The sequence below is a fragment of the Streptomyces virginiae genome (genome assembly GCF_000720455.1).
Classification (GTDB): Bacteria; Actinomycetota; Actinomycetes; order Streptomycetales; family Streptomycetaceae; genus Streptomyces; species Streptomyces virginiae.
On sequence record NZ_JOAK01000001.1, the window covers coordinates 1 to 56,414 of the forward strand.

The window sequence follows — 56,414 nt, forward strand, 5'->3', positions numbered from 1 at the left end:
CCCCGCCCCCCGGCGCCGGCCCACCAGCCGCTCGGGCAGCGGCGCCACGACCCCCCGTCGTAGAATCAGCGCATTGTGTCTGAGTCCCTGAACCCCACGCCGCCCGCCGTCCCGGACGCCCCCGTCGCCGACTACGCCGCCGACGCCGCGCCGGAGGCGAACTCGTACGTGCCCCCCAAGTGGCGCACCGAGCCCCGCTTCCCCGACGGCCCCGCCCCGGACCCGGCCGGCTCGCACCACGAGCGGCGGATCCGGAGCTTCCAGCCCCGGCGCAGCCGGGTCACCACCGGCCAGGGCGAGGCCCTCAAGCGGCTCTGGGGCACCTGGGGCCTGGACATCGACGGCCACTCGGTCATCGACCTCAAGGCGCTCTTCGACGGCCTCCCGGTCGTCCTGGAGATCGGCTTCGGCATGGGCGAGGCCACCGCGCAGATGGCCGCCGCCGACCCGGCGACCGGCATCCTCGCCGCCGACGTGCACACCCCCGGCCAGGGCAACCTCCTCGCCCTCGCCGAGCGGGGCGGCCTCGACAACGTGCGCGTCGCCAACGGCGACGCGATCATCCTGCTCCGCGAGATGCTCCCGCCCGACTCGCTCGCCGGGATCCGCGTGTACTTCCCGGACCCGTGGCCCAAGGCCCGCCACCACAAGCGCCGGCTGATCCAGCCCGAGTTCCTCACCCTGGCGGCCACGCGCATGGCACCCGGAGCCGTACTGCACTGCGCGACCGACTGGGAGCCGTACGCCGAGCAGATGCTCGAAGTCCTCACGGCCCACCCCGACTTCGAGAACACCCGGCCCGACGGCGGCTACTCCCCGCGCCCCGACTTCCGGCCCCTCACCCGCTTCGAGGGCCAGGGCCTCGACAAGGGACACGTCGTACACGACTTGCTCTTCCGTCGCACGGAGAACTGACAACGTCACCGCGCGTGTCAGGGCGGATCGCTAGGGTCATGATGTGTTCCGAGCACTCCGCCCCGTGCTCGCACGTCCGTCCGCCACGGTCCGCACGTGCGTGCTCCTCGTCCTGCTCGCCGCCACCGGCATCGCCATCCTCGAACTCGTGCGGGAGCAGACCGGCACCCCGGGCTTCTTCGTCGGCCTCGGTCTGGCCCTGCTGCCGGTGGCCCCGCTCATGGCGGCCTTCCGGTGGCTGGGCCGGGCCGCGCCCGCGCCCTGGCCCCAGTTGCTGTTCTGCTTCGGCTGGGGTGCCTGCACCGCGGCGCTGATCGCCATACTGGCCAACAACTTCGCCACCGAGTGGATAGCCGCGGCCACCGCAGACCCCTCGGGGGCGGACCACCTCGGCTCGATCGCCATCGCCCCGGTGGTGGAGGAGAGCGCCAAGGCGGCCGCGCTGCTGCTGGTGTTCGTGTTCCGCAGACGGCATTTCACCGGGCCCGCCGACGGTTTCGTGGTGGCGGGCTTCACCGCCACCGGCTTCGCCTTCACCGAGAACATCCTCTACCTCGGCAACGCCTTCGTTCAGGACCTGGCCGACGGCACGGGCGTACTGGACTCGGTGACCGCGGCGACCTTCTTCGTACGGATCGTGCTGTCGCCGTTCGCGCACCCGCTGTTCACGGTGCTCACCGGGCTCGGTGTCGGGGCGGCGGCCGTCAGCGCGGGCCGCTCGCGCCGGGTCGGCCTGCCCCTGCTCGGCCTGGCGCTGGCCATGGGAATGCACGCCCTGTGGAACGGCTCCTCGCAGTTCGGGGACGACGGCTTCTACGTGATGTACGTCTGCGTGATGGTCCCGATGTTCGGGCTGCTGGTGTGGCTGGCCGTGCGGATAAGGCACCGCCGGCTGCGGGCCGTCGCCGGGGAGCTGGCGCTGTACGCGGCCGCGGGCTGGCTGGCCCCCGCCGAGGTGCCCGCCCTGGCCTCGATGCCGGCCCGGTCGCTGGCCCGTGCCCTGGCGCGGCGCAGCGGGGGCCGGGCCGCCGGACGCGCGGTCGCCCGCTACGAGGCGGACGCCGCCGCCCTGGCGCTGCTGCGGAACCGGGCGCGCCGCGGGGGAGCGCTGCGAGAGGCGGATTTCGCGGGTCGGGAACGGGAGTTGCTGCACAGGCTGTGGCAGCGCCGCGCGACGGCGGGACCCGCCCTGGCCCGTGCGGCGGTGATGGAGGAGCTGCTTCCGCCCTGGTTCGATCCGCTGGCGCCGGCGGCCGCGGCGGAGGTTCCCCAGCCGCGACGGGAAGAGCGGTGGGGAGGCCGGCGGCAGGAGCGGCGGGAAGACCGATGGCAGGAGCGGCGCGGGCCTCGGCGCCCGGAGCCCTCCCTCAGACGTTCAGACCCTTGGACTCCAGCCACGCCAGCGGGTCCGTCGTCGATCCGCCCTTGCGCACTTCCAGGTGGAGATGGGGTCCGGTGACGTTCCCGGTGGCGCCGACCCGGCCGATGGTGTCGCCGGTGCCGACCGAGCCCGAGGTCACCGACATCGAGGAGAGGTGGCAGTACCAGATCTCCGTGCCGTCCTCGAGCTCCAGCACGATCCGGTAGCCATACGCCCCGGACCAGCCGGCCGAGGTGATCTTGCCGGCTCCCACGGCCTTGACCGGGGTGCCGGTCGGCGCCGCGAAGTCGAGGCCGGTGTGGTGGCCGGAGGACCACATGGAGCCGGAGACCCCGTAGTGCGAGGTGAGGGTGTAGGCGGAGGTGGGCAGGGACCAGCTTCCGGCCGCTGCGGCGGGACGCTCCTGCGCCGCCTTGGCCTCGGCGGCCTTCCTGGCGGACTCGGCTTCCTCCGCGGCCTTCGCCTCGGCCTGCGCCTTGGCCTCCTCGGCCGCCTGACGGGCCGCTTCCAGCTTGTCCTTCGCCTCCTGGGCGGCCGCCACCTGCGCGGCGCGCTCGGCCTCCGCGCGCGCCTTCGCCTCGGCGGCCTCGTGCTGCGATTCGGCCTGCTGGAGGATGCGGTTGCGCAGGAGCTCGCCGGCGTCCGCACCGCGGCCCGCCTGCTGGGCGATGATCCCGGTCGTCCCACCGCGCTCGGCCTCGGCCTCCTGGCCGGAACCTCCGTCGCCCTGACGGTCGTTGTCCCCGGTCACCAGGCCGGGAAGGGAGGGCAGGGATATCGCGACCTGCGGCCGGTCCTGCGCGGTGGCGATGCCACTGGCGCCGACGGCGGCGATGACACCGACGCCGAGGACGGTGGAGCTGCGGGCAAGTCCCCCGCGCTGCTTGGCCACACGGTGCTTGCCCCGGACCGGACGGACCGTGTCCTCGGTGGGGTTCCACTCGCCCCAGGCACCCGCGGTGGGCGGCTCCTGGATCTCGATGCCTTCAGGAGCAGGCGAGTTGGAGGCCACGGGGGCACACTCCTCATTGACACGCACGCGCACGGTGCCGTCTCTTGCGACGGCCGGGACGACCGCGCTGCGTTATCGAAAGGTAATAGAAGTGAGGGAGTGATTCCAAGCTGTTGCGCTTGATCGTTCCCACCAATTGGCCACAGCCTGGCTTGCTTTGGCCATTCCTTATCGCCCCATAACTGGATCAACTAGGGCAAAAATCAAACGACTCACCCATCTCCCCAGCCACAAGCTTGTCATGACTGACCCTCAATCAGCTTGCACACAGCGCCCGTTCGATCACACACCGTCACACGACGTCGTCCGCCCGTCGCACCACCGGCACGGCCCGCCGCCGCTCCACCCGGCTCCGCTCCTGCCACCGCCGCCCGGGCCTGCCCACCGCGAGCAGCGCCATGTCGTCCGTCGTCCCGCCGCCCGTGTGCCGCCGCACGTCGCTGCTCAGCGCGCCGAGCAGGGCCTGCGGCCCGGACACGATCCGGCCGCGCAGCCGGGCCGCCGGATCGTAGAAGTCCCCCGCCCGGTCGCGGGCCTCCGTCAGCCCGTCCGTGTAGAGCAGCAGGGTGGCCCCCGTCGGGAAGGCCCACTGCTGGGCCCGGCCCGGCCGGCCGCCCAGATCCGCCATGCCGAGCGGCAGGGCGGGCTCCGCCGGGGCGAGGACCGCGAGGTCCCCGTTCCCGTACAGCAGCAGCGGCTCGGGGTGGCCCCGGTTGAGCAGCCGCAGCACCTCCGACTCCGGCGGGATCTCCCCGAGCACGCACGTCGTGAACCCCTCCACCGCGTCCAGGCCCTCCCGCCGGGCGCCCTCCCGGGCCAGGGCGCGCTCCAGCCGCTGCGCCACCGCCTCCAGCGTCGGCTCGGTCTCCGCCGCCTCCCGGAACGCCCCGAGGACCACCGCGACGGCCTCGACCGCCCCCAGCCCCTTGCCCCGTACGTCCCCCACCGCCAGGCGCACCCCGTACGGGGTCTCCTGCACGGCGTACAGGTCCCCGCCGATGAAGGCGTCGGCCTGCGCGGCCTCGTACCAGGCGCACACCTCCAGCCCTCCGATGCGCCCGGCGGGCCTCGGCAGCACCGCCCGCTGCGCGGCCTCCGCGATCCCGCGGGCGGAGGCGAGCCGTTCGCCGCTGCGCCGCACCACACGGTTGATCAGGAGCGCCAGCCCGGCCACGGTCACCATCGTGGCCAGCTCGGTCAGCCCCTGGGCCGTCCAGCCGGTGCCGTGGTGGAGGTGCAGCAGGAACACCGCGAGGACGGCCACCGCTCCGGTCACGGCCGTGGCCCACAGGGTGTACAGCGGGGCGGCGATCAGCGGGGCCGCGGAGAAGGACGGGGATCCCGTGAAACTGGGCGGCGTCAGCAGGTCGAAGGCCAGACCGGCGGCGATCAGCACGCCCGGCAGCACCCGGAGCACGCGCCGGGCCGTACCGCTCCCGCGGCCGGCCGCCCGCCGCCCGCCGCTGCCCTTCCGGCCCAGCCCCACCACACGCTCTCCTGCCGCCCGGTCCCGTCCCACGGGTGCGGGCCCGCCGCCGCGCCCCTCAAGGCTGGCCGCAGGTACGGGCGTACGGCGACCCGGCGGCGGCCGTGCGGGTGACGGGGCGCGGGAAGGTGGGACATCACGAGGGGCCGGGAACACGGCGGGGACACGACGAAGGCCCGGCTCCCAAGGGAACCGGGCCTTCGTCTTCAGTAGCGGGGACAGGATTTGAACCTGCGACCTCTGGGTTATGAGCCCAGCGAGCTACCGAGCTGCTCCACCCCGCGTCGGTGAACACAACTCTACGGCATCTTGGAGCGGCCCTCCGCCAATTAACCGTCGGTCCGCCCCAGGATGGACATCGCCGCAGGTCAAAGGCCTAAATCCGGCCCGAAACCGGCATCGCGCGAACGAAGATCATCTCTGTTGCACGCCGGTGACACTGCAGGGATGGTTCCGCGATCGGATCCGGGCGAAGATTCATCTGTCGCCGAGGCCAGGGGGACAGACGAACCGGCCGGACGACACAGACCACACCAAACGGCTCGGCACTCTGCCGATGCCCTCGTGATTCCTGGGGGGAGTCCACCATGTCCGTTCGCACCGCAGCCGCCATCGCAGTCGTCGCCGGCGTTGTCACCACTCTGCTGCCGCTCTCGGCCACCGCCGCGTCCGCCGCACCCGCCACCGACGACCACGCCGTGCTGCGTACGGAGATGGGCGCTCCCGTCCCCAGCGGCCCGCTGACCCGCGGCGGCGCCACCGAGACCTTCGACCTCACGGTGAAGAACCCGACCGGCAAGGCCGTCGAGTACAAGCCGTGGATGCTCCTCGACGCCAAGGGCCCGAGCCTGCTCCAGAAGGACGACGTCGTCTTCAAGGTCGAGGCGGTGGACGCCCCGGCGACCAAGGCCTCGGTCGGCCAGCAGGACGGCGAGTGGCAGGGCCTGTTCTCCCCGTCCGCCGGTGAGCCCGGCCAGGGCTTCGACATTCCCGCGAACGGCAAGATGACCTGGAAGGTCACCCTCGGTCTCGGCGCGAACTACCCCACCAACAACGGCGACTTCAACTTCACCGCCAGCAGCTACAACAACTCCGTCGCGCCCGGCGGCGCGGACTCCCACCTCTTCAAGGTCGACCCGCAGATCAAGACGGGCGAGCTGAAGACCTGGTTCAAGCAGGTCAGTTCGGGCAAGGACGGCCAGGAGCAGCGCGCGTACCTGGACCTGAACTACCAGGCCACCGGCGACGGCACGTTCAACGTCCCGCTCGCCACCAGCCTGACCCTGTCCCACCCCGGCGAGGAGAAGGCCGACTTCCGCCTCCAGGCCCTGATCGACGGCCGCTGGCAGGACCTGAACGCCAAGGACAGCCGCTACGAGCTGCCGCGCATCGCCAAGGGCTTCGGCGCCGCCTCCGGCGTCCACACCCAGCCGCTGCGGCTCAGCCTGGGCAGGGACACCAAGCTGACGAAGCGCACCGTCATCACGATGGAGGCCGAGGTCCGCCAGGCCGAGGGCAACACCTGGCCGCTCCTGACCGCCCCGGTGCAGTTCCCGCTGGCCCCGATCGCCGAGCCGGACCCGACCGGGCCGACCACCAACCCGACCACCAACCCCACCACCAGCCCGTCCCCGACCCCCACCCCGTCCTCCACCTCCCCCGTGAAGCAGGCCGTCGCCACCACCACGGGCAACTCCAACGTGGCGACCACGGGCTCCTCCACGGGCTCCCTGGCCACCACCGGCGCCGGCTCGTCCACCGGCCTGTACGCGGGCCTCGCCGCGGCCCTGGTCGCGCTCGGCGCGGCCGCCGCCTGGCTCGGCCGTCGCCGCCGCACCAACGCCTGATCGCACCTCCCCACACCCCCGAAGCGCCCCGCCCGATCCCTCGGGCGGGGCGCTTCACGTTGCGCGCGGACGCGGTCAGGCGGCGGCCGGTTCGCGGTGGCGGGTCAGGACGCGCGTGGTGGAGCCGTCGTCCTCCCGCACGTCACGGACGTGCGTGAAGCCGATGCGGGTCAGCAGGGCCAGGGACGCCGTGTTGGGCGCGGCCACCGTGGCGTGCACCTCGGTCAGGCCCAGGCCGTCGAAGGCGTGACGGACGACGGCCTCCGCGACCTCGGTGCCCAGTCCGGATCCCCAGGTCTCGGGTGCCAGGGCGTAGATGATCTCGTGGCCGTCGACCTCGTCGGTCCGTTTGATCTCGGCGTGCCCGACCAGCCGCCCGTCCCGGCGTACGGCCCAGACGTCGAAGAGGTCCTCGGCGTAGACCTTCGTGAAGACCCGCCCGAACAGGGCGCGGTCCTCGGCCTCGGTGGCGGGACCGTCCCCCATCCACCGGGAGACCCGGGTGTCCTGGAAGAGGGCCACGAAGGCTTCCTCGTCCTCGGGGGTGTACGGGTCGAGCAGCAGGCGTTCGGTACGCAGAACCGGGGTCACGACGGTGACGCTACCGCCTGCCGCCCGCGCGGTTCCTCCGGTTTACGGCCCGCCCCCGGCGCCCGCCCCGGACACAGCACAGCGCCCCGTCCGCGAAGGGCGGACGGGGCGCTGGGAGCGGTAGGCCATGTCGGACTCGAACCGACAACCAACGGATTAAAAGTCCGCTGCTCTGCCAATTGAGCTAATGGCCCTCCGGGTGCTCACCCCAGAGCATAGCCGGACAGCGCCGGTCAGCCGATCGGGTATCGACCGACCGGCCTGTCGGCGTCAGTTCAGGGGCGCGCGGGCGGCCGGACACCGGCCGGGGGACGGGTCACGGAGACCGTGCCGGACGTGCTGAGTTCGCCTCCCCGGCCGTCGGCGGGGCGGGCGGTGAGCGTCCACTCGTACTCGCCGGAGAAGAGGTACGTGCCCGTCGGGGACTTGCCGTCCCACGCGGGGGCGATCAGGCCGCGCGCCTCGGTGCCGGTGCGCACGACCGTGGTGGTGCCGGACGTCTTGTTGCGCACCGTCAGCTTCCAGGAGGAGACGGGCTTGGACGGCCACCAGCGGGCCCGCCAGGTCTGTTCCTGCCTGAAGTCCGCGGTGGCGGCGACGTCCTGGTCGATCGCCGCGAGCGGGGAGGTCGCACCGGGGACGGCGGCCAGGTGGACGGTCTCGTCCGGGCCGGTGTAGGCCAGCCGGCCGCCGAAGCGGTCGACGGTCCAGTCGGCTGCGTACCTCGTCACCTGCTGGGCGATCTCGCGCTCCCGCACCGCCGTACCGGAGCGCAGGTCGTAGACCTCCAGGCCGACACCCCCCTGCCGCACGACGTACCCGTCGCCGAGCTTCACCCGGTCGTTCTCGGGGGCGAAGGGCAGCGGGATCCGCTTCTTGGAGGGCAGGTGGAAGGCGGCGGGGCCGTCGGCGGACGCGGGGCACAGCACGTACAGCCAGTCCCCGGCGGCCTGGATCTCGTCGGGGCGGCAGGTCGTGCCGAGGCCCTGGTACTGCGTGACCCTGCCGGTCCGCAGATCGGTGCCGCGCACCCCGTCCCATTCCGAACGGTCCCAGAGCACCGACCCCCAGAGCGCGGCGGCCGCGGAAGGCCTGATGTCCAGGACCTTTCCGGCGTCGATGTCCGCGACCACCATCCGGGGGTCGTTCTTCTCGGTCACGCTGAACAGCACGTACCGGCCCGAGGCGCTCTCCGGCAGGTACGGCTGCATGCCGTCGGTGCCGGGCAGGGGCACCTGGCGGACCGTGCCGCCGGGGCGGGTCTCGCGTACGTTCACCGCGATGCCCGCGCCGTGGGTCGAGAGCGAGACGATCCGTCCGTCACCCGTCGGGACGGTCCAGCCGGGGAGATCGGCGTAGGGCCGGCAGAGCCGGCCGTCCGCGTTCTCGTCGCAGCTCCAGTCGGGGGTCTGCTTCGCCGGGGACGTCCCGGACACCGGCACGGAGTAGCCCTGGAGGCTGCGGGTGGGGTCCTCCTGGCCGGCGACGAGCCGGCCCTGGGCGAGGCTGAGCGTCAGCCGGTTCGCCGGGTTCGGCGGCAGGGTCATCACCGTCGACAGCGCCGGGGCGCCGTCGGGGCCGGACGTGATCCGGTGCATGGCCCAGTGGCTGGGGTCGGTGCCTCCGGCCAGGTAGGCGGAGCCGTCCGTGCCCGTCTTCAGGCCCCGGTCCGAGGTGCGGGCGAGCAGGGTGCGCGGGGCACCTCCTGCGACCGGCAGGGCGGTGACCGCGTTGCTCGTGGCGTAGTGGTCCTGCACGACGAGCCAGTCGCCCACGGGGTGCGTACGTCCGTACGGGGTGGGGGTGTTGACGCTGCGCGTCACGGTGAGGTCGGCGCGGGAGCGCAGGGTCGCCGTGGCGGAGCCGTTCTTGCGCAGCGAGACCCAGTGGGAGCCGAGCGAGTAGTCGACGTAGCCGGGGTCCGTCGCGCCGTCCGGCAGGGCCAGGGGCGTCAGCGTGGCCTTGGCGTAGTCGAGCAGGGCGAGGGTGGTCCGGCCGGCGGCGGACCGGTAGGTAATCAGCGCGCCCTGCTCGTCGGAGGTCCGCACCCAGAGCGAGTCGACCGGGATGCGTTCCGGCGCCGAGACGGTGACGTCCTTGCGCGGTTCGTTCTCACGGCCGATCAGGTGCAGGGTGACGCGGTCCTCGGCGTCCAGCTCGTAGGCCAGTACCTGGGTCGGCGAGAAGGTGGTGGTCCACGTCCGGCCGGCCGGCACGGCGAGGGTCTCGGTGCGGCCCGTGGCCTGGTCGTGCAGGGTGAGCGGACCCGGGGCCGTGGGAGACGTACGGCGCTCGCAGCCGACGGTGTCGCCGAGTTGCAGCGACTGGTCGTACGCCCCCGTGGCGCAGTCCGCGAGCGGCACTTCGCGGCCGTCCTCGAAGCTCTTCCAGTACAGACCGCCGCTGGGCCGGTCGAGCACCGCGCCCTTGGGGCCCGCGCCGTAGACCGACCGGTACGACGGTTCCTGGTGCGGCAGCGGAGCGATCGTCAGTTCGTCGGCCGCCGCGGGTCCCGCGGCGGCCGGTACGGCGGTGAGGGCGCCGATTCCCGTGGCCAGTGCGAGCGCGGCTGCGCCCAGCACACGTGACCGTCTCATGCGTGTACTCCCCCCAAAAAAGACGCGCCGGGGGCGGCCGCGGTCGCGCGTCGCCGTGTCCCCCACCGCAAAGTTCGGATCGTAGCAACACGCGACAGGGCCCCCACGACGGGAGTCGTGGGGGCCCTGTCAGGGGTTCAGCTCAGCCGGTGTCAGCCGTTGCGCTTCCAGCGCGGCTTGTCGTCACGGCGGCCGCCGAAGCCACCGGAGGGGCGGTCGTCACGGCGGAAGCCGCCACGGTCACCACCGCGGTCACCACGGTCATCACGGTTGAAGCCACCGGACGGACGGTCGTCACGACGGAAACCACCCGACGGACGGTCATCGCGACGGAAGCCACCACGGTCACCACGGTCATCACGGTTGAAGCCACCGGACGGACGGTCATCACGACGGAAACCACCCGACGGACGGTCGTCACGACGGAAACCACCCGACGGACGGTCGTCGCGACGGAAGCCACCGGAGGGGCGGTCGTCACGGCGGAAGCCGCCACGGTCACCACCGCGGTCACCACGGTCGCCGCCGCGGAAGCCGCCACGGTCACCACCGCGGTCGCCACCGCGGTTGTCACGGCGCTCGAAGTTGCCGCGGTCGTCGCGCTGGGCGCGGTTCTCCTCGCGGCGCTCCTGGGCGGCGATCTCGGCGGCAGCGGCAGCGGCGGCAGCCGCGACCTCGGCCTCGGCGGCCTCGGCCACCTCGGCGACGGCGGCCTCCGGGTCCTCGCCCCGCTCACGCGCGGAGCGGGCGACCAGACGGTCGGCCTCCTCGCGCAGCTCGCCGGCACGGCGGGTCAGGCGCTCCAGCTGCTTGGTGAGCTCGGCGACCTCGCGCTCGGCCTGCTTGGCGGCGTTGTTCGCGGAGTCGGCCTGGACCTCGGTCAGCGAACGGGCACCGGTGATCTCGGCGACCTCCGGCTCGAAGGCGCCGGCGCCCTGGACGATGTGGCGCGAGGCGTCGACGCCCGCGTCCTCCATCAGGCGGAAGATCTGGCGGCGCTGGTGCGGCAGCGCGAGGGAGACGACGACACCGGACTTGCCGGCACGGGCGGTGCGGCCCGAGCGGTGCAGGTAGTCCTTGTGGTCACCGGCCGGGTCCACGTTCAGGACCAGGTCGATGCCGTCGACGTGGATGCCTCGGGCGGCGACGTCGGTGGCGACGAGCGCGTTGACGTAACCGTCCTTGAAGTCGGCGAGGACGCGGGTACGGGCGCCCTGCGTCATGCCGCCGTGCAGGGCGTCGGCCTTGACGCCGGCCTCGACGAGCTGCTCGGCGATGCGGTCGGCGCCCAGCTGGGTGCGGACGAAGATGATGGTGCGGCCCTTGCGGGCGGCGATGGCGGCCGTGACCGGCGCCTTGTCCTTCGGCTTCACGACGAGCACGTGGTGCGTCATGGTCGTGACGTTGCCCTGGGCGCTGTCGACCTCGTGCGTGACCGGGCTGGACAGGTAGCGCTTGACCAGGGTGCCGATCTCGTTCTCCATGGTGGCGGAGAAGAGCATGCGCTGGCCGCCCTCGGGGATCTGGTCGAGCAGCTCGGTGACCTCGGGCAGGAAGCCCAGGTCGGCCATCTGGTCGGCCTCGTCGAGGACCGCGACCCGGACGTTCTCCAGGGAGCAGGCACCGCGGTTGATGATGTCGCGCAGTCGGCCCGGGGTGGCGACGAGGATGTCGACACCGCGCTCCAGAGCGTAGATCTGGTTGCTCATGGAGGTACCGCCGCAGACGACCTTCATCTTCAGGCCGAGGACGTCGCCGTACGGCTGGAGGGCGTCCGCGACCTGCATCGCGAGCTCACGCGTCGGCGTGAGGATGATCGCGCGGGGCTTCTTCTTCTCGGTGTGGCCGCCGGCCAGCGTGGCCAGGGTCGGCAGACCGAAGGAGAGGGTCTTGCCGGAGCCGGTGCGGCCGCGGCCGAGGATGTCCTTGCCGGCCAGGGCGTCCGGGATGGTCGCGGCCTGGATCGGGAAGGGGGTGGTGACACCGTTCTGGGCGAGCTTGCGCACGATGCCCTCGGGCAGACCCAGGTCACCGAAGGTGATCGTGGGCTCGGCGTCGGCATCGGCGTCGAAGTCGTCGGTGGAGTCCTCGAAGGACTCGCCGCTCACGTCGGCCTCGAGAGCCTCGATGATTCCCTCGGCTTCCGCGGCCTCGATGGCCTCGGTGACGACGAGGGCCTCGGCGTCGATGATCTCGTTGGAGTCGTTCTCGGGCATGACGGAACGGTCAGAACTGGAAATGGACATGCGAAATGCGAAACCTTCCGGAGTCTCGGCACGCGCCCAAACTCCGTGAATCGCAAATCGACCGCCTCAATGCGGTCAGCCACGGCTAGGGAGAGTACGCGCCACGCGGCGCTCTTCGGATTCGGCGCCGGGCAATGGGATCAAACGATCTATAACCATACGCACCCTCCCCCGGGTCTGGCAAGTCGCTCCGGCAACAACACCTCTGACCTGCACAAACGCCGCGCAGCGGCCAACCGCGGCGGGCCTGCGGCGCGGCTCCCGCGCTAGGCCTGCGGCGCCGCCTGGGTACTGGGCTCCGGCTGCGGACTCGACGGAATCGGAGTGGGTTCCGTCACAGGGGGCGTCGGAAGCGGCGGCTCCGGGGTCGGGCTCGCCGACTGCTGACCGCCGCCCGGCCCGCCCGGGCCACCGGAGCCGCCCGCACCGCCGGAACCGCCCGTCGACGGTTCCTGGTGGCCTTGGCCGCCGGCGCCGCCGCCCGGTCCCGCCGTCGGTGCGGGCGCGCCCGGCGCCCCGCTCGGCGCGCCCGGGCTGGGGGACGCCCCGGTCGCGCCGGAGGCCTTGCCGTCGTCCTTGGACCTGCCGTCCTGGCTCCCCGTACCGTCCTTCGCGCCGTGCCCGTTGCCGTGGATCCCCGAGCCCCGCCCGGAGGCGGAACCGGCACCCGCCTCGGAGCCGGCGCGCCGGTCCGCGGCGGCGGAGGGTCCCGGCTTCGCCGCGTCCTCGCCGACACTCATGCAGCCGGCCGTCGCCGCGACCGCGAGTGCGGTGACGGCCAGTCGGAGGGAAGCGGACAACTGGCGCACGGGGCACCTCCGGAGCCTGGGGACGAAGGCCCGCAGGAGCGGGTCGATGTGCCCAACTCCCTTTGCACCGTAAGGGACACGCCCTCAGGCGAACAGTTGTCGCGCCACCTGCGAGCCGAGGTGCACCGCGCCCAGCCCCACCAGCACCGACATCGCGACGTTCGCCGCCGCCAGGAAGCCCCACCCGCGCTCGGCCAGCCGCAGCGTCTCGTAGGAGAAGGTCGAATACGTGCTCAGCGCCCCGCACAGCCCGGGCCCCAGCAGCACCACCACCCAGGAGGAGGCGGCCCCGGCCAGCGCCGCGCCGGTCAGCACCCCCAGCACCAGGCAGGCGCCCGCGTTCACGACGAAGGTCCCCCACGGGAAGACGGAGTCGTGCCGCTGCTGCACCGCACGGTCCGTCAGGTAGCGCAGCGGCGCACCGACGACCGCGCCCGCCACCACGAGCAGCCAGTTCACCGCACCACCCGGTCCGGCCCCCGGCCCCGTACGGCGAGCCGGGTCGCCGAGGCCGCCGCCCACACCGCGCCCAGCGCCGCCACCACCGTGAGCCCCGCGTAGGCCAGCGCGGACCGCGCCTCCCCCGCGTCGAGGAGCCGCGAGAAGTCCAGCGCGTAGGTGGAGAAGGTGGTGAAGCCGCCGAGCACGCCGACCCCGGCGAAGGGCCGCAGCAGCGGGTGCGGCGCCGTCCGTCCGCCCTCGCTGATCAGCACCATCAGTACGCCGATCAGCGCGCACCCGGAGGTGTTGATCCACAGGGTCGCCCACGGGAACGCCCCGGGCGCGGCCGGCCAGAGCAGGGAGATCCCGTACCGCGCCGAGGCCCCGGCCGCGCCGCCGGCGGCCACCGCCGCGAGCACCCGGCCCTGCGGCTCGGCCCGCTGCGCGGGCACGTGCAGGTCGACGTCCGGGTCGATCGCCTCGGAGCCCGCCGCGGGCCGGGAACCCTTCCGGGTCACCCGTACCCCAGCGCGTGCAGTCGCTCGTCGTCGATCCCGAAGTGGTGGGCGATCTCGTGCACCACGGTGACCTCCGTCTCCGCGACCACGCTCTCCCGGTCCTCGCACATCCGCAACGTGGGATTGCGGTAGATGGTGATCCGGTCCGGGAGCACCCCGGCGTACCACTCGCCGCGGTCCGTCAGCGGGGTCCCCTCGTACAGCCCGAGCAGCTCGGGGTCGTCCGCGGGCGGTTCGTCCTCGACGAACACCGCCACGTTGTCCATCAGCCGCGTCAGCTCCGGCGGGATGCGGTCCAGGGCCTCTGCGACGAGCTCCTCGAACTCCTCGCGCGTCATCTCCAGCACCCGGCCATTGTCGCTCCGGGGGAAACCGTTTTGGCGATAGCTCCCCGGATCCCATATGCTTCTCACGTCCCCGACGCGCTGAAGAAGTGCCCGGTGGGTCTTTAGCCCTCATCGTCTAGTGGCCCAGGACGCCGCCCTTTCAAGGCGGTAGCACGGGTTCGAATCCCGTTGGGGGTACGCATTACCGTGTGCAAGACTTGCTCTCGCACACTGCAAGGTCCTGTGGAGCAGTTGGTTAGCTCGCCACCCTGTCAAGGTGGAGGTCGCGGGTTCAAGTCCCGTCAGGATCGCTGAAACCGGAAACGGTTTCGTGGCTGGGTAGCTCAGTTGGTACGAGCGATCGCCTGAAAAGCGATAGGTCGCCGGTTCGACCCCGGCCCCAGCCACCATCGGAAGGCCCCGTCCATCGGACGGGGCCTTCCTTCGTTACTCGGCCTCTTCCGCGGGGCCGGTGCGACGGCGCCACTGCACGACGCCGAAGACCACCGCCCCCACGGCGACCAGTGCGAGCAGCGCCCCGTCCGGGACCGCCTCGGCCAGCGACCGGACCCGCTGCTCCACCGCGAACGAGTCGTCCACGTCCAGCAGCCCCGGCAGCGCGCTCGCCCCGTCGTAGACGAGGAACAGCACGCCCAGGGTGATGAAGAACAGCCCGGACAGCAGTGAGGTGGTGTGCAGCTCGAAGCGGCCCACGGAGAGGGCCCGGCCGCGGAGCCAGCGCCGCCGGCCCAGCTCGAACCGCTCCCACAGCAGGGCCATCACGAACAGCGGCACGGCCATCCCCAGCGCGTAGACCGCGAGCAGCAGCCCGCCGTAGACCGGGCTGCCGCTGACCGCCGCGACCGTCAGGACGCTGCCCAGGATCGGGCCGGCGCAGAAGCCGGCCAGCCCGTAGACCGCGCCGAGCGCGTACACGGACAGGGCGGTGGTCGGCCGGATCTTCCCCGACAGCTCCGAGATCCGCTGCGAGGCGAAGCCCAGGCCCAGGACCTGCGCCACTCCGAGCGCGATGATCAGCCAGCCGCCGGCCATGACCAGCTGGTCACGGTTGCTGTGGAAGAACCGCCCGGCGTACGAGCCGGCCGCGCCCAGCGGGACGAGGGTGCTCGCGAGGCCCGCGTAGAAGATGCCGGTGCGGGCCAGCAGGCGCGAGGTGGAGTCGATCGAGTACGCGAAGAAGGCCGGCAGGAGCAGGGCGCTGCAGGGACTGAGCAGCGCGAGGAGACCGCCCAGCAGGGCGGCCAGATATCCGATGTCGGTCACTGCTTCGCCGCCGCCTCGGCCTGCGCGATGGCGGCGGTGAAGGCGCCGAGCGGCTGGGCGCCGGCGATCGGCCTGCCGTTGACCAGGAAGGACGGGGTGGAGGTGACGCCGATGCGGTAGCCCTCCTCCTGGTCCTTCTTCAGGGCGGCCGCCGCCTGCTCGCCGGCCATGTCGGCCTTGAAGCGGTCCAGGTCGGGCACACCGGCCTCGCGGGCCAGCTCCAGCAGCCGCGGCTCGGCGAAGCCCTTCTCCTTGGAGCCGTCGGCGTACGCGGCCGAGTGGAAGGCGGCGAACCGGTCCTGCTGGCCGGCGGCCCAGGCGGCCCGGGCGGCGGCCTCCGATTCGGCGCCGAAGATGGGGAAGTTGCGCCACTCGATGCGCAGGGTGCCGTTGTCGACGTACTTCTTCACCAGCTCGGGCTCGGTGTCCCGGGCGAACTTGCCGCAGTACCCGCACTTGAAGTCGGAGTACTCGATGAGCACGACGGGGGCGTCGGCGCGGCCGAGGGCGAGCTTGTCGCCGGCCTCGCGGCGGGCCAGCGCCCGGAGCGCGGCGGAGGTGTCCTCGCGGGGCGCGGCGGCCGCGGGCGCGGAGCCGGCGGAGCCCTGCCCGGCGGGGGCGGTGGCCTGCCAGGAGACGATGCCGAGGGTGACGGCGGCGAGGGCGACGCCCGCGGAGATCAGCAGCGGCTTCGCGGCGGACGTGGTCTTGGGACTCTTCTTGGACGAGGACATACGGGTGCTCCAGCGATGCGGTGGTGAGGTGGACCGGGGGAAACCGGTCCTCCTAGACCCGCATCACGGACAGCTCCACCGGGCCGGGCGCCGGCCGGTCGGGGCCCCGTACGCGTACCCGCGCGGGCGGGTCGGCGTACGGACGGGCCGCCACGGGCACCGGGCGGCCCGGCGGGACCTGGGCGTGGTCGCCGGCCCGGGCCGGGACGGCGGGCGTACCGCCCCGGTCGGGGGAGGCGGGGGCGCAGGAGGGCCCGCCGCCCTGGACCGCCGGATCGGCGCGGGGCCGGTCGGGCCGCGGTGCCGCCCGGGAGGCGTCGGACGCCGCCGCCGGGGCCGCGGCCCGGACCGCGGGCTGCCCGGAACCGTGCAGAAGCGTTCCGGCAGCGGCGGGGGCCGTCCCGCCCAGCAGCACCGCCAGGACCGCGAGCACGGCACGGCCGAAGAGGCGGGGGCGGTACAAGGTGGGCTGCCTCTCACTCGTGCGGCCGAGGGACTCGTCCCGAAATGGTACGGGTCCACCCGACAAATGCGTTCGCCACCCGGAGGGCCCAGGTGAGATCCTCGATCAGGTATGTCTACTTCCTTCGCCGCCCTGCAGACGCTTCTCGGTGAGATCTCCCTCCGTGACGCGCACCGCCTCGGCCGCCGCCTCGAAGGCGCCCGCCGTATCCGCAAGCCCGAGGCCAAGCAGGCCGTGCTCGACGAGATCGCCGCGGAGGCCGCGAAGGCCGCCGAGCGACTGGCCGGCCGCGCCTCGCGGATGCCGGAGGTCACGTATCCCGAGAACCTGCCCGTCAGCCAGAAGAAGGACGAGATCGCCGAGGCGATACGCGACCACCAGGTCGTGATCGTCGCTGGCGAGACCGGCTCCGGCAAGACCACGCAGATCCCCAAGATCTGCATGGAGCTGGGCCGCGGCGTCCGGGGCATGATCGGGCACACCCAGCCCCGCCGGATCGCCGCCCGCACGGTCGCGGAGCGCATCGCCGAGGAGCTGAAGTCCGAGATCGGGCAGACCGTCGGCTGGAAGGTCCGGTTCACCGATCAGGTGGACCAGGACGCCACCTTCGTGAAGCTGATGACGGACGGCATCCTGCTCGCCGAGATCCAGACGGACCGCGAGCTGCGCGCCTACGACACGATCATCATCGACGAGGCGCACGAGCGGTCGCTGAACATCGACTTCCTGCTCGGCTACCTGGCGACGCTGCTTCCCAAGCGGCCCGACCTCAAGGTCGTCATCACCTCGGCGACCATCGACCCGGAGCGTTTCTCCCGCCACTTCGGCGACGCCCCGATCGTCGAGGTCAGCGGGCGGACGTACCCGGTGGAGGTCCGCTACCGGCCGCTCCTCGAAGAGGATTCCGAGGAGTCCGACCGCGACCAGATCACCGCGATCTGCGACGCCGTGGACGAGCTCCAGGGCGAGGGCGCCGGCGACATCCTGGTCTTCCTCTCCGGTGAGCGCGAGATCCGCGACACCGCGGACGCGCTGATCAAGAAGAAGCTCCGCTTCACCGAGGTGCTGCCGCTCTACGCCCGCCTCTCGCACGCCGAGCAGCACCGGGTCTTCCAGCAGCACACCGGCCGCCGGATCGTGCTCGCGACCAACGTCGCCGAGACCTCCCTGACCGTGCCGGGCATCAAGTACGTGATCGACCCGGGCACCGCCCGGATCTCCCGCTACAGCCACCGCACCAAGGTGCAGCGCCTGCCGATCGAGCGGATCTCGCAGGCCAGCGCCAACCAGCGCAAGGGCCGCTGCGGCCGTACCAGCGACGGCATCTGCATCCGGCTGTACTCCGAGGACGACTTCAACGCCCGCCCCGAGTTCACCGACGCCGAGATCCTGCGCACGAACCTGGCCTCCGTCATCCTCCAGATGACCGCCGCCGGCCTCGGCGAGATCGAGAAGTTCCCCTTCATCGACCCGCCGGACCACCGCAACATCCGCGACGGCGTGCAGCTCCTGCAGGAGCTCGGGGCGCTGGAGACGGGCGAGAAGTCCTCCCCGGAGGGGAAGAGGGGGCAGCGGCTGACGCAGATGGGCCGGCAGCTGTCCCAGCTGCCCGTCGACCCGCGGCTGGCCCGCATGGTCATCGAGGCCGACAAGAACAACTGCGTCCGCGAGGTCATGGTCATCGCTGCGGCCCTGTCCATCCAGGACCCGCGCGAGCGGCCCTCGGACAAGCAGACCCAGGCCGACCAGAACCACGCCCGGTTCAAGGACGAGACCAGCGACTTCCTGTCCTTCCTCAACATGTGGCGCTACGTCCGCGAGCAGCAGAAGGAGCGGGGCTCCTCCTCCTTCCGCCGGATGTGCAAGCAGGAGTACCTGAACTTCCTGCGGATCCGCGAGTGGCAGGACATCTACTCCCAGCTGCGCACGGTCGCCAAGGGCATGGGCATCCACGTCAACGAGGCGGACGCCCCCGAGCAGGTCGTCCACGTCTCGCTGCTGGCCGGACTGCTCTCGCACATCGGGCTCAAGGACACCGACAAGAACGAGTACCTCGGCGCCCGCAGCGCCAAGTTCGCGATCTTCCCGGGCTCCTCGCTGTTCAAGAAGCAGCCGAAGTTCGTGATGTCGGCCGAGCTGGTGGAGACCTCGCGGCTGTGGGCCAGGGTGAACGCCAAGGTGGAGCCCGAGTGGGTGGAGCCGCTGGCGCAGCACCTGGTCAAGCGCACCTACAGCGAGCCGCACTGGGAGAAGGACCAGGCGGCCGTGATGGCGTACGAGAAGGTCACGCTGTACGGCGTGCCGATCGTCGCCCAGCGGAAGATCAACTACGGCCGGATCGACCCCGAGGTCTCGCGCGAGCTGTTCATCCGCAACGCGCTCGTCGAGGGCGACTGGCGGACCCACCACAAGTTCTACGCCGACAACCGCAAGCTCCTCACCGAGGTGGAGGAGCTGGAGAACCGGGCCCGGCGCCGCGACATCGTGGTGGACGACGAGACCCTCTTCGACTTCTACGACCAGCGGATCCCCGAGCACGTGGTGTCCGGCGCGCACTTCGACTCCTGGTGGAAGCACAAGAAGCGCGACGAGCCCGAACTGCTCGACTTCGAGCGGGAGATGCTGCTCACGGAGAAGGCGGCCGGGGTCACCAAGGCCGACTATCCGGACTCCTGGCGGCAGGGGCAGCTGAAGTTCCGGGTGACCTACCAGTTCGAGCCGGGCGCGGACGCGGACGGCGTGACCGTCCACGTCCCGCTGCAGGTGCTGAACCAGGTCACCGACGAGGGCTTCGACTGGCAGATCCCCGGCCTGCGCGAGGAGGTCGTCACCGAGCTGATCCGCTCGCTGCCCAAGCCCATCCGCCGGCACTACGTGCCCGCGCCGAACTACGCGGGCCGCTTCCTGGACACTGCCGTGCCGCTGCAGGAGCCGCTGCCGGTCACCCTCGCGCGCGAGCTCCAGCGGATGGTCGGGGTGCCGGTCACGGCCGAGGACTTCGACCTGACCCGGATCCCCGACCACCTGAAGATCACCTTCCGGATCGTCGACGAGCGGCGCCGCAAGATCGCCGAGGACAAGGACCTGGAGGCCCTGCGGCTCAGGCTGAAGCCGAAGGCCCGCCAGGCCCTCTCCAAGGCCGCGGCCGCCACCGCCGAGCGGGCGGGCGGGGAGTCGGTGGAGCGCACCGGGCTGACCGACTGGACGATCGGCACCCTGACCAAGGTCTTCGAGACCCGGAGGGCCGGCCAGCCGGTCAAGGCGTACCCGGCGCTCGTGGACGAGGGCGCGAGCGTCTCCGTACGCCTCTTCGACACCGAGGCGGAGCAGCAGCGGGCGATGTGGCTCGGCACCCGTCGGCTCATCCTGCTGAACATCCCGGTGAACCCGGCGAAGTTCGCCTCGGACCACCTCACCAACCAGCAGAAGCTGGCCCTGTCCAGGAACCCGCACGGCTCCATCCAGGCGCTGTTCGACGACTGCGCGACCGCGGCGGCCGACAAGCTCATCGCCGACCACGGCGGCCCGGCGTGGGACGAGGCGGGCTTCCGGAAGCTCTACGAGGCCGTCCGCGCCGACCTGGTGGACACGACCGTCCGCGCCGTGCACCAGGTGCAGCAGGTGCTGGCCGCCTGGCAGGCCTGTGAGCGGCGCCTGAAGGCCACCTCCAGCCTCGCCCTGGTCGCGAACATCCAGGACGTCAGGACGCAGCTGGCGGCCCTGGTGCCGGCCGGCTTCGTGACGCTCACCGGGCTGCGCAGGCTGCCTGACCTGATGCGCTACCTGGTGGCGGCTGACCGGCGGCTCCAGCAGATGCCCACGGGCGTCCAGCGCGACACGACGCGCATGGAGAAGGTCCACGAGATGCAGGACGAGTACGCCTGGCTGCTGGAGCAGCTGCCGAAGGGACGGCCCGTCCCCACCACCGTGACCGACATCCGCTGGATGATCGAGGAGCTGCGCGTCAGCTACTTCGCGCACGCGCTCGGTACGGCGTATCCGATCTCCGACAAGCGGATCGTCAAGGCCGTGGACGCGGCGGCCCCCTGATCGGTTCGACCGCACCCCCTGAGCTGCTGTACAGTCTGATTCGCAGCCGCCGCAGAGCGGCCGCGAATCAAGGTCCTGTGGAGCAGTTGGTTAGCTCGCCACCCTGTCAAGGTGGAGGTCGCGGGTTCAAGTCCCGTCAGGATCGCAACAACGTCAGGGCCCGTATCCCCCAGGGGACACGGGCCCTGACGCGTTGGCGGGCGCGACCGCCCGGGCCGGGTTGGGACCCCGAGTGCCCGACTGCCGACCGCCCGCCGCCCGAACTCCGCCCCGGCTCCGCGCAAAGCTCCGCCCGCGCGCCTGCGGGCGCCCTCGTGCGGCCCCCTTTCCCCCGCTCCCGGCGACCGGCTGTCGCGTGGGACCCCGACGGCGGCCCGGAGCAGCCCTCCCGCCGCGCTCCGGTCCCGCTCCCGGCCCCGCTCCCGCCGACAATCCCCCGTTCGCATGATGCCCACCGCGAGCCACTTCCCCTTTACGGGGTGCATTGCCGGATGTACAAGAGTGATCATCTGTGACGGGTGTCACCGCATGAGTTTTTCGGACTCACACTTTTATCGCATCCATACGCGCGCTCGATTTAATATGTGCAATGGTACCTACCCCGTCAGGTATCCCGGCCGGCCTTCGGCACGCCCCTGACCTGGGCATAAAAAAGATCGCGCTGGACCCGGCGGAGTCCAGCGCGATCGAACGACCCGAGAACCTGTTGGGGCAGGTCGGGTCGTATGAAGCAATGTGGGTTTTCATCGGATTGGGGGACCCGACAGCGACCCGTTAAAGCGGGGTGTTTACGCGACCTCAGGCCTCGCTGCGCTGCTGCGGAATTCCCGCCAGCAGTGCGCGGACCTCGGCCTCGCGGTACCGGCGGTGTCCACCCAGGGTGCGGATGGACGTGAGCTTGCCAGCCTTGGCCCAGCGGGTGACCGTCTTCGGGTCCACGCGGAACATCGTGGCAACCTCAGCCGGGGTCAGCAGCGGCTCGGCATCAGGGGTGCGAGCGGTCATGAGCGGCCTCCTCGGGAGAACCGAACCATCTCGGTTCTTTCCTCTAAATTCTGCACCTTGGCCCGCGTTGCCCGAAATGGACATACGCGGGCCGAGTCGGTTATAGGACGAACGGCTTGTCCTCGGCACTACAACTACACCATCCGTCCAGCCTCGACGGCCAAACCGACGGAATTGCCCTCCGAGGTGTTCATCAGCGGCGGAAGCCCGATGGACCGTCCCATAACGGACAGTCACCCCACTGTGACGATCAGTCACAGAGCGATCAGGAGTCGTCAGACCCCCCGTAGAGTGCAATGCCGAGCATTCCGCCCTTAGTTGGGCGGAAGGAACCCTCCCCGGACTCCTTGTCCTATTTTGGCACGAGGGTAGGGGAAGGGCGCAAGGGTGTGGTTAGTGCGGTCCGTCACGCTTGGGCCAATGGCCCGTATCGGGACGTAGGTCCTGGTACTACGTCCCAAATGCCACGATCAGCGCTCTGATCAGCCAGTTTTGACCGAACGACCGATACGCGACGGTACGTACGGACTCCCAAAAGGTGAAACCAGCCACACCGGCTACTTTCGGCCTAATTCGCGAAAAGCCGCTCCCGGACCGCCCTCCACCGCTCCGCCAGCCCCGTGTACGTGCCCGCCGCGCCCTCGGCGTCCCCCGCCCGCAGGGCCGCGATACCCGCCGCGAGGTCCCCCGCCGAGTGGTCGGCCGCCAGCCGGTCCGCGGGCAGGGCGTGCACCAGCCCGCCGTAGTCCAGCTCGACCATCGACCGCGGGTGGAACTCCTCCAGCCAGCTCCCCACCTCGACCAGGCCCTCGGCGAGCATCCCGTACCCCTCCGCGTCGCGCAGCGTCCTCAGCGCCCGGGCGAGGCGCCGGCGCGCCTGCACCATCGGCGTCCGGTAGCGCAGCAGTTCCCCCGGCACGTACTCCCGCTCCTCGTCCGCCACCAGCACGAACCAGCGCAGCGGGATCTGCCACACCCCCGTACGGATCCACGGGCGCGCGTCCGGGTTCCGCTCGCGCCAGCGCTCGTACTCCTCGGTGGCCCGCCGGCGGGCCACGGGCGGGAGCGCCGCGTCCAGCACCGGGCGTGGGAACTGGTCGACCAGCTCCTCCAGCGCCAGCCAGCCGCGCAGCCGGGTGCGCCACGGGCAGACCAGCAGCACCCCGTCCACCTGCGCGGTGAACGCGTCGGCGCTCTCGTGCACCGGCACCCCCACCAGCGGGACCCGCACCAAGTCCGCCAGCGACCGGCGCAGTTCGTCCTGGGCGGTCGGGGCCGTCCCGCGCCGGGCGTACTGCGCCCAGTGCGTGCGCTCCGGCTCCGCGAAAGCGGCCAGGGGTTCGTAGACGCGCAGGTAGGAGGCGTACGGGACGGCCGGCGCCGAGCGCGCGGAGGGCAGCAGGGGATCGGAGGATTCGGTCACCCTCTCGTACTCCCCCCTTCAGGGGCCCGGTTCACCTCCGGACCGCCCGGCGCCGGGCCCGGGGCCGCTCCCGTACTCCAGGAGTGTTTCGATCCCCGGACAGGTCACCCCCATCCGGCCTAGAGGTCTTACGCTGCTCCCAGCGCGCCCTCCCCCACCCGCAGGGGGGCGTCTTCCCGCCGCATCTCTTCCATGGGAGTCACCACCGTGACCGAAATGACCGACGGCGTCCTGCACACCCTGTTCCGCACGGAGCAGGGCGGCCACGAGCAAGTCGTGCTGTGCCAGGACCGAGCCACCGGCCTGAAAGCCGTCATCGCGATCCACTCCACCGCCCTGGGCCCTGCCCTCGGTGGTACGCGTTTCCACGCCTACGCCTCGGACGAGGAGGCCGTGCGCGACGCGCTCAACCTCTCGCGCGGCATGTCCTACAAGAACGCCATGGCCGGTCTCGGCCTCGGCGGCGGCAAGGCCGTGATCATCGGTGACCCCGACGTCATCAAGACCGAGGAACTCCTGGAGGCCTACGGCCGGTTCGTCGAGTCTCTCGGCGGCCGCTACGTGACCGCCTGCGACGTCGGCACCTTCGTCGCCGACATGGACGTCGTCGCCCGTGAGACCCGCTGGGCCACCGGCCGCTCCCCCGAGAACGGCGGCGCCGGCGACTCCTCGGTGCTCACCGCCTACGGCGTCTTCCAGGGCATGCGCGCCAGCGCGCAGCACCTGTGGGGCGACCCGACCCTGCGCGGCCGCAAGGTCGGCGTCGCGGGCGTCGGCAAGGTCGGCCACTACCTCGTGGAGCACCTGCTGGAGGACGGCGCCGAGGTCGTCATCACCGACGTCCGCCAGGAGTCGGTGCAGCGCATCCTCGACAAGCACCCGGGCAAGGTCACCGCGGTCGCCGACACGGACGCCCTGATCCGCGTCGAGGGCCTGGACATCTACGCCCCGTGTGCGCTCGGCGGCGCCCTGAACGACGAGACGGTCCCGGCCCTCACCGCCACCATCGTGTGCGGCGCGGCCAACAACCAGCTCGCCCACCCGGGCATCGAGAAGGACCTCGCGGACCGCGGCATCCTCTACGCGCCGGACTACGTGGTCAACGCGGGCGGGGTCATCCAGGTCGCCGACGAGCTGCACGGCTTCGACTTCGACCGGTGCAAGGTGCAGGCCACGAAGATCTTCGACACCACACTGGAGATCTTCGCGCGTGCGAAGGCGGACGGCATCCCGCCGGCTGCCGCGGCCGACCGGATCGCCGAACAGCGCATGGCCGACGGCCGCCGGACCCTCCCGGTGACGGCCTCCTAAGGGCCCCTCGCGAGGCCCGCCGGGGTGCGGCGAGACGGAACTCACTGCACTTCGGCGGGTCGCCCGCCAGGAAAGGGTTAAAATCGCAGCTGACCAGCGAGGACGGGGCGCCTTGTTGGTTCTGCACCGGGGCGCGTCATGCGGGCGGCGTACCGTATGGCCGCGGAAGCAGGTACCGTTAAACCCCTACGGACGGTCTCTCCGCGGAGAGTCCGCTCCGAACCATGAACGCGTGTCAGACTCTGGGGCCGTCGAGCCCCGTCACCGAGGGGGTCGAGCCATGGGGCGCGGCCGGGCCAAGGCCAAGCAGACAAAGGTCGCCCGCCAGCTGAAGTACAACAGCGGCGGGACTGACCTCTCGCGTCTGGCCAATGAGCTGGGCGCATCGCCGACAGAGCCGCTGCAGATCAGCGAGCCGGTCGAAGTCGATGACGAGCTGGATGACGACGACGACCCGTACGCCAGGTACGCGGATCTCTACAACAGCGATGACGACGACGAGGACGACGAGTCCGGTCCGTCGACACAGCGTCGCGGCGCTTGACGCCCTGAGGCGTCTGCACGACACGGCAAAGACTGAAACCCGGTCCAGGGCATAGCCCCGGGCCGGGTTTCAGTGCTGCTCAGCTCGCGTAGGAACCGGTGAGGGTCGCGCCCTCGGTGCGGTCGCCGCGGTCCAGGATCTCGCCCGCGACCCAGGCGTCGACGCCCCGGTCGGCCAGCGCGGTCAGTGCCACGTCCACGGACTCGGCGGGCACGACGGCCATCATGCCGACGCCCATGTTCAGGGTCTTCTCCAGCTCCAGCTGCTCCACCTGTCCGGCCTTGCCGACCAGGTCGAAGATCGCGCCGGGGGTCCAGGTCGAACGGTCGACCGTGGCGTGCAGGTGGTCCGGGATGACCCGGGCCAGGTTCGCCGCGAGGCCGCCGCCGGTGATGTGCGAGTAGGCGTGCACCTCGGCCGTTCGGGTGAGGGCCATGCAGTCCAGCGAATAGATCTTGGTGGGTTCGAGCAGCTCCTCGCCGAGGGTCCGGCCGAGCTCCTCCACGTGGCCGTCGAGCGACATGCCGGCACGGTCGAAGAGGACGTGACGGACCAGCGAGTACCCGTTCGAGTGAAGGCCGGACGAAGCCATCGCGATGACGGCGTCACCCGTACGGATGCGATCCGCGCCGAGCAGGCGGTCGTACTCGACGACGCCCGTTCCGGCACCCGCCACGTCGAAGTCGTCCGGGCCCAGCAGGCCGGGGTGCTCGGCGGTCTCGCCGCCCACCAGGGCGCAGCCGGCGAGGACACAGCCCTCGGCGATGCCCTTGACGATGGCGGCGACACGCTCGGGGTGCACCTTGCCGACGCAGATGTAGTCGGTCATGAAGAGCGGCTCGGCGCCGCAGACGACGATGTCGTCCATGACCATCGCGACCAGGTCGTGGCCGATGGTGTCGTACACGCCCAGCTGGCGGGCGATGTCCACCTTGGTGCCGACCCCGTCGGTGGCGGAGGCGAGCAGGGGGCGCTCGTAGCGCTTGAGGGCGGAGGCGTCGAAGAGGCCGGCGAAGCCGCCGAGGCCGCCGAGGACCTCGGGGCGCTGCGTCTTCTTCACCCACTCCTTCATCAGCTCGACGGCGCGGTCGCCCGCTTCGATGTCCACGCCTGCGGCTGCGTAGCTGGCACCGGTGGTCTTCTCTGTCATGACAGGAGAGAGCTTTCGTGTCGTTACTGCGTGTGGTGCCGGGCCCTGGGAGAAGCCTCAAAGACAGGGCCCGGCGCAGGTTGAGCCAGGGCTACGGGCGACGGAGTGCGTCGGCGGCGTCCGTACCGCCCGCGAGCTCGGTCTCCAGGAGCTGCTTGCCGAGGAGCTGCGGGTCGGGGAGCTCCATCGGGTACTCGCCGTCGAAGCAGGCACGGCAGAGGTTGGGCTTCTGGATCGTCGTCGCCTCGATCATCGAGTCGAGCGAGATGTAGGAGAGGGAGTCCGCGCCCAGGGACGTGGCGATCTCGTCGACCGTCATGCCGTTGGCGATGAGCTCGGCCCGGGTGGCGAAGTCGATGCCGAAGAAGCACGGCCACTTCACCGGCGGTGAGGAGATCCGGATGTGGACCTCGGCCGCGCCGGCCTCGCGGAGCATCTTGACCAGTGCGCGCTGGGTGTTGCCGCGGACGATCGAGTCGTCCACGACCACCAGGCGCTTGCCCCGGATGACTTCCTTGAGGGGGTTGAGCTTCAGGCGGATGCCGAGCTGGCGGATCGTCTGCGACGGCTGGATGAAGGTCCGGCCGACGTAGGCGTTCTTGACCAGGCCCGAGCCGTACGGAATCCCGCTGGCCTCGGCGTATCCGACCGCGGCGGGCGTGCCGGATTCCGGCGTCGCTATCACCAGGTCGGCCTCGACGGGGGCTTCCTTGGCCAGGCGCCGGCCCATCTCGACACGCGAGAGGTAGACGTTCCGGCCGGCGATGTCGGTGTCCGGGCGCGCCAGGTAGACGTACTCGAAGACACAGCCCTTGGGCTTCGCTTCCGCGAATCGGGAGGTGCGCAGGCCGTTCTCGTCGATCGCGATGAGCTCGCCCGGCTCGACCTCGCGGACGAAGCTGGCGCCGCAGATGTCGAGGGCGGCGGTCTCGCTCGCGACCACCCAGCCGCGCTCCAGGCGGCCGAGGACCAGCGGGCGGATGCCCTGCGGGTCACGGGCGGTGTAGAGGGTTCCCTCGTCCATGAACACCAGCGAGAAGGCTCCCTTGACCTGCGGGAGGACCTTGGCGGCCGACTCCTCGATGGTCAGGGGCTTGCCGTCTTCGTCCACCTGGCCGGCCAGCAGGGCCGTGACCAGGTCGGTGTCGTTGGTGGCGGCCACCTGGGTGGCACGGCCGTCCTGACGGGGGAGGTCGGCGACCATCTCGGCGAGCTCGGCGGTGTTCACCAGGTTGCCGTTGTGACCCAGGGCCAGGGAGCCGTGGGCGGTCGCGCGGAAAGTGGGCTGCGCGTTCTCCCACACGGATGCGCCGGTGGTCGAATAGCGGGCGTGACCGACCGCGATATGACCTTGGAGCGAACCGAGGGAGGTTTCGTCGAAGACCTGGGAAACGAGGCCCATGTCCTTGAAGACGAGGATCTGGGAACCGTTGCTCACAGCGATTCCCGCGGACTCTTGTCCACGGTGCTGCAGCGCATACAGTCCGAAGTAGGTGAGCTTGGCGACCTCTTCACCCGGAGCCCAGACACCGAAGACGCCGCAAGCGTCCTGGGGGCCCTTTTCGCCGGGGAGCAGGTCGTGGTTGAGTCGTCCATCACCACGAGGCACGCTTCCGAGTGTAGGCGAGATCGACCACTGGTCCGAATTGGGGACGGCCGGGAAATGTCACAGCACAGAGGGTGACGGGACGCCTCCGTCTCGGTATTCGGATCACCTTGTTGACATCTACGAAGCCATTCGTACAGGCTCTCGGTCCATGCAGCCTCTCGGTGACCGCACCGTCACCCTCGTCGAGCGCCGGCACGTGGACCTGGTCCGTGTCGCGAGCGCCATCTGTCGCTGCTGCGCGTAGTCACAACTCTTCCTCTCCTCTTCCCCTTTCCGTTCCGCCCCGCCCTGCTCCGCCGTGCCGCGCGCCGTCCCGCGCCCCGCCCGGAGCCGGCCGGTGGACCGTGCCTTGGAGTACCTGTGTCTTCGTACGAGAACGAGCTGTCCCGGCGTGCCTTCACGGGCGCCGTCGGCGTGACCGCGGCCGCCGCCGCCGTGGGCCTGGGCGCCGCCCCCGCCCAGGCCGCCGAGGACCGGCAGGCGGGCCCCGCGGAGCGGGAGTTCCGGGCCTCCCGGAGCCGCCCGTCACGCCGGCCGAACGTCCTGTTCATCCTGGGGGACGACCTGGGCTGGGCCGATCTCTCCGCCTACGGCTCCCCGCACATCGAGACCCCGAACCTGGACCGGCTCGCCCGCCAGGGCGTCCGCTTCACCGACGCCTACTCGGGCTCCGCGACCTGCTCGCCGACCCGCTTCAGCCTCTACACCGGCCGCTACCCGGCCCGGACCAGGGGCGGGCTGGCCGAGCCGATCGCCGACAAGTCCGCGGGGCTGGAGCCCACCCACCCCACCCTGGCCTCGCTACTGAAGGCCTCCGGCTACGCGACCGCCCTGATCGGCAAGTGGCACGCCGGCTACCTGCCCGACTACAGCCCGACGAAGTCCGGCTGGGACGAGTTCTTCGGCAACTTCGGCGGGGCCCTGGAGTACTACTCCAAGCTGGGCCTGGGCGGCGAGTACGACCTCTACGAGGGCGACGCCGAGTACAAGGACCTGCGCTACTACACGCGGATCATCACCGAGCGGGCGAGCGAGTACGTCTCCCGCGACCACCACGGCAAGCCCTGGCTGCTGAACCTGAACTTCACCACCCCGCACTGGCCGTGGATCGCCGACGGGGACACCGCGCAGAGCGCCGAGATCGTCCGGCGGATCAAGGCGGGCGACGGGCGCGCCCTGTGGCACCAGGACGGCGGTTCGGTCGAGAAGTACAAGCAGATGGTCGAGGACCTCGACCGGTCGGTCGGCGAGGTCCTGGGGGCCCTCAAGCGCTCCGGCCAGGAGGAGCACACCGTCGTGGTGTTCTCCAGCGACAACGGCGGGGAGCGGTTCTCCTACAACTGGCCGCTGTCGGGCAACAAGGCCTCCCTCCAGGAGGGCGGCATCCGGGTCCCGAACATCGTGCGCTGGCCGGCCCGGCTGGACGGCGGGCAGGTCAGCCACGTGCCGGTGTTCAGCCCGGACTGGACCGCGACCCTGCTGGAGCTCGCCGGCGCCCGCCCGCACCCGGCCTACCCCCTGGACGGCGTGAGCCTGGCCGGATACCTGCTGCGCGGCGAGAAGGTCGCCCAGCGGGACCTGTTCTGGCGGGTCCGCGGAGAGCGGGCACTGCGCCGCGGGGACTGGAAGTACTACCGCGGCAAGACGGGCCGCGACCAGCTGTTCAACCTGGCCGGGGACATCCGCGAACAGGCCGACAAGGCCGCCGTGGAACCGGCCCGGCTGGCGGAGCTGCGCGCCGCCTGGGAGGCCGTGGACGCGGGCCTGCTGCCCTACCCGGCCTAAGGTCGTGGCTCTGCGGCCTTGATCCCCCGCAGACCCCGACCGTCCGCGCTATTCGGCGTCGGACGGCGCCTCGGCGATCAGGCCCTTGCCGTCCGCGGCGGTGAGGGTCAGCCGGCGGCCCTCGATCCTGGAGACGAGGGGGCCGCTCGCGAGCAGGTCGGTCAGCTTCTGCTCGACCTCGCCCGCCGGGCCGTCGCACGCCATCCGCGTGGTGGTGAGCGGCCCGAAGGTGAGCCGGTCGCCGTCGCGGGTGACCTGGGCGCTGAACCGGTTGCAGCCGAGGGTCCCGCTCACCGACAGGTCGGCGGCGACGGTGAACCGGGCCGTGCCGGCGGCCCCGGCGGGCAGCGAGGACACCGACTCGCCGCTGATCAGGGACTGCACGGTCCACTCGACCGTGGTCAGCGGTGCGTCCGGGACGGCGGGCTGCGAGGTCATGGCGATCGTGCTCCCGTCGGCCGTCTTCAGGGTGAGCCGGTCGGGCCCCCGGTCGATGGTCAGCCGTCCGGTGAACAGCTTGGCGAAGGCCGTCTCGAACTCCATGTCCGCGCAGGCCCTGGTGGTCGTGGCGCCGGGGGTCACGGTCACCGCGGAGGTGCCCGCGAAGGACAGGGCCGCCGTGAAGCCGTTGCAGCCGTAGTTGCCCTTGGCCTGGTTCTCGCCGATGTCGAGACGGGCCGTTTCGGGGGCGTGCAGGGTGCGGCCGCCCGTGGTCAGGGACTCGACGGACCAGCGGCCCACGGGGTCGGGGAGCACCGCTCCCGAGCCGGCGCCCTGCCCGTCCTGGCCGCAGCCGGCCGCCGCGAGCGCGAGTACGAGGGCCAGCCCCGCGGGGATGTGGACGTGCCGGAGGGTACGCATGCCCCTGGGACGAACGCGCCGAGCGGTCGGTTCCCTCACGTTCGCGGCCCCCGCTCAGCTCATCAGGGGGAGCAGCGCCGACAGGTCGGCCCGCTCGCCGCCGGCCCGTACGTGGGCCCCGTCGAGCGCCGCGGCCCAGTCCGTACGGCCGGTCGCGAGCCGGATCCAGGTCAGCGGGTCGGTCTCCACCACGTTCGGCGGGGTGCCGCGGGTGTGGCGCGGGCCCTCGATGCACTGGACCACCGCGAAGGGCGGGATGCGTACCTCGACCGACCCGCCCGGGGCCCGCAGGGCCAGGGAGTCGGCGAGCAGCCGGGTACAGGCGGCCAGCGCCTGCCGCTCGATCGGGACGTCCAGGCCGGCGGCCCGGTTCAGGTCGTCGGTGTGGACCACCAGTTCCACGGTCCGGGTGACCAGGAAGTCGGCCAGGGTCATGTCCCCGATCCACAGCTGGAGCACGCGGCCGCCCGGGTTCGCCGCGAGCTCCCGGGCCATGGCGGTGGCCGCCCGGTCGTACAGCTCGGGCAGGGGCGCGCCGGTCAGGGTCTCCCGGGCCGCCTCGGAGATCTTCCCGGCGAGGGAGGCGGTGGCGAAGGGCCATTCGACGGCGGTCAGTTCGGGGACGGCGGCGGGCGGCCGCGCCAGGCCCGCGGCCAGCGAGTCCGCGATCCACGCGATGTGCGCGGCGAGGTCGGCGACGGTCCAGTCCCCGAGCCCGCTGGGGCCCGCCAGCTGCTCGGGGCCCAACTCCCCCACGGCCCGTGCGACATGGTCGAACTGTGCGGTCACGGCCGCCCTGATCTTTGCGTCGTCGTACCTGCGGGTCTTGGGTGCCATGCCGGGAGTCTGCCCGATCAGTCGCCGCCTCCGCAGCCGCCACCGCAGCTGCTGCCGCAACTGCTGGAGCAGCCGCCGGAGCCGCAGCCGCCGGAGGAGCCGCAGGAACTCCCCGAGCTGCTCGACCGCTCCGCCGCGCGCTGCCTGCGCTTGTCCTCCTCCGCCCGCCGCTGGAGGGTGTACGAGGTGCCCGCCGGCCGCCACGACCGCAGGCGGTGCCGGCGGAAGGGCATCAGCGGCACGGCGCGGACGGCGTCGGTGATCGTGCTGTCGCCGTGGTAGACGGCGTACCGCAGGAGCACCTCGGCCCCCTCGCGGGGCACCCCGTACAGGAGCGCCTCGTAGGGCTCGGAGCTCGGGTCGATGTCGTGGTGGTCGGCCCGCAGCCGGCTCTCCGCACCCCCGAGGAGGGTCTGGGCGGGACGGCTGCGGTAGCCGTCGTCGAAGCGGTCCCGGAACGCGATCAGCGGCGGGGCCGTGGTGGTCTCGGCGTCGGCCACCAGCCAGCCGGGACCGAGGAGCACCTTGCGCACCCCGACGCGCATCACCGGCTGCGGGCCGTCGTGCAGCGTGCGGGCGGCGCGGCGCGCCGCGAGGCCGCGGCCGAGCAGCGGGACGCCGGGGACGAGCAGGATCATGGCCAGGACCTGCGGGCCCGTCCCGTCGAAGGGGTCCCGCGGGCTCGCCGCGAGGTCCTGCGTGAGGACCCACACCAGCAGGGCGGCGGCGGCGAGGCACAGCGCCGCCCCGCTGACGAGGAGCCCTCGCCCGCGGCGGCGGTGGCCGTCCGGCAGGTCCTCGGGAATCACCGCGCGGGTGTCACCGGCGGCGGCGAGGAACAGCTCGCGCTGCCGCCGCCGCGAGCGCAGCCGGAGCACGGACCCGGCGAACGCCCAGGCGCAGAGGGCGAGCACCAGCACGCCGCCGACCGGCCCGGGGCCCTCGGCGGGGTCGAGGGCGTAGAGGTTCCGCACGGAGTCCGCAGCGATCACGGGGGTGGACAGGAGGGTGGCGGCGGGCAGGAACCGGTACCAGGCGGGAAGGGACACCAGGAGCACGGCCGGCGCGTATCCGGCCCACGAGGTGCCGTGTTCCGGGGTCTCGGAGGCGCTCCAGGCGAGGAGGACGAGGGAGAGGAGCACCAGCGGCGCGAGGATCCAGCCGACGGTGACCGGGGCGAAGGCGGCCGGAACGCGTGCGTCGAGCCAGCGCCGGGCGTCCTTGACGTGCCAGTGAGGGGCGCCGCCGTCGGGTATCGCGGCGTCCGGCAGGTTCTTGACGATGCTCACGCGGTCAGTATGGGGAGCGCTTCTCCGGGCGGGTACGGCCGTCGTGCCACGGAATCGCTACGGCCGGTTGGCCGGGCGGCCAAGGCCGGGGCCCGCACGGAAATCCGTGCGGGGCCCCGGTCGTGTTCTCGCCGTCGATCAGGCCAGCAGGGCCGGGATCGTCGCCTCGTGGGCCTCGCGGAGCTCGGCCAGGGGCAGGCTGAACTCGCCCTGGATCTCGATCTCGTCGCCGTCCACCACACCGATGCGGGCGACCGGCAGGCCGCGCGCACCGCACATGTCGGTGAAGCGGAGCTCCTCGCTGCGCGGGACGGCCACGATGGCGCGGCCCGCGGACTCGGAGAAGAGGAACGTGAAGGCGTCCAGGCCCTCGGGGACCACGACGCGGGCGCCGTTGCCGCCCTTGAGGCAGGACTCGGTCAGCGCCTGGATGACACCGCCGTCGGACAGGTCGTGCGCGGCGTCGATCATGCCGTCGCGCGAGGCGGAGATCAGGATCTCGGCGAGCAGCTTCTCGCGGCCCAGGTCCACCTTCGGCGGCATCCCGCCGAGGTGGTCGTGGACGACCTGCGACCACGCCGAGCCGCCGAACTCCCCGGCGGTGTCGCCGAGCAGGTACAGCAGCTGGCCGGCCTCCGCGAACGCCATCGGCGTACGGCGGTTGACGTCGTCGATCACACCGAGCACGGCCACGACCGGGGTCGGGTGGATCGCGACGTCGCCGGTCTGGTTGTAGAGCGAGACGTTGCCGCCGGTCACCGGGGTGCCCAGCTCCAGGCAGCCGTCCGCGAGACCGCGGGTGGCCTCGGCGAACTGCCACATGACGCCCGGGTCCTCGGGGGAGCCGAAGTTCAGGCAGTCGGAGATCGCCAGGGGCTTGGCGCCGGTCGCGGCGACGTTGCGGTACGCCTCGGCCAGGGCCAGCTGCGCACCCGTGTACGGGTCGAGCTTGGCGTAGCGGCCGTTGCCGTCGGTGGCCATGGCGACGCCGAGGTTGGACTCCTCGTCGATGCGGACCATGCCCGCGTCCTCGGGCTGCGCCAGGACGGTGTTGCCCTGCACGAAGCGGTCGTACTGGTCGGTGACCCAGGACTTGGAGGCCTGGTTCGGGGAGGAGACCAGGGCCAGGACCTGGGCGCGCAGCTCCTCGGAGGTCTGCGGGCGGGGCAGCTTGCCCGCGTCGTCGGCCTGGAGCGCGTCCTGCCAGTCGGGGCGGGCGTAGGGGCGGTTGTAGACCGGGCCCTCGTGGGCGACGGTGCCCGGGGGCACGTCCACGATCTGCTCGCCGTGCCAGAAGATCTCCAGGCGCTCGCCGTCGGTCACCTCACCGATGACGGTGGCGATGACGTCCCACTTCTCGCAGATCTCCATGAAGCGGTCGACGTGCTGCGGCTCGACGATCGCGCACATGCGCTCCTGCGACTCGCTCATGAGGATTTCCTCGGGCGAGAGCGTCGCATCGCGCAGCGGGACGGTGTCGAGCTCGACGCGCATGCCGCCGGAGCCGGCCGAGGCCAGCTCGGAGGTGGCGCAGGACAGGCCGGCGCCGCCGAGGTCCTGGATGCCCGCGACCAGCTTCTCCTTGAAGATCTCCAGGGTGCACTCGATGAGGAGCTTCTCCTGGAAGGGGTCGCCGACCTGGACGGCGGGGCGCTTGGTCGGCTTGGAGTCGTCGAACGTCTCCGAGGCCAGCACGGACACGCCTCCGATGCCGTCGCCGCCCGTGCGGGCGCCGTAGAGGATGACCTTGTTGCCGGGGCCGGAGGCCTGGGCGAGGTGGATGTCCTCGTGCTTCATGACGCCGATGCAGCCGGCGTTGACGAGCGGGTTGCCCTGGTAGCAGGCGTCGAAGACGACCTCGCCGCCGATGTTGGGCAGGCCCAGGCAGTTGCCGTAGCCGCCGATGCCCGCGACGACGCCCGGCAGGACGCGCTTGGTGTCGGGGTGGTCGGCCGCGCCGAAGCGCAGCGGGTCGACGACGGCGACCGGGCGGGCGCCCATGGCGAGGATGTCGCGGACGATGCCGCCGATGCCGGTGGCCGCGCCCTGGTAGGGCTCGATGTAGCTCGGGTGGTTGTGCGACTCGACCTTGAAGGTGACCGCGTAGCCCTGGCCGACGTCGACGACGCCGGCGTTCTCGCCGATGCCGACGAGCATGGCGTCGTTCTGGGGGGCCTTCTCCCCGAACTGCTTCAGGTGGACCTTGCTGCTCTTGTACGAGCAGTGTTCGGACCACATGACCGAGTACATGGCGAGCTCGGCGCCGGTCGGGCGGCGGCCGAGGATCTCCCGGATCCGGGCGTACTCGTCCTCCTTGAGGCCGAGCTCCTTCCAGGGCTGGGAGGCGTCCGGGGTTTCGGTGGCGTTCTTGACGGTGTCGAGGCTCATGCGCTGACCAGCTTCTTCAGGACCGACGTGAAGAACGGGAGGCCGTCGGTGCCGCCGGTTCCGATCAGCGGCTCGACCGCGTGCTCGGGGTGCGGCATGAGGCCGACGACGTTGCCCTGGGCGTTGGTGATCCCGGCGATGTCGCGGAGCGACCCGTTCGGGTTCATGTCCAGGTAGCGGAAGGCCACTCGGCCCTCGGCCTCCAGTTCGTCGAGCGTGCGCTCGTCGGCGACGTACCGGCCGTCCATGTTCTTGAGCGGTACGGAGATCTCCTGGCCGGCGGTGTAGTCGCCGGTCCACGCGGTCTCCGCGTTCTCCACCCGCAGCTTCTGGTCGCGGCAGATGAAGTGCAGGTGGTTGTTGCGGAGCATCGCCCCCGGCAGCAGGTGGGCCTCGGTGAGGACCTGGAAGCCGTTGCAGATGCCGAGGACGGGCATGCCGCCCCTGGCCTGCTCGATGATGGTCTCCATCACCGGCGAGAAGCGGGAGATGGCTCCGGCGCGCAGGTAGTCCCCGTAGGAGAAGCCGCCCGCGAGGACGACCGCGTCGACCTGGTGCAGGTCCTTGTCGCGGTGCCAGAGCGAGACCGGCTCGGCCCCCGCGAGGCGGACGGCGCGCAGCGAGTCACGGTCGTCGAGCGTTCCGGGGAACGTGACGACACCGATGCGAGTGGTCACCGTCAGGCCTCGACCTTCACGGTGAAGTCTTCGATGACGGTGTTGGCGAGGAACGTTTCGGCCATCTTGTGGATGCGGTCGAGGGCGGCCTGGTCGACCGGTCCCTCCACTTCCAGTTCGAAGCGCTTCCCCTGACGGACGTCGGCGATGCCCTCGAAGCCCAGGCGCGGCAGTGCACGCTGCACCGCCTGGCCCTGGGGGTCGAGGATCTCCGGCTTGAGCATGACGTCGACTACGACGCGTGCCACTGGCACTCCCGATGAGGTGGTTGGTGCAAGGCGGTTCCATCAGCGTACCCGGCCGAAATTTCTACGCGGGTAGATATCGGACGGCCTTGATCACCGCGCCGTTTCGGCTTCACCAACGCTTCGCAAAATCCCCAGGAAAACCACGTACCCGGCATTGCGGCGGGACACGCGGAGAGAATTAACTGAGCTTCGCAATGCAATGGGAATCGAGGTACAAAGGAATCAACCGGGATTCCGGCCCAAAGTTGCATTGCCCCAAAACATCCGAACAGGCGACATCGCCGCACGTCAGCAGCTGGCGGCGTCGCACGAAGGGACCGATATCCGTGGCGCAGCGCGTAGTGGTCACGCTCTCCGACGACATCGATGGCGGAGAAGCGGCGGAAACGGTCATGTTCGCCCTGGACGGTAAGTCGTACGAGATCGACCTCAATGTGGCCAACGCAAAGAAACTGCGGAAGAGCCTGGAGCCGTTCGTGGCCGCCGGCCGCCGCCAGTCGCGCTCGGGGAAGACCTTCAAGCACACCTCGGTCGCCCCCGACCCGGCGGTCGTCCGCGCGTGGGCCCGGTCCAACCAGCACGACGTGCCGCCGCGGGGCCGCATCCCCAAGAAGATCTACGAGGCCTACAACGCGGCCCACTGAGGGCCGATTTGCCATCCACCCCCTCCCTTCGGCTAATGTGTGGATCACGCCGAGGGGCGAGGCCGCAGGTCAGAGCCTCCGAGGTCGTGCGGGTGTAGTTCAGTAGCAGAACATCCCTCTTCCAGAGGGAAGGCGCAGTGTGCGATTCCTGTCACCCGCTCTGCATGACTTTCCGACCACTCCGGTGGATCGGGTACAGTGATGCACGTACTGCCCCGGCAGTGCACTGCTTGCGGACGTAGCTCAGTTGGTAGAGCACCACCTTGCCAAGGTGGATGTCGCGCGTTCGAGTCGCGTCGTCCGCTCTGTGAGCAGAAGGCCCCGATCATTACGATCGGGGCCTTCTTCGTATTTCCCCTCGTCCTGCCCGCCGGGCCTCCTGACAAATGTCATCGCCGGCCATGACAGCGCGCACTGCCGACCCGCTCCGGGCGCCGCGACGCTGGAGTCATGACTGACAGCGTGATCGAAGCGCGGGACCTGCGCCGCGGCTACTCCGGGGGATTCGAGGCCGTACGGGGCGTCTCCTTCTCCGTGGCACGGGGCGAGGTCTTCGCCCTGCTCGGCACCAACGGCGCCGGCAAGACCTCCACCGTCGAACTGCTGGAGGGACTGGCCGCGCCGAGCGGCGGGCAGGTCCGCGTCTTCGGCCTCGACCCGTACGCCCGGCGGGCCGAGGTCCGGCCGCGCACCGGGGTCATGCTCCAGGAGGGCGGGTTCCCCTCCGACCTGTCGGTCACCGAGACCGTGCGGATGTGGGGCGGCGTCACCACCGGTGCCCGCCCGGCGGCCGAGGTGCTGCAGCTGGTCGGCCTGACGGCACGGTCCTCCGTACGCGTGAAGCAGCTGTCCGGCGGTGAACGGCGCCGCCTGGACCTGGCACTGGCCCTGCTCGGCCGGCCCGAGGTGCTCTTCCTGGACGAGCCCACCACCGGCATGGACCCCGAAGGGCGCCGGGACACCTGGGCCCTCGTCCGCGAGCTGCGGGAACAGGGCACCACGGTGCTGCTGACCACGCACTACCTGGAGGAGGCCGAGGAGCTCGCGGACCGCCTCGCGATCCTCCACGACGGCGAGCTCGTCCTGTCCGGCACCCCGGCCGAGGTGACCGCCACCCGGCCGGCCCGGATCCGTTTCACCCTGCCCGCCGGGGTGCCCGCGGCCCGGCTCCCGCTGACGCTGCGGGCGGCGGCCTCAGGCCAGCGCGTGGAGATCCGTACCCAGCGCCTCCAGGCGGACCTGACCGAGCTGCTCGGCTGGGCCCGGGAGACCGGCGTGGAACTGGCCGGGCTCGACGCCCGGTCCGCCTCCCTGGAGGAGGCCTTCCTGGAGATCGCCCACAGCCGCCGCGGCGCCGGCGACCGTACCGAGGACACGATGGCGGGGACCCGATGAACACGCTCACCCTGAACGCCGGCCGGATCACCGCACTCGGCCGCTCCGAACTCACCCTGCTGGTGCGCAACCGGGCCACGCTCACCCTGGCCCTGCTGATGCCGCTGATGATGGTGTTCATCCTGCGCTCCTCCCTCGGCGACTCCGAGGGCGCGCAGACGGTCGGCGAGGCCACCCTGACCGGCGGGATCGGCATGGTGCTGCTCCTCGTCGTCCACATGAACCTGGTCTCCTCCTACGTCGCGCGCCGCGAGGAACTCGTCCTGAAGCGGCTGCGGACCGGCGAGGCGAGCGACGTGGAGATCCTGTCCGGGACCGCGCTGCCCGCCGCCGCTCTGGCCCTCGCGCAGATCGCCGTCCTCGCCGTCGCCGGGGCCGCCGTCCTGGACGTGGCGGTGCCGCGGAACCCGCTGCTGATCCTGGTGGCCGTCCTGGCCGGCGTCCTGCTGCTCGCCGCGCTGTCCGCGGTGACCAGCTCCTTCACCCGCACCGTGGAGACGGCGGGACTCACCACGCTGCCGCTGTTCCTGGTGAGCGTGCTCGGCTCGGGGATGTTCGCACCGGTGGACTCCCTGCCGGACGCGGTCGCCCGGGTGTGCGAACTGCTGCCGCTGAGCGGTGTGATGACGCTCGTACGGGCCGGCTGGAGCGGCGGCGCGGCGGGCGGGGACCTGCTGGGAGCCGGGCTCACCACGCTGGCCTGGATCGTGATCAGCGTGTTTGCTGTCCAGCGGTGGTTCCGCTGGGAACCGCGTCGCTAGAACGAGTCGGGGGACGGGCCCAGTGCCGAAGTTGACGGGGTGGTGGAAGAACCGCAGCAGTGCGGGGAAGGTCGAGCTGTACACGCGGGGGTCGTTCCACCTCTTCGTGCTCCTGGAGATCACCTCGTTCGGGGTGGCCCCCGTGGCCTCCGCGGCCGGGAAGTCCTCCTACGTGGTGCCGTTGTCGCTCTTCCTGCTGCTGTGCGCCCACGCGGTCCTGTGCGGGGTGCTCACGTCCAAGGCGCTGCACTGGGTGGTGGGGCGGCGCGAGCGCCCCACCCGGCTGGCGGTGACGACGGCCGCCGTGACGGCCGCGTGCGCCCTGGGGGTACTGGTCCTCCGGGTGACCGGCCACATCTGGGAACCGGCGGTGGCGCCGACGCTGGTGGCGGGCCTGACCTGGTTCGCCTCCGGATCCCTGGTGCTGTGCCTGCGGTCGGTCAAGCGCATGTGGTTCGTCCCGTCGGCGGCGGCGGTCGCGACGGGGCTGGCCGTCCTGGCCGTGGGCATGCCGGCCACGAAGGCGCTCGGGTACGCCGTCGGCGTGCTGCTGGGCAGCCTGTTCTTCGGCGCCACCTGCGGGTTCTCGGCCTGGCTGTTGACCACCGTCTACGAGCTGGACCGCTCGCGCGAGGTCCAGGCCCGCCTCGCGGTGGCGGAGGAGCGGCTGCGCTTCGGCCGTGACCTGCACGACGTGATGGGCCGCAACCTGGCGGTCATCGCCCTCAAGAGCGAGCTGGCGGTGCAGCTGGCCCGCCGCGAACGGCCGGAGGCCGTGGAGCAGATGATCGAGGTCCAGCGGATCGCCCAGGAGTCCCAGCGGGAGGTACGGGACGTGGTGCGGGGCTACCGGGAGGCGGACCTCGCGGTGGAGCTGGAGGGTGCGCGCGGGGTGCTCAGCGCGGCCGGGATGGACTGCCGCGTCGACTTCGGCGCCGGACCCGAACTGCCCGCCGAGGTGCAGTCGGCGCTCGGCTGGGTGGTCCGCGAGGCCACGACGAACGTACTGCGGCACGGGGACGCACAGCGCTGCCTGATCCGGCTGACCGCCCTGGAGGGCGGAGCCGTGACGCTGGTGGTGGAGAACGACGGGGCACCGGAAGCCCCCGCCGGACCGCCCGGCTCGGGCCTGGCCGGGCTGCGCGAACGGCTCGCCGCACTGGACGGGACGCTGCAGGCCGGGCTGGTCGGCGACGGCCGGTTCCGGCTGCGGGCGCAGATCCCGGGCCGACGACTGGAAGAACTGGAGGTGCGGGCGTGAGCCCCGTACGCGTACTGCTCGCCGACGACGAACACCTGATCCGCGGGGCGCTGGCCGCGCTCCTCGCGCTGGAGGACGACCTGCTCGTCGTCGCGGAGGCGGCCTCGGGCCCCGAGGCGCTGGCCATGGCACGGGCGCACCGGCCGGACGTGGCGGTGCTGGACCTGCAGATGCCGGGGGCGGACGGTGTGAGCGTCGCCACAACGCTGCGCGCCGAACTCCCCGACTGCAAGACCATGATCGTGACCAGTCACGGCCGCCCCGGGCACCTGAAGCGGGCCCTGGCCGCGGGGGTGCGGGCCTTCGCCCCGAAGACGGTCTCGGCGCAGCGGCTGGCCGAACTGATCCGGACCGTGCACGCCGGAGGCCGTTACGTGGACCCGGAGTTGGCGGCCGACGCGATCAGCGCGGGGGACTCCCCGCTGACCGCCCGGGAGGCCGAGGTACTGGAGCTGGCGGGTGACGGCGCGCCGATCGCGGAGATCGCGGAGCGGGCCTCGCTCTCTCAGGGGACCGTCCGCAACTACCTGTCCTCGGCGGCCACGAAGCTGGGTGCCGAGAACCGGCACACCGCAGTGCGTCTCGCACGGGAGCGAGGTTGGGTATAGTAGGTCTCGCCTTACGGCGCCTGCGGACATAGCTCAGTTGGTAGAGCACCACCTTGCCAAGGTGGATGTCGCGCGTTCGAGTCGCGTTGTCCGCTCTGTAGGGAAGAAGCCCCGGTCCTCGGACCGGGGCTTCTCTCGTTCCTACACCCAGTCCAGGCCGGTCAGGCGCTCGTACGCCTCGATGTACTTCGCGCGGGTCTGCGCGACGACCTGGGTCGGGAGGGCCGGCGGCGGGAGTTCGCCCTTCGGGTCCCAGCCGGAGGCCGCGGACGCCAGCCAGTCGCGGACGTACTGCTTGTCGAAGGAGGGCTGCGAGCGGCCCGGCTCCCACTGGTCGGCCGGCCAGAAGCGGGAGGAGTCCGGGGTCAGCACCTCGTCCGCGGCGACCAGCGTGCGGTCCTTCGGGTCGAAGCCGAACTCGAACTTGGTGTCGGCCAGGATGATCCCGCGCTCACGGGCGATGTCCCGGGCCCGGGAGTACACGGCGAGGGTGGTCTGGCGCAGCAGCGCGGCCGTCTCGACACCGGTGGTGCGCGCGACCTCCTCGTAGGAGACGTTCTCGTCGTGCTCGCCGACCTCGGCCTTGGCCGCCGGGGTGAAGATCGGGCCGGGCAGCTCGGAGCCGTCCACGAGGCCCTCGGGCAGGCCCAGTCCGCAGACCGTGCGGGTCTGGTTGTACTCGGCGAGGCCGGAGCCGGTGAGGTAGCCGCGGGCCACGCACTCGACCGGGACCATGTCGAGGTTCTTGCAGATCAGCGTGCGGCCGGCCCAGTCGGCGGGAGCACCGGCGGGCAGCTCGGTGGAGATGACGTGGTTCGGGACGAGGTCCGCGAGCTGGTCGAACCACCACAGGGAGAGCTGGGTCAGCACGCGGCCCTTGTCCGGGATCTCGGTGGGCAGGACCCAGTCGAAGGCGGACATACGGTCGCTGGCGACCATGACGAGGCGGCCGTCCTCGTCCTGGTAGAGGTCGCGCACCTTGCCGGTGTGGAGGTGGACGAGGCCCGGAACCTGAACCGGCTCGGGCTTTTCGACGAATCCGGACACGGGGTCTCCCTGTGGTTCTGTATGAAGCGCACACCGATTCTCGCGCACCGGCGCCCCCTGCCGGCGACAGGGGTGCGCCGGGCGCGGGCCGTGTCAGTCGCGCTTGCAGATCCGGTCGAGGAGATTGGCCGTGGCCCGCTGCACGCGTTCGTCGACGTGGCCGGGGCGGTCGAGGGCCGGGGACCAGGCGAACGTGCCGGAGGCGAAGACCAGCGCCCCGCTGGGCGCCCGGTAGAGGGAGGTCTCCTGATGGCGGCGCTGGCCCTCGCTGTCGAGGTACGGGGAGTGCGCGAGCAGGATCCGGTCCTGGTGCTCGGGCAGCTGCGTGCGCGGGAAGTACCGGTCGGCCTCGCCCGCGACCAGGCCCGGCAGCTCGTCGTTCTCGCCGGCGCCGGTGGCGTCCCACAGCCAGTGCGTGGCGTTGCGCACGATCAGCGGCGCCGGGTCGGGGACCCGGCCCGCGTACTGGATGCCGAGCAGCTGCTGCTCCGGGCGGTCGACCTCGCGCCAGAGGCTGGGGCGGCCCGGTCCGCGGCGTTTTCGGCAGGTGAGCAGCCGGTCGTCGACCCCGGAGGGCGACGGGGCCAGCTCGACCTGCCAGTACATCGTGTTCGCGGAGAGGAAGACGAGCGAGGTGCCGTGGTTGCGGGCGCGTTCGACGGTCCGGCGCATCGGGGCCGACCAGTATTCGTCGTGGCCGGGGAAGACCAGGCCGCGGTAGCGGGTGGGGTCGACGCGGCCGGCGTGCAGGTCGCGGGTGTCGGCGTAGGCGATGTCGTAGCCGTAGCGCTCGGCCCAGCGGATGAAGTCGTAGGCGTGGCCGACGTGGAGGGGCAGGCCGGCGCCCGCGTAGGGCCGGTCGAAGGAGACGGTGACGGCCGCGTCCTGCTCGCCGAGGAGCCGGCCCGACTCGTCCCAGGCGTGATAGAGGCTGGCGCCGGTCCGGCCGTCCTCCGGGTAGAGGTTGTACGCCTGCCAGGTGATGTCGGGGAGCAGGAGCAGGAGGTCGGCCGGGTGGTCGTCGCGGACCGTGAAGGGGATGTGGGAGCGGTAGCCGTCGGCGGTGGTCAGGACCGCGACGTACGCCCCGACGCTCCAGTAGGACGGGACCTGCAGGCGCCAGGAGAGCCACCAGTGGTGGCAGGAGACGGTGCGGTCCGCGGCGAGGGGGGCGGGCTGGACGATGCCGGAGAGGCGGGGGCTGGTGGTGATCTTCGAGGCGCCGTCGCCGCCGTAGTGGCCGATCCGGTACACGTCGACGGAGAACTGCTGGGGCGGGTCGACGGTGATGTGGAAGTCGATGGCCTCGCCCGGGGCGACGGCGCCGGTGGAGGCGAAGCCCTTGATCTGGCGGTGCACGTCGTCGGCCGTGCGGGGGCCGCCGTTGCCGCGGGCCCGGGGGATCTGGCCGGTGCCGGCTGCCGCGGCGGCCGGGTCCACGTACCAGGGGACGACCTGGCCGGTGTCGTCGAAGTAGAGCTCGCTGCCCCGGAACCAGGGCAGGGGGCCCTGTCCGAAGGGGTCGTTCACCGCGTGCGCGAGCGCACCCGACTCCCAACGCCGGATCTGGTCCGTACCCATGACCGCTCCCCTCCCTCGCTCCCCCGGCCGGCGTGCATCGCCTCGGTGCGTGGCGCGCGTTGCGCCGGTGCGGCACTTCTCGGACATCCGCTTCGGGAGCATCCAGCCGCGACCGGTCCCAGCACATCACATTACGCACGCACTCCGTCACCGTTCGTCGCGAATTGGCGAGACCAGAACCCCTCAGACGAGACGGACGGGCTTCTCCGTGCGGACGCCCAGGGCCGACAGCCACTCCCGCAGGGGCTCCGGGTCGCCGTCCTCGACCAGGCAGAGCACGCGGGGAGCCAGATCGCTCCGGCGGTCGCCGCCGACCAGCAGGACCGGGCCGTCGAGCCAGTCCATGCCGGGTGCGGCCCCGGCCGAGTCCACGGCGGCGCAGCACACCATCGCCGTCACGTGGTCGGCCAGCAGGTCCCGGCCGCTGCGCGGCGGCTGGAGCGGGAACAGCGGTACGGCGTCCGCGCCGCGGGCCTTGCCGGCCCCGGCCGCGGTGTCCGCGGCCCGCTCCTCGCGGGCCAGGTCGGCGCTGAGCCGGCCGGCCAGGGCCTCGCCGAGCGCCCCTTCTCCCGAGGCGTTCGTCAGGCAGCCCAGCACCCGCTCCAGGGTGGGTCCGGCGAAGCCGTCCACGGCGTGCGGCGCGGCGTCGGCGGCCTCGATCGTGGCCGGTCCCGCCGCACCGGACGGACCGGACGGGGCGGGTGAACCGGCGGCGCCGGCAGCGGCGGGGGCCACCGAGGCGGGGGCGGCAGAACCGGCACCGGCCGGGCTCGCGGAGCCGGCGGACGCGGTGGGTCCGGCGCAGCCGTGCGGCCCGCCGGGCCCGGTGGGCCGGCCCTCCGGGCCGGCGAGCGCGTCCAGTGCCGCGTGCAGGCGGGCCGCCTCGGCACGCCATTTGCGGTCCACGACCTCTTCCGGATACGCCGCCCACTCCACCGGGGACCACTCCGGGCCGGCCTCGGCCGGACCTCCGTGGAAGAGCCGCGCGGCCAGCAGCGAGGTCGCCTCGTCGATCACGCCGGGCTGCTCCAGCAGGTCACAGGCGGGCCGCTCGCCGAGCCGCGAGGTGAAGCCCTCGGCCAGCCGGTCGCGCCGCGACAGCTCGGTCAGCGCCGAGACCACCCCGGCGTCCAGGTGCGCGGGCCAGCGGCCCATCCGCCAGGCGGGCAGCGCCACCCGGGTCAGCAGCCGGTCCCAGCCCGCGTAGGCGAGGCCCACCTGCTCCTGGGCGACGATGCGCAGTCCGTAGTCCACACCCTGTGCACGGTCGGAGGCGGCGGCGGCCACTCCCCGCTCCATCTCGGCGGCGTCCGTCCGGCACAGCCTCAGCAGCAGCCGGGCCGGCGCGGCGATCCAGCCGAGCCCGCGGCGGCCGCCCACGTCCACGGCCGCGTCCAGACCCCGTACGAAGCCACGCGCGTCGGCTATGTCCGGGTGCGCGGAAGGACCCGTACCGGCGACGACCGGCGCGAGGACCGCCCGCAGCTCCGCGACCCGCATCCACCACAGGAACGGCGAGCCGATCACCAGCACCGGAGCCGCGCCGGGCGCGGACTGGGGGCCGCCGGCTATGCCGCCCCGGCGGTGGGCCGCATGGGTGCGGTCCTCCAGCCAGCTGTCGCAGTCCGGTGTCAGGGCTATCGCGGAGGGCGGCGGCACGTCCATCCGGTCGGCCAGGTCCCGCACCAGGCGGTAGAGGTCGGGCGCGGCGGCCTCGGACAGCGGCACCGTCGGCGTCACCGCCGGGCCGGCCCGCAGCACCACCGCCGCGAAGATCCCGCCGAGGAGCAGCACCAGCGCCGCGACCGCGCACACCACGAGGGTCACGGCGGCCCAGGGCTCACCGGCCAGCCGGCCCGTCGCCCGGGCGGCCACCAGCACCACCGCCGCGGCGGCGGGCAGCAGCGCGACGGCCAGGGCCCGGCTGCGCACGCGCAGCACGGCCAGAGCGCGGGACCGCGCGGACGGAACGCCCGCTTCCATGGTCGAACCGAATCCGGACACGGCCGGTCTCACCCCCTCTGCCCTGCGGCTGCGTTGCTCACTCCCCCACTGTGACACCCGCCACTGACATCGCAAGGTCGGTGGGCCAAGTGCCGGAATGCTTGCGCCGCACCCTAGTTGGGGCACGCCCGGGCGTCAGGCAGACGAGGGGACGATCACCCGATGGAATGGCTTTGGGTAAAGCTGGGTGCGTTCGAACGAGGCCGGATGCAGTCGCACGCGGACACGCCCGCGGGCCCGGGCGCGGGAGGTGCGCACCGGGCCCGCGGGTCTGCGGAGCCGCTGGTCAGCCGAGGCCGGCCGCCTTGGCGGCGATGTCCGTACGGTGCTGCGAGCCGTCCAGCCGGATGCGCGCCACCGCCGTATACGCCTTCTCACGGGCCTGCGCCAGATCAGAACCGGTCGCCGTCACCGACAGCACGCGGCCACCCGCACTGACGACGGCGTCGCCCTCGCGCCGGGTCCCGGCGTGCAGCACGTAGGCGTCGGGCTCGTCCTCGGCGGCCACCTCGAGCAGGCCCTCGATCCGGTCCCCGGTGCGGGGCGTCTCGGGGTAGTTGTGCGAGGCGATGACCACGGTGACGGCCGCGTCCTCGCGCCAGACGAGCGGGGGCTGGGCGTCCAGGGTCCCGTTCGCGGCGTTCAGCAGGACGCCCGCGAGCGGGGTGCGCAGCCGGGCCAGGACCACCTGGGTCTCGGGGTCGCCGAAGCGGGCGTTGAACTCGATGACCCGGGTGCCGCGACCGGTGATCGCGAGGCCGGCGTAGAGCAGCCCCGAGAAGGGGGTGCCGCGGCGGCGCAGCTCGTCGACGGTCGGCTGCAGGACCAGCTCCATGACCTCGTCGACCAGCTTCGGGTCGGCCCAGGGCAGCGGGGAGTACGCGCCCATGCCGCCGGTGTTGGGGCCCTGGTCGCCGTCCAGGGCGCGCTTGAAGTCCTGCGCGGGCTGGAGCGGGACCACGGTCACGCCGTCGGTGATGGCGAAGAGGGAGACCTCCGGGCCGTCGAGGTACTCCTCGATGACCACGCGGTCGCAGGCGAGCGCGTGCGCGCGGGCGACGGCCAGGTCGTCGGTGACCACGACGCCCTTGCCGGCCGCGAGACCGTCGTCCTTGACGACGTATGGGGCGCCGAAGGCGTCGAGGGCCGCGTCCACCTCTTCGGGGGTGGTGCAGACGTAGCTGCGCGCGGTCGGGACCCCGGCCGCGGCCATCACGTCCTTGGCGAAGGCCTTGGAGCCCTCCAGCTGCGCCGCCTCGGCGGACGGCCCGAAGACGGGGATCCCGGCGGCGCGCACGGCGTCGGCGACGCCGGCGACCAGCGGGGCCTCCGGTCCGACGACGACCAGGTCGGCGACCAGTTCGGTGGCGAGAGTGGCGACGGCGTCGCCGTCGAGGGCGTCGACCGGGCGCAGCGTGGCCACGTCGGCGATCCCGGCGTTGCCGGGAGCGCAGTACAGGGCGGAGACGGCGGGGTCGAGGGACAGAGAGCGGCACAGGGCGTGTTCGCGGGCGCCGCCGCCGATGACGAGGACCTTCACGCTGCTCAGCCTAGCCCGGCCGGAGCGCCCCTCTTCGTGCGGCCACCCAATCGGGACCGGCTACTCGTTCGTGTATTCCTCCACAACGGTGGCTCCGAGCTCGCGCACGATCAGGTCGTGTCCGGTCAGCGCGCTCTCGACAAGGTCGGGGTCGTCGTCCTCCGCGAAGTCGTCCTCGGGAGCCACCGGCGGGGGCGCCTGCTGTACGGGCGGCGGCGGTGCGGAGGCCGACTGCTGGGGCTGCTGATGCTGCTGGGACTGCTGCTGCGGCGGCGTGGACGGCGCCTGCGGGGCCGGCGCGTGCTGCTGCGGGGGCGGCGGGCTGTAGGCCGGCGCGGGCGCGGACGGCGCCCCGTACGACGGGCCCGGGCCGCCCGCCGGGGCCGGGGAGCCGCCACCCACGACGGCTTCGATCTTCCAGTTGACCTGGAACTGCTCGGCCAGGACCGCCTTGAGCACGTCCTCGCTGCCGCTGCTGGCGAAGTTGTCGCGGGCTCCGGCGTTGGGGAAGCCGAGCTGCAGTGTGGTCCCGTCGAAGCCGGTGACCTGGGCGTTCTGGCTGAGCAGGATCCAGGTGAAACGACGGCGGTTCTTGACCGCCTCCAGGACGCCGGGCCACATCGCCTGGACCTGTCCCGCTCCGGCCGCCATGCCGGGGGAGGGCGCGGGAGCCGGCGCCGCCGCGGCGGCGGACGCCGGTGCTGCGGTGGCCGGAACCCGCGCGGGTGCGGGCATGCCCTGCCCGGGGGCGGCCGCACTGGGCCAGGCACCGGGCGCGGGGGCCGCGGCGGCGGGCCGGGCGGCCGGGGCACCGCTGCCGGGCTGCGCGGCTCCGGGCCACGCGCCGGGCGCGGGCGCGGCCTGGGCGGGCGCGGCTGCCGGGGCGGCGGGCGCGGCCTGGACGGGTGCGGCGGGCGCGGCGGCGGCCGGTACGGCCTCCGGCGGCGCGGGAGCCCGTACCGGCTCGGGAGCGACGGCCGGCGCGACGGGGCCCGGCGCCGGGGTGCGGGCGGCGGCGGCCCGCGCGGCGGCGGGGCCCCCGCCCGGACCGGCGGGTGCCATGGCGTGCGCCTCGGGCCCGGGCACATAGCCCATCGCGGGGGCCACGGCCTGCGGCGCGGCGGCGAAGGCGGCGGCCCCGCTGCGCTCCAGGCGGTCCAGCCGGGCCTGGAAGGAGCGCTCGTCGTCGAAGGCGGCGGGCAGCAGCACGCGGGCGCAGATCAGCTCCAGCTGGAGCCGCGGCGAGGTCGCGCCGCGCATCTCGGTGAGGCCCGCGTTGACGAGGTCGGCGGCGCGGGAGAGCTCGGCGGCCCCGAACACGGACGCCTGGGCCTGCATCCGCTCCACCACATCGGCGGGGGCGTCGATCAGCCCCTTCTCCCCGGCGTCGGGGACGGCGGCGAGGATGACCAGGTCGCGCAGCCGCTCCAGCAGGTCGGCGACGAACCGGCGCGGGTCGTTGCCGCCCTCGACGACCCGGTCGACGACCTCGAAGGCGGCCGCGCCGTCGCCGGAGGCGAAGGCGTCGACGACGGAGTCGAGCAGCGAGCCTTCGGTGTAGCCGAGCAGGGAGGTGGCCATGGCGTACGTCACACCCTCCTCGCCGGCGCCGGCGAGGAGCTGGTCCATGACGGACATCGAGTCACGCACGGAGCCCGCGCCGGCGCGCACCACGAGCGGCAGCACGCCGTCCTCGACCTGGGCGCCCTCCCGGCCGCAGACCTCGCCCAGGTACTCGCGCAGGGTCCCGGGCGGGACCAGGCGGAAGGGATAGTGGTGGGTCCGGGACCGGATGGTCCCGATCACCTTCTCCGGCTCGGTGGTGGCGAAGATGAACTTGAGGTGCTCCGGCGGCTCCTCGACCACCTTCAGCAGGGCGTTGAAGCCCGCCGAGGTGACCATGTGGGCCTCGTCGATGATGTAGATCTTGTAGCGGCTGGACGCCGGGCCGAAGAAGGCCTTCTCGCGCAGGTCACGGGCGTCGTCCACACCACCGTGCGAGGCGGCGTCGATCTCGATGACGTCGATGGACCCCGGCCCGTTCCTGGCGAGGTCCTGGCAGGACTGGCACTCGCCGCAGGGGGTCGGAGTGGGACCCTGCTCACAGTTCAGGCACCGGGCGAGGATGCGCGCGCTGGTGGTCTTTCCACACCCGCGCGGCCCGCTGAACAGGTACGCGTGATTGACCCGGTTGTTCCGCAGGGCCTGCATCAGGGGTGCAGTGACATGCTCCTGACCGATGACCTCGGCGAACGACTCGGGGCGGTAGCGGCGGTACAGCGCAAGGGACGACACGTCTACGAGGTTATCCGGGCCCACCGACAACAGCGGCCCGCCGACGCCACCGGGCACCGGAACACAGGGCCCCGGGAACGCAAAGGGCCCCCCACGCACCCGCCAGAGCCCACTTACCCTTGCTGCCTTCCGGCCCTGGGGGAGTTGGGTGAGATAGCGCCACGTGAGGGGCTGAGCCCCACCCTAGCGGATCCGCGCCCCCGGAATCGACCCCGCCCCGTCCCCGACCCCGGGTCGGGGCCCGGCGGACGATCACGTTCGCGAGCACCCCTCCACGTCTTGTATTGTTTGCGGCGGAGGATTCGCCTAGAGGCCTAGGGCGCACGCTTGGAAAGCGTGTTGGGGGCAACCCCTCACGAGTTCGAATCTCGTATCCTCCGCCAGTGCCTCACCGGGCACGTTGTCGAAGGGCCCCGCTGCTTGCAGCGGGGCCCTTCGACTTTCCCGTGTCCCCCCGCTGACGGGCGCCGAGCCCCGGCTAGCCGACGTAGGCGTCGAGGGCCGGGAAGCAGACCGCGTTGTCCGCGCTGCAGATGTAGTGGTCACCGGGCGTGCCGGCGCCGGTGGGGCGTTCGTACGTCAGGAGGCTCAGCGTCCGGCCCGGGGCGAAGGCGGCCGTCGCGTCGTGGACGGGGCCCATGCCGGGGCCCGGGGCCGTGGCCCCCTGGTAGCCGTACGGGCCGTGGCCGCCGTCCACGACGGCGAAGAAGACCGTACGGGCGCCGGTCGTACCGCCCTTGGTCACCAGCCGGATCCCGATCCGCGCCCAGGACGTCGGCAGGGGCTTGCAGCCCGTCTCCGCCCGGGCCTCGCGGATCACGGCCAGGCAGTAGTTGCGGTCGTCCGGCATCCAGGCGAGCTCGCCCGCGCCCTCCGGGCCGCGGTTGATCACGATGACGGCGTCGTCGTCCGGCACGGGTGCGGCGGACGCGCGCCGCACCGCCGTCAGCAGCGGCAGGTCGGCGGCCGTGACCTTGCCGTCCCCGACCGGCTCGGCGGGCCCGGACCGCGTCGGCGGCTCGGACGCGGGCGCAGGCGTCGGGGAGAGCGAGGGCGACGCCGGAGCGGAGACGGAGGGAGAAGGCGGCTTCGGCGCATGCGACGCCGAATGCGAAGGCGAGTGCGAAGGCGCGGACGCGGCCGCGGGCTGCGCCCCCGGTGACATCGGGGGCGCGGGGGGCATCGCGCACGAGGCCGTCGCCACCATCACCAGCCCGCATCCCGCAGCCGCCACCGCAGTACGTCCCATCGGATCCGCCCCCACCCGCTCGAACTCACGTATCAGGGGCGAAGTCTGCCGGGCCGCTACGCGTCACGGCCCGGCGGGTCCCGCGGCCCGGGTCAGCCGAAGGTCGGCATCTCACCGACCGTCGTCGACATGTCGATCACCGCGAAGGCGGCGCCCTGCGGGTCCGTGACCGCCGCGAACCGGCCGAACGGGCTGTCCATCGGGCCGAAGTGCAGCTTCCCGCCGTGCTTCTGCGTCTTCGACACCGCCTCGTCGCAGTCGGGGACCCCGAAGTAGACCTGGATGTAGGGCGGCAGCTCGGGCGGGAAGTCGTCGTCCATCTTCATCCGGCCCAGCACCGGGCGCCCCGGGGCGCCGACGCTGAAGACCTTGAAGTCCATGTCGGCCATCTCCGGGTCGTCGCCCGGGTCCATCTGCTCGGCGGCGTACGGGAAGACCTTCGTCAGGAAGGCGTCCGGCTTGGCCGGCTCGCGGGTGAAGACCTCCGCCCATGCGTAGGAACCCGCCTCGCCCATCTTCTCGAAGCCCTTGTGCTCGCCCGGCTGCCAGACGCCGAAGACGGCGCCGCTCGGCTCCTTCGCGATCAGCATCGTGCCGAAGGCGCCGACCTGCATCGGGCCCATGAGGACCTCGCCGCCGTTGGCCGTCACCTTCCCGGCGGTGGCCGCCGCGTCGGGCGAGGCGAAGTACAGACACCACTGCGAGGGGGCGTCGACCCCGGGCATCGGCGGCACGACGGCCGCGACGGCCTGGCCGTCGGAGTAGGCCTGCGTGTAATTGCCGTACTCGCTGCTGGACTCGCCGAAGGTCCAGCCCAGCACGTCGCCGTAGAAGGTCTTGGCGCCCTCCACGTCGCTGAACATCGCGTCCACCCAGCACGGCGCGCCCTCGGGGAACTCATGCATGATCGATCGACTCCTCGGCTCGTTCATGGCTGTCGTCGTGACTCACGCTAGGCGCGCGGTGTGCCGCCCGCGCGGGGAGTGCGCCCGCGCGGGACGCTGGTGCCATGGACAAGGACATCACCATCCGGCTGGCGCAGCAGCCCGAGGCCGACGCGCTGCTCGGCCGGAGCCCGCTCGCCGCGCTCGTCGGAATGCTGCTGGACCAGCAGGTGCCGATGGAGTGGGCGTTCTCCGGGCCCTGGACGATCGCCCAGCGGCTGGGCTCCGACGACCTGGACGCGCACGCCATCGCCGCGCACGACCCGGAGGCCTTCGCCGCCCTGCTCTCCGAGAAGCCCGCCGTGCACCGGTACCCGGGCTCGATGGCGACGCGGATCCAGCAGCTGTGCGCGTACCTGGTGGAGCGCTACGACGGTAGCGCCGAAGCCGTGTGGGCCGACGCCCCGACGGGGCAGGAGCTGCTCAAGCGGCTCAAGGCGCTGCCGGGCTTCGGGGAGCAGAAGGCCCAGATCTTCCTCGCACTGCTGGGCAAGCGGTTCGGGGTGCGGCCGACGGGCTGGCGGGAGGCCGCGGGCGGCTACGGCCAGGCGAACGTCTACCGTTCGGCGGCCGACATCACCGGGCCCGAGTCCCTGGCCAAGGTGCGGGCGCACAAACAGGAGATGAAGGCCGCCGCCAAGGCCGCGAAGGCCGCCGGCGGCGCCTGAGCCGGTTCCCCAGGCGGTTCCCTCCCGGGCCGCTCCCGACCTGAATTGACCGGCCGCACGTGGTCCTGATTGACCCCTGATTCCGGTCGATCAGGACCCTAGATTGGGGACATGACAGAGATCGCGACCCGCGCCGCCACCGCCGAAGCCGTCCAGGACGCCCCCGGCAGCCTCATCACCCTGCTGACCGACACCGCCGAACTGACCTGCAACACCGCCACCTTCGAGGAGGGCGCGGCGGGCGCCCCGGTGCACTTCCACACCAGGGCGACCGAGTTCTTCCACGTCACCGCCGGGCGCCTCGACGTCCTGGTCGGCGACGAGATCCAGACCCTGGACGCCGGCGACTTCATCGCGATCCCGCCGGGCGTCAAGCACGCCTTCGCCCCCGCCGCCGGCCACACGGCGAGCGTCTTCGTCGGCTTCACCCCCGGCATGGGCCGCTTCGACTACTACCGCCTCCTCGGCCGGGTCAACGCGGGCGAGGCCACCGTGCAGGACATCAAGGACAGCTCGGCGACCTACGACAACCACTACGCCGAGAGCCCCGCCTGGAGCGGCCGCCGCCGCAGCGCGGAGCCGTAGACCACGTCCGCGTCGAGGCGGCGCAGTTCCTCCGCGATCAGTTCGGCGCCGCTGCGGACCTTCAGGGCCACCCTGCGGTCGGGGCTCCCCGGCAGGATCAGGGTGGCCAGCGCGCCCGCGGGCCGGTCCACCCGGATCTCCCCGCCCGTGGTGCGCAGCACCACCCCGGTGACGACCGGGCCGTCGGTGGCGACCCGGTCCACCGGCACCCCGAGCCGGTCCTCCAGCCAGCGCGCCAGCAGCTCGGCGCTCGCGTTGTCCGGCTCGCTCTCCACCGCGGCACCGGTCACCGGCAGCGGCTTCTGGTCCAGGGCGGCGGCCAGCAGGGCCCGCCACGGCGTCAGCCGGGTCCACGCCAGGTCGGTGTCGCCGGGCTGGTAGCCGCCGGCCCGCTCGTCGAGCACGCCCACCGGGTCGAAGGCGGCGGCCGCGTCCGTGATCCGGCGCTGCGCGAGCGCGCCCAGCGGGTCCCGCGCCAGGTCGGCGGGGGCGTCGCCCGGCCACCACGCCACCACCGGCGCGTCCGGCACCAGCAGCGGCAGCACGACGGACCCGGCCTGCTCGGTCAGCGCGCCGTGCAGTCGCAGCAGTACGAGTTCGCCGGTCCCGGCGTCCGATCCGACCCGCAGCTCGGCGTCCACCCGGCTCGCGCGGAGCTTGTGCGGGCCGCGCGTGACCCGCTTGATGACCGCGATGATGCGGCACGGGTGCTCGCGCGAGGCCTCGGAGGCCGCGCGTACCGCGTCGTAGGCGTTCTCCTCGTCGGTGACGACGACGAGCGTCAGCACCAGCCCCATCGTGGGGCTGCCTATCGCCCGGCGTGCTGCGAGCAGGGCTCGGTTGATCTTGCTGGACGTGGTGTCGGTGAGTTCAGTCCGCATGCCCCGAGTCTGTCACCGCGTCACCTGCGCCTGCGCGCCGTCCCGAAGACGGAGCGCGAGATCTCCCGGCCCAGCTGCGTGCCGATCGAGCGGGCCAGCGAACGGAACAGCCCGCTGCCCACCACCTGCTCGGCCAGCGAGGGGTCCGCCTTCGGGGCGCCGCGTCCGGCCGCCCTCACGGCCGCCTTCTCCGCCGCCTCGGCCTGCTTCTCGGCCTCGGCCGCGGCCGCTGCGGCCTCCGCCCGCGCCTCCGCCGCGGCCTGCTCGGCGCTGATCTTCTCGTACGCCGACTCGCGGTCGACCGGTTCGGCGTAGCGCGACCAGAGCAGCGACGCCCGCACGGCCCGCTCCAGGTCGTCGGCCGCGATCGGCCCCATCAGCGACTGGGGGGCGCGCAGCCTGGTCGCGGCGACCGGGGTGGGGGCGCCGTTCTCGCTGAGCACGGTGACGACCGCCTCTCCGGTCCCCAGGCCGGTGAGCAGCTCCTCCAGGTCGTAGGGGGAGTGCGGGAAGGTCTTCACGGTCGCCTTCAGCGCCTTGGCGTCGTCGGGGGTGAAGGCGCGCAGGGCGTGCTGCACGCGGTTGCCGAGCTGGCCGAGCACGTCGGCCGGCACGTCCTTGGGGGTCTGGGTCACGAAGAAGACGCCGACGCCCTTGGAGCGGATCAGCCGGACGGTCTGGGTGACCGACTGCAGGAAGGCCTTCGAGGCCCCGCTGAAGAGCAGGTGGGCCTCGTCGAAGAAGAAGACGAGCTTGGGCCTGTCGAGGTCGCCGACCTCGGGCAGGTCGTTGTACAGGTCGGCCAGCAGCCACATCAGGAAGGTGGAGAAGAGCTGCGGCTTGTCCTGGACCGCCGGGAGTTCCAGTACGGAGACCACCCCGCGTCCGTCGGCGGCCGTACGCAGGAACTCGCTGGTGTCGAACTCGGGCTCGCCGAAGAACTCCGTGGCGCCCTGCGTCTCGAAGGCGGTCAGCGCGCGCAGGATCACCCCGGCGGTCACGGTGGACAGGCCGCCGATCCCCTTGAGTTCCGCCTTCCCCTCATCGGAGACGAGGAAGGCGACGACCGCGCGCAGGTCCTTGAGGTCGATCAGCTCCAGGCCCTTGGTGTCGGCGTAGTGGAAGATCAGGCCGAGGGACTGCTCCTGCGTCTGGTTGAGCTGGAGCACCTTCGACATCAGCACCGGGCCGAAGGCGGTGACGGTCGACCGGACCGGGATGCCGGGGCCGATCCCGCCCAGCGAGTAGAACTCGCCCGGGAATCCGGTGGGCTCCCAGGACTGGGCCACGTCCCGGGCCCGCTCGTCGATCCGTCCGCCGGGCGTGCCGGGGGCCGTGATGCCCGAGACGTCGCCCTTGATGTCGGCGAGGAAGACGGGGACGCCGTTCGCCGACAGCTGCTCGGCGATGAGCTGGAGCGTCTTGGTCTTGCCGGTGCCGGTGGCGCCCGCGACCAGCCCGTGCCGGTTGAGCATGGACAGGGGGATGCGGATCTGACGGTCGGGCAGGCACGCGCCGTCCCAGAGGAGGGCCCCCAGGTCGAGCGCGGGTCCGGTGAGGGCGTAGCCGGCGGCGATCCGCCCGGCCGGGTCCGTCGGGGCCGCCGCAGCGGCGGCGTCGGTGCTCTCGCTCATGGATCACTCCCCATATGGCAGGGTTCACCACTTTTGCACCACCCTTGCGAGGCTGCGCCCGCAGGCACGGGCCCGGTAGGCTTTCCGTGTGATCTTCAAGCGCATCGGAAGCGGGCGGCCGTACCCCGACCACGGCAGGGAAACCACCCGGCAGTGGGCGGACGTCGCGCCGCGCCCGGTCCGGCTCGACCAGCTCGTGACGACCAAGGGCCAGCTGGACCTCGAAACGCTGCTCGCCGAGGACTCCACGTTCTACGGCGACCTCTTCGCCCACGTCGTGAAGTGGCAGGGCGACCTCTACCTGGAGGACGGGCTGCACCGCGCCGTCCGCGCGGCCCTGCAGCAGCGTCAGGTGCTGCACGCCCGCGTCCTCGAGATGGACTGACGCTTCGCGTAGATTGCGCCTTTCGGGTCACCATTGACCTATCAGCAGATCATTTAGTAGGCATCGCCACCGGGTCGCATTACGCTGCGCCCATGAGCATGCTCACTCCCCCCGGCATGGGCGGAAAGTACCGCGTCACGGGGACCGCCTATCCCCGCATGAGCCGTAAGCGGAGTCGACGTCGGATCGTCCTCGCCGTGCTCGGTTCGGTCCTCGCGCTTGCCCTGGTCGGCTACGGGGCACTGCAGCTCATCGACGTGTTCCAGGGCGACAGCCCGAAGCGGAACACGGCTGCCGGTGCCAAGGACTGCCCGCCGAAATCACCCGAGGCCGCTGCCAAGGGCGGCGCCCCCGCGGCCGCCGCCGCGGCGTCCGCCCCCGCCAAACCGGCGGTCGTACTCCCCCCGCCCGGCGAGATCACGGTCAACGTCTACAACGCGACCCCGCGCGCGGGCCTGGCCAAGGCCGTCGGCGACGAACTCGCCAAACGCGGCTTCGTCATCGGCAGCGTCGGCAACGCCCCGGCCGACTTCGACAAGAAGGTCCCCGGTACCGGGATACTGCTGGGCTCCCCGACGACCGACAAGGCCGTCTTCGCCGTACTCGGCACCCAGCTCGCCGGCACCACCCAGCAGACCGATACCCGTGAGACCGCGGACGTCGACCTGATCCTGGGCGACGCCTTCAAGGAGCTCAGCACGAAGGAGGACGCGGACAAGGCGCTGGCCCTGCTGGCCAACCCCGTGCCCGCGCCCGCCAAGAACTGCTGAACCGCCCGCGAACGGCCCGGCGGAGGACACTCCGCCGAGCCGCGGGTCCGGCCGGCCGGGGACTACTCCGCCGAGCCGTACATCCGGTCGCCTGCGTCGCCGAGGCCCGGCACGATGTAGCCGTGCTCGTTGAGCCGCTCGTCCACCGCGGCCGTCACGACCGTCACCGGCGTGCCCGCCAGGTCGCGCTCCATGACCTCGACGCCCTCCGGCGCGGCCAGCAGCACCACGGCCGTGACGTCGTCGGCGCCGCGCTTGATCAGCTCCTGGATCGCCGCGACGAGCGTGCCGCCGGTGGCGAGCATCGGGTCCACGACGTAGACCTGCCGCCCGGA

General features: G+C 72.2%; 49 protein-coding genes, 10 tRNA genes and 1 other RNA gene (1 of these 60 running past the window's edge). 25 read left to right on the forward strand and 35 right to left on the reverse strand.

All coding sequences use genetic code 11. From position 1 onward, the window contains the following. The first annotated feature begins 72 nt into the window (after positions 1–72). A complete protein-coding gene (gene trmB, locus IG86_RS0100005) occupies positions 73–915 on the forward strand; it encodes a tRNA (guanosine(46)-N7)-methyltransferase TrmB (protein ID WP_385872912.1) in 843 nt (280 codons plus the stop codon). A gap of 43 nt (positions 916–958) precedes the next feature. Continuing rightward, complete coding sequence (locus IG86_RS0100010) at positions 959–2,374, forward strand: PrsW family intramembrane metalloprotease (RefSeq protein WP_030893791.1); 1,416 nt, start codon at positions 959–961, stop codon at positions 2,372–2,374. Here IG86_RS0100010 and IG86_RS0100015 read toward each other — a convergent pair. The 3 genes from IG86_RS0100015 to IG86_RS0100025 all read right to left on the reverse strand — a co-directional run bounded on the left by IG86_RS0100015 (position 2,283) and on the right by IG86_RS0100025 (position 5,078). Further along, positions 2,283–3,308 (reverse strand): M23 family metallopeptidase, encoded by a 1,026-nt coding sequence (locus tag IG86_RS0100015; RefSeq protein WP_030816790.1) that lies wholly within the window; start codon positions 3,306–3,308, stop codon positions 2,283–2,285. The two genes, IG86_RS0100010 and IG86_RS0100015, sit on opposite strands and share 92 nt — an antisense overlap. A 292-nt stretch (positions 3,309–3,600) precedes the next feature. Further along, positions 3,601–4,797: a PP2C family protein-serine/threonine phosphatase gene (locus IG86_RS0100020; protein ID WP_417801453.1), complete on the reverse strand. Its 1,197-nt coding sequence runs from the start codon at positions 4,795–4,797 to the stop codon at positions 3,601–3,603. A gap of 207 nt (positions 4,798–5,004) precedes the next feature. Then, a tRNA-Met gene (locus tag IG86_RS0100025) sits at positions 5,005–5,078 on the reverse strand. A gap of 303 nt (positions 5,079–5,381) precedes the next feature. On the opposite strand from IG86_RS0100025, the gene IG86_RS42800 reads away from it, so the two are divergent. After that, entirely contained in the window at positions 5,382–6,641 is a 1,260-nt protein-coding gene (locus IG86_RS42800) for a hypothetical protein (RefSeq protein ID WP_030893796.1), read from the forward strand. A gap of 75 nt (positions 6,642–6,716) precedes the next feature. Here IG86_RS42800 and IG86_RS0100035 read toward each other — a convergent pair whose 3' ends face one another. The 8 genes from IG86_RS0100035 to IG86_RS0100070 all read right to left on the reverse strand — a co-directional run bounded on the left by IG86_RS0100035 (position 6,717) and on the right by IG86_RS0100070 (position 14,190). Further along, positions 6,717–7,232 carry a GNAT family N-acetyltransferase gene (locus IG86_RS0100035; protein ID WP_030816797.1) on the reverse strand — a complete coding sequence of 172 codons (516 nt, stop codon included), beginning with the start codon at positions 7,230–7,232 and terminating at the stop codon, positions 6,717–6,719. A 121-nt stretch (positions 7,233–7,353) separates the two neighbouring features. Next, positions 7,354–7,426, reverse strand: a tRNA-Lys gene (locus IG86_RS0100040). Between the two features lie 81 nt (positions 7,427–7,507). Then, positions 7,508–9,829 (reverse strand): hypothetical protein, encoded by a 2,322-nt coding sequence (locus IG86_RS0100045; RefSeq protein ID WP_157854741.1) that lies wholly within the window; start codon positions 9,827–9,829, stop codon positions 7,508–7,510. Positions 9,830–9,981: 152 nt separating this feature from the next. Next, entirely contained in the window at positions 9,982–12,045 is a 2,064-nt protein-coding gene (locus IG86_RS0100050) for a DEAD/DEAH box helicase (protein WP_030893800.1), read from the reverse strand. Positions 12,046–12,341: 296 nt separating this feature from the next. Continuing rightward, complete coding sequence (locus IG86_RS0100055) at positions 12,342–12,875, reverse strand: hypothetical protein (protein WP_045937195.1); 534 nt, start codon at positions 12,873–12,875, stop codon at positions 12,342–12,344. A 93-nt stretch (positions 12,876–12,968) separates the two neighbouring features. Further along, positions 12,969–13,343: a fluoride efflux transporter FluC gene (locus IG86_RS0100060; protein WP_030664667.1), complete on the reverse strand. Its 375-nt coding sequence runs from the start codon at positions 13,341–13,343 to the stop codon at positions 12,969–12,971. Next, complete coding sequence (locus IG86_RS0100065; protein ID WP_037847011.1) at positions 13,340–13,843, reverse strand: FluC/FEX family fluoride channel; 504 nt, start codon at positions 13,841–13,843, stop codon at positions 13,340–13,342. Before IG86_RS0100065 ends, IG86_RS0100060 begins: the two co-directional genes overlap by 4 nt. Next, positions 13,840–14,190 (reverse strand): metallopeptidase family protein, encoded by a 351-nt coding sequence (locus IG86_RS0100070; protein WP_030012899.1) that lies wholly within the window; start codon positions 14,188–14,190, stop codon positions 13,840–13,842. Before IG86_RS0100070 ends, IG86_RS0100065 begins: the two co-directional genes overlap by 4 nt. A gap of 104 nt (positions 14,191–14,294) precedes the next feature. Here IG86_RS0100070 and IG86_RS0100075 point away from each other — a divergent pair. The 3 genes from IG86_RS0100075 to IG86_RS0100085 all read left to right on the forward strand — a co-directional run bounded on the left by IG86_RS0100075 (position 14,295) and on the right by IG86_RS0100085 (position 14,579). Continuing rightward, a tRNA-Glu gene (locus tag IG86_RS0100075) sits at positions 14,295–14,367 on the forward strand. A 39-nt stretch (positions 14,368–14,406) separates the two neighbouring features. Then, a tRNA-Asp gene (locus tag IG86_RS0100080) sits at positions 14,407–14,480 on the forward strand. Positions 14,481–14,502: 22 nt separating this feature from the next. Beyond that, positions 14,503–14,579: transfer RNA gene (locus IG86_RS0100085), tRNA-Phe, on the forward strand. Positions 14,580–14,616: 37 nt separating this feature from the next. Here the strand turns inward: IG86_RS0100085 and IG86_RS0100090 are convergent. The 3 genes from IG86_RS0100090 to IG86_RS0100100 are packed head-to-tail and all read right to left on the reverse strand — an operon-like array spanning position 14,617 to position 16,650. Beyond that, the gene (locus tag IG86_RS0100090) at positions 14,617–15,453 is read right to left on the reverse strand and encodes a cytochrome c biogenesis CcdA family protein (RefSeq protein WP_030893803.1); all 837 of its coding nucleotides are present in this window, start codon (positions 15,451–15,453) and stop codon (positions 14,617–14,619) included. After that, complete coding sequence (locus IG86_RS0100095) at positions 15,450–16,187, reverse strand: DsbA family protein (RefSeq protein ID WP_030816809.1); 738 nt, start codon at positions 16,185–16,187, stop codon at positions 15,450–15,452. Before IG86_RS0100095 ends, IG86_RS0100090 begins: the two co-directional genes overlap by 4 nt. A 52-nt stretch (positions 16,188–16,239) precedes the next feature. After that, positions 16,240–16,650 (reverse strand): hypothetical protein, encoded by a 411-nt coding sequence (locus tag IG86_RS0100100; RefSeq protein ID WP_030816811.1) that lies wholly within the window; start codon positions 16,648–16,650, stop codon positions 16,240–16,242. Positions 16,651–16,761: 111 nt separating this feature from the next. On the opposite strand from IG86_RS0100100, the gene hrpA reads away from it, so the two are divergent. Both hrpA and IG86_RS0100110 read left to right on the forward strand, forming a co-directional pair. Then, a complete protein-coding gene (hrpA, locus tag IG86_RS0100105) occupies positions 16,762–20,700 on the forward strand; it encodes an ATP-dependent RNA helicase HrpA (protein ID WP_030893806.1) in 3,939 nt (1,312 codons plus the stop codon). A 71-nt stretch (positions 20,701–20,771) separates the two neighbouring features. Beyond that, positions 20,772–20,845: transfer RNA gene (locus IG86_RS0100110), tRNA-Asp, on the forward strand. 653 nt (positions 20,846–21,498) lie between these two features. Here the strand turns inward: IG86_RS0100110 and bldC are convergent. Then, positions 21,499–21,705 (reverse strand): developmental transcriptional regulator BldC, encoded by a 207-nt coding sequence (gene bldC, locus IG86_RS0100115; RefSeq protein ID WP_003949541.1) that lies wholly within the window; start codon positions 21,703–21,705, stop codon positions 21,499–21,501. A gap of 568 nt (positions 21,706–22,273) precedes the next feature. Then, positions 22,274–23,128, reverse strand: a complete 855-nt coding sequence (locus IG86_RS0100120) for a DUF8083 family protein (RefSeq protein ID WP_244305754.1) — start codon at positions 23,126–23,128, stop codon at positions 22,274–22,276. Between the two features lie 192 nt (positions 23,129–23,320). Between IG86_RS0100120 and IG86_RS0100125 the strand changes: the two genes are divergently transcribed. Next, the gene (locus IG86_RS0100125; RefSeq protein WP_030664648.1) at positions 23,321–24,439 is read left to right on the forward strand and encodes a Leu/Phe/Val dehydrogenase; all 1,119 of its coding nucleotides are present in this window, start codon (positions 23,321–23,323) and stop codon (positions 24,437–24,439) included. A 280-nt stretch (positions 24,440–24,719) separates the two neighbouring features. After that, a complete protein-coding gene (locus IG86_RS0100130) occupies positions 24,720–24,983 on the forward strand; it encodes a DUF3073 domain-containing protein (RefSeq protein ID WP_030026161.1) in 264 nt (87 codons plus the stop codon). Between the two features lie 79 nt (positions 24,984–25,062). Here IG86_RS0100130 and purM read toward each other — a convergent pair whose 3' ends face one another. Next, positions 25,063–26,133, reverse strand: coding sequence for a phosphoribosylformylglycinamidine cyclo-ligase (gene purM, locus IG86_RS0100135; protein WP_030816820.1), 1,071 nt, complete (start codon positions 26,131–26,133; stop codon positions 25,063–25,065). 91 nt (positions 26,134–26,224) lie between these two features. Continuing rightward, a complete protein-coding gene (gene purF / locus IG86_RS0100140) occupies positions 26,225–27,742 on the reverse strand; it encodes an amidophosphoribosyltransferase (protein ID WP_030816822.1) in 1,518 nt (505 codons plus the stop codon). A 148-nt stretch (positions 27,743–27,890) separates the two neighbouring features. On the opposite strand from purF, the gene IG86_RS45265 reads away from it, so the two are divergent. Continuing rightward, a complete protein-coding gene (locus IG86_RS45265; RefSeq protein WP_324610353.1) occupies positions 27,891–27,986 on the forward strand; it encodes a putative leader peptide in 96 nt (31 codons plus the stop codon). Between the two features lie 116 nt (positions 27,987–28,102). Continuing rightward, a complete protein-coding gene (locus IG86_RS0100145; RefSeq protein ID WP_030816824.1) occupies positions 28,103–29,527 on the forward strand; it encodes a sulfatase-like hydrolase/transferase in 1,425 nt (474 codons plus the stop codon). 48 nt (positions 29,528–29,575) lie between these two features. Here IG86_RS0100145 and IG86_RS0100150 read toward each other — a convergent pair whose 3' ends face one another. The 6 genes from IG86_RS0100150 to purS form a co-directional block, all read right to left on the reverse strand. Continuing rightward, positions 29,576–30,388, reverse strand: a complete 813-nt coding sequence (locus IG86_RS0100150; RefSeq protein ID WP_030893815.1) for an META domain-containing protein — start codon at positions 30,386–30,388, stop codon at positions 29,576–29,578. A 54-nt stretch (positions 30,389–30,442) separates the two neighbouring features. Then, entirely contained in the window at positions 30,443–31,225 is a 783-nt protein-coding gene (locus tag IG86_RS0100155; RefSeq protein ID WP_030893818.1) for a maleylpyruvate isomerase family mycothiol-dependent enzyme, read from the reverse strand. Positions 31,226–31,242: 17 nt separating this feature from the next. Next, entirely contained in the window at positions 31,243–32,514 is a 1,272-nt protein-coding gene (locus tag IG86_RS43845; RefSeq protein ID WP_051784895.1) for a hypothetical protein, read from the reverse strand. 138 nt (positions 32,515–32,652) lie between these two features. Beyond that, positions 32,653–34,902 carry a phosphoribosylformylglycinamidine synthase subunit PurL gene (gene purL / locus IG86_RS38255; RefSeq protein WP_037847016.1) on the reverse strand — a complete coding sequence of 750 codons (2,250 nt, stop codon included), beginning with the start codon at positions 34,900–34,902 and terminating at the stop codon, positions 32,653–32,655. Then, positions 34,899–35,579, reverse strand: coding sequence for a phosphoribosylformylglycinamidine synthase subunit PurQ (purQ, locus tag IG86_RS0100170; RefSeq protein WP_030664621.1), 681 nt, complete (start codon positions 35,577–35,579; stop codon positions 34,899–34,901). Before purQ ends, purL begins: the two co-directional genes overlap by 4 nt. Positions 35,580–35,581: 2 nt before the next feature. Continuing rightward, on the reverse strand, positions 35,582–35,833 hold the full coding sequence (gene purS, locus IG86_RS0100175; protein ID WP_008740952.1) for a phosphoribosylformylglycinamidine synthase subunit PurS: 252 nt from the start codon (positions 35,831–35,833) through the stop codon (positions 35,582–35,584). Between the two features lie 320 nt (positions 35,834–36,153). On the opposite strand from purS, the gene IG86_RS0100180 reads away from it, so the two are divergent. From IG86_RS0100180 to IG86_RS0100215, 8 genes are all read left to right on the forward strand, one after another. Continuing rightward, the gene (locus IG86_RS0100180) at positions 36,154–36,471 is read left to right on the forward strand and encodes a histone-like nucleoid-structuring protein Lsr2 (RefSeq protein ID WP_030664618.1); all 318 of its coding nucleotides are present in this window, start codon (positions 36,154–36,156) and stop codon (positions 36,469–36,471) included. Positions 36,472–36,559: 88 nt separating this feature from the next. Continuing rightward, positions 36,560–36,631, forward strand: a tRNA-Gly gene (locus tag IG86_RS0100185). Between the two features lie 72 nt (positions 36,632–36,703). After that, positions 36,704–36,776, forward strand: a tRNA-Gly gene (locus IG86_RS0100190). 145 nt (positions 36,777–36,921) lie between these two features. Beyond that, a complete protein-coding gene (locus IG86_RS0100195; protein ID WP_030816829.1) occupies positions 36,922–37,866 on the forward strand; it encodes an ABC transporter ATP-binding protein in 945 nt (314 codons plus the stop codon). Beyond that, positions 37,863–38,627 (forward strand): ABC transporter permease, encoded by a 765-nt coding sequence (locus IG86_RS0100200; protein WP_030816830.1) that lies wholly within the window; start codon positions 37,863–37,865, stop codon positions 38,625–38,627. Before IG86_RS0100195 ends, IG86_RS0100200 begins: the two co-directional genes overlap by 4 nt. Before the next feature lie 22 nt (positions 38,628–38,649). Then, entirely contained in the window at positions 38,650–39,888 is a 1,239-nt protein-coding gene (locus IG86_RS0100205; protein ID WP_037847020.1) for a sensor histidine kinase, read from the forward strand. After that, on the forward strand, positions 39,885–40,496 hold the full coding sequence (locus tag IG86_RS0100210; protein WP_030816834.1) for a response regulator transcription factor: 612 nt from the start codon (positions 39,885–39,887) through the stop codon (positions 40,494–40,496). Before IG86_RS0100205 ends, IG86_RS0100210 begins: the two co-directional genes overlap by 4 nt. 22 nt (positions 40,497–40,518) lie before the next feature. Continuing rightward, positions 40,519–40,591, forward strand: a tRNA-Gly gene (locus IG86_RS0100215). Between the two features lie 46 nt (positions 40,592–40,637). On the opposite strand, the gene IG86_RS0100220 is transcribed toward IG86_RS0100215, so the two are convergent. From IG86_RS0100220 to ffs, 6 genes are all read right to left on the reverse strand, one after another. Then, complete coding sequence (locus IG86_RS0100220) at positions 40,638–41,543, reverse strand: phosphoribosylaminoimidazolesuccinocarboxamide synthase (protein ID WP_030816836.1); 906 nt, start codon at positions 41,541–41,543, stop codon at positions 40,638–40,640. Positions 41,544–41,636: 93 nt separating this feature from the next. Then, positions 41,637–43,124, reverse strand: a complete 1,488-nt coding sequence (locus IG86_RS0100225) for a N,N-dimethylformamidase beta subunit family domain-containing protein (protein WP_030816838.1) — start codon at positions 43,122–43,124, stop codon at positions 41,637–41,639. 183 nt (positions 43,125–43,307) lie between these two features. Then, positions 43,308–45,107: a M48 family metalloprotease gene (locus IG86_RS0100230; RefSeq protein WP_037847023.1), complete on the reverse strand. Its 1,800-nt coding sequence runs from the start codon at positions 45,105–45,107 to the stop codon at positions 43,308–43,310. A gap of 307 nt (positions 45,108–45,414) precedes the next feature. Next, positions 45,415–46,668 (reverse strand): phosphoribosylamine--glycine ligase, encoded by a 1,254-nt coding sequence (purD, locus tag IG86_RS0100235; protein ID WP_030816844.1) that lies wholly within the window; start codon positions 46,666–46,668, stop codon positions 45,415–45,417. Positions 46,669–46,728: 60 nt separating this feature from the next. After that, complete coding sequence (locus tag IG86_RS0100240) at positions 46,729–48,963, reverse strand: DNA polymerase III subunit gamma and tau (protein WP_030893823.1); 2,235 nt, start codon at positions 48,961–48,963, stop codon at positions 46,729–46,731. 80 nt (positions 48,964–49,043) lie between these two features. After that, an RNA gene (ffs, locus tag IG86_RS40490) (signal recognition particle sRNA small type) lies at positions 49,044–49,138 on the reverse strand. 120 nt (positions 49,139–49,258) lie between these two features. Between ffs and IG86_RS0100245 the strand changes: the two genes are divergently transcribed. After that, a tRNA-Ser gene (locus tag IG86_RS0100245) sits at positions 49,259–49,346 on the forward strand. Between the two features lie 95 nt (positions 49,347–49,441). Here IG86_RS0100245 and IG86_RS42805 read toward each other — a convergent pair. Both IG86_RS42805 and IG86_RS0100255 read right to left on the reverse strand, forming a co-directional pair. Continuing rightward, a complete protein-coding gene (locus IG86_RS42805) occupies positions 49,442–50,212 on the reverse strand; it encodes a hypothetical protein (RefSeq protein ID WP_157854742.1) in 771 nt (256 codons plus the stop codon). A 92-nt stretch (positions 50,213–50,304) separates the two neighbouring features. After that, positions 50,305–51,117: a VOC family protein gene (locus tag IG86_RS0100255; protein ID WP_030893830.1), complete on the reverse strand. Its 813-nt coding sequence runs from the start codon at positions 51,115–51,117 to the stop codon at positions 50,305–50,307. Between the two features lie 104 nt (positions 51,118–51,221). Between IG86_RS0100255 and IG86_RS0100260 the strand changes: the two genes are divergently transcribed. Next, positions 51,222–51,824 carry an HhH-GPD-type base excision DNA repair protein gene (locus tag IG86_RS0100260; protein ID WP_030893832.1) on the forward strand — a complete coding sequence of 201 codons (603 nt, stop codon included), beginning with the start codon at positions 51,222–51,224 and terminating at the stop codon, positions 51,822–51,824. 111 nt (positions 51,825–51,935) lie between these two features. Further along, positions 51,936–52,409 (forward strand): cupin domain-containing protein, encoded by a 474-nt coding sequence (locus IG86_RS0100265; RefSeq protein ID WP_030816854.1) that lies wholly within the window; start codon positions 51,936–51,938, stop codon positions 52,407–52,409. On the opposite strand, the gene opcA is transcribed toward IG86_RS0100265, so the two are convergent. Continuing rightward, positions 52,358–53,290: a glucose-6-phosphate dehydrogenase assembly protein OpcA gene (opcA, locus tag IG86_RS0100270; RefSeq protein WP_030816856.1), complete on the reverse strand. Its 933-nt coding sequence runs from the start codon at positions 53,288–53,290 to the stop codon at positions 52,358–52,360. The two genes, IG86_RS0100265 and opcA, sit on opposite strands and share 52 nt — an antisense overlap. A gap of 20 nt (positions 53,291–53,310) precedes the next feature. After that, the gene (locus tag IG86_RS0100275) at positions 53,311–54,924 is read right to left on the reverse strand and encodes a helicase HerA-like domain-containing protein (protein WP_030893836.1); all 1,614 of its coding nucleotides are present in this window, start codon (positions 54,922–54,924) and stop codon (positions 53,311–53,313) included. A gap of 88 nt (positions 54,925–55,012) precedes the next feature. Here IG86_RS0100275 and IG86_RS0100280 point away from each other — a divergent pair, with 88 nt between their 5' ends. Together IG86_RS0100280 and IG86_RS0100285 are read left to right on the forward strand one after the other, a co-directional pair. After that, entirely contained in the window at positions 55,013–55,309 is a 297-nt protein-coding gene (locus tag IG86_RS0100280; RefSeq protein ID WP_008740979.1) for a type II toxin-antitoxin system VapB family antitoxin, read from the forward strand. A gap of 92 nt (positions 55,310–55,401) precedes the next feature. After that, entirely contained in the window at positions 55,402–56,079 is a 678-nt protein-coding gene (locus IG86_RS0100285; RefSeq protein WP_037941779.1) for a LytR C-terminal domain-containing protein, read from the forward strand. A gap of 62 nt (positions 56,080–56,141) precedes the next feature. Here the strand turns inward: IG86_RS0100285 and upp are convergent, their stop codons facing one another. Beyond that, positions 56,142–56,414, reverse strand: partial view of a uracil phosphoribosyltransferase gene (upp, locus tag IG86_RS0100290; protein ID WP_030816862.1) — the end only. 363 nt of this gene lie beyond the right edge of the window; 273 of the gene's 636 nt are visible here — the last part of the coding sequence; its start codon lies beyond the right edge, outside the window — the gene reads right to left on this strand; its stop codon occupies positions 56,142–56,144.

Excerpts from the sequence above, each read along its gene's own strand:
- IG86_RS0100195 (WP_030816829.1), top strand. The coding sequence starts at position 36,922 with ATGACTGACAGCGTGATCGAAGCGCGGGACCTGCGCCGCGGCTACTCC.
- IG86_RS0100095 (WP_030816809.1), bottom strand. The coding sequence starts at position 16,187 with ATGTCCTCGTCCAAGAAGAGTCCCAAGACCACGTCCGCCGCGAAGCCG.
- IG86_RS0100230 (WP_037847023.1), bottom strand. The coding sequence starts at position 45,107 with ATGGAAGCGGGCGTTCCGTCCGCGCGGTCCCGCGCTCTGGCCGTGCTG.
- hrpA (WP_030893806.1), top strand. The coding sequence starts at position 16,762 with ATGTCTACTTCCTTCGCCGCCCTGCAGACGCTTCTCGGTGAGATCTCC.
- IG86_RS42800 (WP_030893796.1), top strand. The coding sequence starts at position 5,382 with ATGTCCGTTCGCACCGCAGCCGCCATCGCAGTCGTCGCCGGCGTTGTC.
- purL (WP_037847016.1), bottom strand. The coding sequence starts at position 34,902 with ATGAGCCTCGACACCGTCAAGAACGCCACCGAAACCCCGGACGCCTCC.
- IG86_RS0100285 (WP_037941779.1), top strand. The coding sequence starts at position 55,402 with ATGAGCATGCTCACTCCCCCCGGCATGGGCGGAAAGTACCGCGTCACG.
- IG86_RS0100045 (WP_157854741.1), bottom strand. The coding sequence starts at position 9,829 with ATGAGACGGTCACGTGTGCTGGGCGCAGCCGCGCTCGCACTGGCCACG.
- IG86_RS0100155 (WP_030893818.1), bottom strand. The coding sequence starts at position 31,225 with ATGGCACCCAAGACCCGCAGGTACGACGACGCAAAGATCAGGGCGGCC.
- IG86_RS0100275 (WP_030893836.1), bottom strand. The coding sequence starts at position 54,924 with ATGAGCGAGAGCACCGACGCCGCCGCTGCGGCGGCCCCGACGGACCCG.
- IG86_RS0100265 (WP_030816854.1), top strand. The coding sequence starts at position 51,936 with ATGACAGAGATCGCGACCCGCGCCGCCACCGCCGAAGCCGTCCAGGAC.
- IG86_RS0100255 (WP_030893830.1), bottom strand. The coding sequence starts at position 51,117 with ATGCATGAGTTCCCCGAGGGCGCGCCGTGCTGGGTGGACGCGATGTTC.
- IG86_RS0100050 (WP_030893800.1), bottom strand. The coding sequence starts at position 12,045 with ATGCCCGAGAACGACTCCAACGAGATCATCGACGCCGAGGCCCTCGTC.
- IG86_RS42805 (WP_157854742.1), bottom strand. The coding sequence starts at position 50,212 with ATGGGACGTACTGCGGTGGCGGCTGCGGGATGCGGGCTGGTGATGGTG.
- opcA (WP_030816856.1), bottom strand. The coding sequence starts at position 53,290 with ATGCGGACTGAACTCACCGACACCACGTCCAGCAAGATCAACCGAGCC.
- IG86_RS0100260 (WP_030893832.1), top strand. The coding sequence starts at position 51,222 with ATGGACAAGGACATCACCATCCGGCTGGCGCAGCAGCCCGAGGCCGAC.
- IG86_RS0100150 (WP_030893815.1), bottom strand. The coding sequence starts at position 30,388 with ATGCGTACCCTCCGGCACGTCCACATCCCCGCGGGGCTGGCCCTCGTA.
- IG86_RS0100200 (WP_030816830.1), top strand. The coding sequence starts at position 37,863 with ATGAACACGCTCACCCTGAACGCCGGCCGGATCACCGCACTCGGCCGC.
- bldC (WP_003949541.1), bottom strand. The coding sequence starts at position 21,705 with ATGACCGCTCGCACCCCTGATGCCGAGCCGCTGCTGACCCCGGCTGAG.
- IG86_RS45265 (WP_324610353.1), top strand. The coding sequence starts at position 27,891 with ATGCAGCCTCTCGGTGACCGCACCGTCACCCTCGTCGAGCGCCGGCAC.
- IG86_RS0100130 (WP_030026161.1), top strand. The coding sequence starts at position 24,720 with ATGGGGCGCGGCCGGGCCAAGGCCAAGCAGACAAAGGTCGCCCGCCAG.
- IG86_RS0100125 (WP_030664648.1), top strand. The coding sequence starts at position 23,321 with ATGGGAGTCACCACCGTGACCGAAATGACCGACGGCGTCCTGCACACC.
- purM (WP_030816820.1), bottom strand. The coding sequence starts at position 26,133 with ATGACAGAGAAGACCACCGGTGCCAGCTACGCAGCCGCAGGCGTGGAC.
- IG86_RS0100225 (WP_030816838.1), bottom strand. The coding sequence starts at position 43,124 with ATGGGTACGGACCAGATCCGGCGTTGGGAGTCGGGTGCGCTCGCGCAC.